Here is a 45447-nt window from a genome sequence, read left to right on the forward strand (position 1 = left end):
AGCATGCGCAACCAGTTGCCGGCCACCGTCGAGGCGGTCGAGGCGACGGGCCGGATCGTGCGGGTGCGCATGCTGCTGGGCAGCACGCAGCGCCTTTCGGCCCGTATCACGCTGGAGAGCGCGGAACTGCTTGGCCTGGCCGAGGGCATGGGAGCGATCGCGCTGTGCAAGGCCACGGCGGTGCGGGTCGAACGGCTGTCGCCCGAGCGTCGCCCCAAGGGCAATCAACTCGGTGGCGTGGTCGCCGGCGTGGCCCGCGGCGCCGACGGCGACGAGATCTCGGTGGCGCTCGAAGGCGGCCTGGAACTGGTCGGCTTCGCGCCCAGCGGCAGCGGGTTGCGCGTGCGCCAGCGCGTGATGGCGGTGGTCGACGAAGCGGCCGTGGTGGTGGCGCTGCCCGGATGAGTGGCGCTCAGGCGGCGATGCCCAGCCGGGCGAGTTCCTGCCGGATCAGTTCCGCGTTGCCGGGCCGCACCAGCCGCCCGATCTCCTGGCCGTCGCGCATGAAGACCAGCGTCGGCCACAGCTTGACCCTGAACGAGCGGCCCAATGGGCGCCCGCTGCCGTCCTCGATCTTCAGGTGCCGCAGCGCTGGCGCGTCGGCCAGTGCCTCGGCCAGCAGCGGCTGCGCCGCCTTGCAGAAGCCGCACCAGTCGGTGCCGAACTCGACCAGCGTGGAACCCGACAGCGCGTCGACATCGGCGCGCGAAGGCGCCGCCGTTGAATAGCTTGAAATCATCACGCGATTCTGCGTGAGCCGAGCGAACGCTGCTCGCAGCTCAGCTGATCAAGCGGCCGTTGGAGCTGATGACCGCCACATCCACGAACTGATTGCCTTCGCGGTTGCCGCGGCCGAAATTGATCTTCACGCCACCGAGGTCGTAGCCCTCGATGTGCTCGAGCCCGGCGATCACGCTGGCGCGCGTCGGCGACGGGCCGGCACGGCGCAGGCCTTCGGCCAGCACGCAGGCGTCCATATAGCCCTCGAGGCTCGGCAGCGAGAACTCCTTGTTGCCGCTGGCCAGCATGTCGGCCTGGTAGCGCCGCACGATCTCGTACTTGGTCGCGAAGGGCGAGGGCACGACGATCGCGAAACCCAGTCCGTGCGCCAGGTCGCCCATGGCGCCGAGCGCGCTGGCCGTGATCGACAAGCCGTAGGCGTTGCTCTTGCCGCCGGCCTTGCGCAGCGCGCGCACGAAGGCCGGCGCGGTGCCGGCCAGGCCGATGATGACGATCTGCGGTGCGGCCGCGGCGATCTTCGCGGCGGCCGGATCGACCTCCATGCTGGTCGTGCCCGGCGTGCTCGCGATCACCGCCGGCTCGAGCTTGGCCTTGGTCAGCGCGGCCTTGAAGCCCGCCAGCAGCGACTGGCCGAGCGGATCTTCCGAATAGACGATGCCGATGCGCGACTGGCCGAGCACGGCCGCGGTGGCGATCAGGCGGTCGAGCTCCTGGTCGTAGTTGGCGCGCACCCAGAAGGCGTTCGGCGCCGCCTTCTTGCGCAGCGAGACGGTACCGGTGTTCGGTCCGACCACGGCCATGCCGGGGACCGCGTCGATGATCTCGGCGGTCTGCCGCGTGCCCAGCGGGTGCACCATGGCCAGCACCGAACTGTCGGCGGCGAAGGCGAGGGCGTTGGACTTGGCGATGTCGGGCTTGAACTGGTCGTCGGCCATCACCAGTTCGACCTTCGTGCCGTTGATGCCGCCGGCGCGGTTCAACGCGTTGATGTAAGCCGACGAGCCCTGGAACAGGCCGATGCCGTTGGCCTTCTCGACGCTGCTGTTGTCGAAGGAGGCGCCGACGCGGATCGCCCGGGCCTGCGCGAACACCGGCAGGCCGAAGCCGGCTGCGACACCGAGACCGGCGGCGCCGGCGATGCGCTTGACGACCTGGCGCCGAGTGGGTCTAGCCGGCAGGGAAAAGCAATTGGCCTCGGATTCGCGCATGGTCAACGTCCAATCAAGCCGCCGGGTTCGGCGCGCAGGTTTTAACAGACGCTGACAATAGCAACAAATTGTAAAAAAGTCACTAGCGCGGATCCCGGCCCAGCTTCCGGTACACCGTGGCGCGGCTGATTCCCAGTGCTCGTGCCGCTTCCGCCACATTGCCGCGGGCATCGTTCACGGCCTTGCGGATCAGCGCCGATTCGAGGTCGCGCAGGCGCGGCGGGCTGGCCGCCGCCGTCGAAGCTGCCACGGATTGCCGGGCCAGCCGGGGCCGGGCCTGCACCCGCAGGCCCGACCAGAGCGGGACCTCGAGCACCGCGTCGCCGCGCCGGGCGGCGTCGAACAGCATCTGCGGCGGCAGTGCGAAGAGATCGTTGCAGTGCAGCGCCGGCCGGCCGCCCAGCGGCTGGTGCAGCATGTGGCGCGCCGCGGCATTGGCGCCGCTCACGTGGCCATTGGGATCGACGCACAGCAGGCCCTCGGTGTCGGCGCCTGCGGCGCTGCCCGGCCAGCCGATCTGCAGCAGCAGCTCGCACGGGTGGCTCAGCACCAGGGCATTCTCGATGCTGCGCGCCGACGCCGCCGCGAGGTGGCGCAGCTCGGGCCGCTCGACCACCTGCACGCCGGTCAGGTCCAGCATGCCGATGCAGTCGCCCTGGGGACCGAAGAGCGGGGCGCCAGCGCAGCTGTAGATACTGGTGTCGTCGAAGAAGTGCTCGCCGCGATGCAGCCAGACCGATTCGTGCTCGGCCAGCGCGGCGCCGATCGCCGTGGTGCCGACCGCGCGTTCCGACAGGTCGACGCCGATGCGGGCGATGTCGCGCGCATGCCGGGCCGCCGGGTCGCTGCCCGAGGGCAGGGCGCCGACGTCCACCACGATGCCGTCGGCGTCGGTCAGGATGGCGAAATAGCGCGTGTCCGCGATCGCCCGCGACAGCCGCTCGAGCACCGGACGCGCCGCCGTGACGAGCGCCCGGTTGCGCTCGGTGGTCCGCCGCATGCCCTGGGCGGACACCGGATCGAAGCTGACGCGTTGTTGCGGCCGGTGGCCGGCGGCCAGGCAGCGCTGCCACGAGCGCACCAGCCATGGCGCGATGCGCGAGGCCGGCGGATCGGTTGCACGCTCTCCCTCGATCCATTCGCGGCGGGCCTGGGCAATGGACAGGGAGCGCTCGGGCAAGGGCGAGGCGGCGTGTTGCGTCATCGTGTGGGACATCGGGCCTGAGGCGGCGCCTGTTCGGGTCTCGCCGGAGGGCAAGCTGTTTCATTTTGAGAATTTCAGGGACAACGCGCAAGCGCCTAGGGTTTTGCCTAGGATGGTGCCCCCTAGGCACGGCCAAGATTCAATCCGCCGATTCAGCCATCACCTCTAACGGAGACAGCCACATGCAGGTTCCTTTCACGGTCAACGGCCGCGAGGTCACGGTCGACGCCCCCCCGAACACCTTCCTCGTGCAAGCGATTCGCGAGCATCTCCACCTGACCGGCACGCACGTCGGCTGCGACACCGCGCAGTGCGGCGCCTGCACGGTCCACGTCAACGGCCGGGCCGTCAAGTCGTGCAACGTGCTGGTCGCGCAGGTGGCCGGTGCCGAGATCACCACCATCGAGGGCATCGCGCAGCCCGACGGCACCATGCACCCGATGCAGGCCGCCTTCAAGGAGTGCCACGGCCTGCAATGCGGCTTCTGCACGCCGGGCATGGTCATGAGCGCCATCGACCTGTGCACCCACCACCCGAAGTCGAGCGAAACCGAGATCCGCGAGCTGCTCGACGGCAACCTGTGCCGCTGCACCGGCTACCAGAACATCGTCAAGGCGGTGCAGATGGGTGGCGAGGCGATGTCCGCCGCGCCCGCCAAGACCACGGCCACGGCCTGAGGAGCACACCATGGGCGCACCCGACTTCGCAGGCCTGCCGCACATCGGCGAGGCTTTCAAGCGCAAGGAAGACTACCGCTTCCTGACTGGCGCCGGCCAGTACACCGACGACATCGACCTGGCCAACCAGGCCCACTGCATCTTCGTGCGCTCGCCGCACGCGCATGCGACGATCAAGTCGGTCGACATTTCCGCCGCATCGAAGATGCCCGGCGTGATCGGCATCTTCAGCGGCAAGGACATCGAGGGGAAGATGGGCGGGCTGCCCTGCGGCTGGCTGATCAACAACCCCGACGGCACGCCGATGAAGGAGCCGATGCACCCGATCCTCGCGATCAAGAAGGTGCGCTATGTCGGCGACCATGTCGCGATGGTGGTGGCCGAGACCGTCGAGCAGGCCAAGAATGCGGCCGAGGCGGTGGTGGTCGACTACGACGTGCACCCGGCGCTGGTCAGCGTGGCCGACGCCGCGAAGAAGCAGAGCGGCGTCACCATCCATGACGAGGCGCCCGACAACCAGTGCTACAAGTGGGCGATCGGCGACAAGGCGGCGGTCGACGCCGCTTTCAAGAACGCGGCGCACGTCACCAAGCTCGACCTGGTCAACAACCGGCTGGTCCCCAATGCGCTCGAGCCGCGCGTCGCCATCGGCAGCTACAGCCGCGCGAACGAGGAGTACACGCTCTACGTCTCCAACCAGAACCCGCACGTCGAGCGCCTGCTGATGACGGCCTTCGTGCTCGGCCTGCCCGAGCACAAGGTGCGCGTGATCGCACCCGACGTCGGCGGCGGCTTCGGCTCCAAGATCTATCTCTACGCCGAGGACGTGTGCCTCACCTGGGCCTCGAAGCAGCTCAACCGCAACATCAAGTGGACCGGCGAGCGCTCGGAGTCCTTCCTCTGCGACGCGCATGGCCGCGACCACGTCAGCCACGCCGAGATGGCAATGGATGCGCAGGGCAAGTTCCTCGCGCTGCGCGTGCACACCGATGCCAACCTCGGCGCGTACCTGTCGACCTTCTCGACGGCCATACCGACCATTCTCTACGCCACCCTGCTCGCGGGCCAGTACACGACGCCGCAGGTCTACGTCGAGGTCGACGCCTGGTTCACCAACACCGCGCCGGTCGATGCCTACCGCGGCGCCGGCCGGCCCGAGGCCACCTACCTGCTCGAGCGGCTGGTGTCGCGCTGCGCCTGGGAAATGAACCTGGGCCAGGACGAGATCCGCAAGCGCAACTTCATCACCACCTTCCCCTACCAGACGCCGGTGGCGCTGCAGTACGACACAGGCGATTTCCACGCCTGCATGACCAAGGCGCAGGCCCTGGCCGACGTGGCCGGCTTCGCTGCGCGCAAGTCGGCCAGCGAGGCGCGGGGCTTGCTGCGCGGCATCGGCTATTCGAGCTACATCGAGGCCTGCGGCATCGCGCCGTCGAACATCGCGGGTGCGCTCGGCGCGCGCGCCGGCCTGTTCGAGTGCGGCGAGATCCGCGTCCACCCGACCGGCAGCGTGACCGTGTTCACCGGCTCGCACAGCCACGGCCAGGGCCATGAGACCACCTTCGCCCAGGTGGTGGCGGCGCGCCTTGGCATCGCGGTCGAGGCGGTCGACGTGGTGCACGGCGACACCGGCCGCGTGCCCTTCGGCATGGGCACCTACGGCTCGCGCTCGATCTCGGTCGGCGGCGCGGCGATCATGAAGGCGCTCGACAAGATCGAGGCCAAGGCCAAGAAGATCGCGGCCCACCTGATGGAAGCGAGCGATGCCGACATCGAGTTCGCCAACGGCGAGTTCACTGTCAAGGGCACCGACAAGAAGATCCCCTTCGGCCAGGTGGCGCTGACGGCCTACGTGCCGCACAACTACCCGCTCGACAAGCTCGAGCCCGGCCTGAACGAAACAGCGTTCTACGACCCGACCAACTTCACCTTCCCGGGCGGCACCTACATCTGCGAGGTCGAGATCGACAAGCAGACCGGCGAAGTCAAGGTCGACCGCTTCACCGCCGTCGACGACTTCGGCACCATCATCAATCCGATGATCGTGGAAGGGCAGGTGCTCGGCGGGCTGGTGCAGGGCATCGGCCAGGCGTTGATGGAGAACTGCGTCTACGACAACGATACCGGCCAGTTGCTCACCGGCAGCTTCATGGACTACGCGATGCCGCGGGCCGAGGACTTCCCGATGTTCAAGCTCGACACGGTGTGCACGCCCTGCACCCACAACCCGCTGGGTACCAAGGGCTGCGGCGAGGCCGGTGCCATCGGCTCGCCGCCGGCCGTGATCAACGCGGTGCTCGATGCGCTGGCGCCGTTGGGCGTCAAGGACTTCGACATGCCGGCGTCGCCGCACCGCGTCTGGGAGGCCATGCGCAAGGGCAGCACCACGGCGACCCAGCAGCCGCCGCAGCCGTCCCTCGCCGCCGGCACCCAAGGCCAGCCCGCTCCCTGAACACCCGGAAGGAAATCACCATGTACGCCTTCACCCTCGAACGCCCCACCAGCCTGGCCGATGCGGTCAAGCTCGCCGAAGCCGGCGCCAAGCCGCTGGCCGGCGGCCAGACCCTGCTGGCATCCATGAAGCTGCGGCTGTCCGCGCCCGAGCAACTGGCCGACCTCAGCGGCGTCAAGGAGCTCACCGGTATCAGCAAGGTCGGCGATGCCTTCGTGATCGGTGCCATGTCGCGCCACCTCGATGTCGCCAACAACGCCGAAATCAAGGCCGCCTACCCGGCGCTGGCCGACCTGGCCGCGCGCATCGGCGACCGGCAGGTGCGCGCCATGGGCACGCTGGGCGGTTCTGTCGCCAACAACGACCCGGCCGCCTGCTATCCCAGCGCGGTGCTGGGCTCGGGCGCCACCGTCATCACCCACAAGCGCGAGATCGCTGCCGACGACTTCTTCCTGGGCCTGTTCACCACCGCGCTGGAAGATGGCGAGTTGATCAAGGCGATCCGCTTTCCGATTCCGCAGCGGGCCGCCTACGTCAAGCTGCGCCAGAAGGCCTCCAACTTTCCGCTGGTCGGCGTCTTCCTCGCGCAGTACGCGAGCGGCGTTCGGGTGGCGGTGACGGGCGCCGGCAACGGCGTGTTCCGCCACAAGGGCCTCGAGGACGCGCTCAACAAGGCGTTCACGCCCGAGTCCGCGGCCGGCGTCAAGATCGACGCCACCGATCTCAACAGCGACCTGCATGCCTCGGCCGACTACCGGGCCAACCTGATCTCGGTATTGACGCAGCGCGCCGTCGCCCAAGCCTTGGGCTGACATTGGCCCCCACGCTCGGCACTTCGTGTCCTCGCTGCCCCCCGAGGGGGCCGCGGTCCGCCTTGGGGCGGCCCGGCGCCGGACCCGTCGCCGCTATCCTTTCGCCATGACTGAATCAACGCCTGCCACGACCTCGCCGTTCCCCTCCATCGATGCGGTCGTGCAGGCGCTGCAAGGCGTCGGCTACTACGCCGATCGACGGCTGGCGACCGCGGTGTTCCTGGCCCTCAAGCTGCAGCGCCCTCTGCTGCTCGAGGGTGAGCCGGGGGTGGGCAAGACCGAACTGGCCAAAGCGCTGTCGGCCGCGCTCGGGCGCGAACTGCTGCGCCTGCAATGCTACGACGGCCTCGAACAGCGCGAGGCGCTCTACGAATGGAACTATGCGGCGCAGCTGCTGCACATGCGCGCCGCCGAGGCCCATGGCGCCTCGAGCGATGTCGAGTCCGAGGTCTACCAGCCGCGCTACCTGATCCGTCGGCCGCTGCTGCAGGCGCTGCAGGCACCGCCCCCCGGCGCGGTGCTGCTGGTCGACGAGGTCGATCGCGCCGACGAGCCCTTCGAGGCCTTCCTGCTCGAGTACCTGGGCGAGTACCAGGTCAGCATCCCCGAGCTGGGCACGGTGCGGGCGCTGGTGCCGCCGGTCACGCTGCTCACCAGCAACCGCACGCGCGAACTCAACGACGCGGTCAAGCGCCGCTGCCTCTATCACTGGCTCGACTATCCGGAGCGCGAGCGCGAGCTCGCCATCGTGCGCGCCCAGGTGCCCGAAGCCGGCGCCGTGTTGTCGGAGCAGGTCGCGGCCTTCGTCGGCCGCCTGCGCACGGCGCCTTTCGCGAGTGCCTTCCAGCGCGCGCCGGGCATTGCCGAAAGCGTCGAATGGGCCAAGGCGCTGATCGCGCTCGACACCGTCGAACTCGATCCCGAGGTGGTGGTCGACACCGCCGGCATCCTGTTCAAGCAGCGCGACGATGTCGCCGCGCTGACGCGCGAGCTGGCCTCCGACCTGCTCAAGCCCGAGGAGGAGGCCGCGCCTTGACCGAGCGCGTGCAGCAGCTGGGCGATGCCCGCCGCGGCAAGCTGGCCGGCAATCTGGCGGGCTTCGGGCGTGCCTTGCGGCGTGCCGGCGTGCGCACCGACGCCATGCGCATCGGGCTGGCGGCCGAGGCCGCGATGCTGGTCGGCGTCGACAGCCGCATCGACCTGGCGGCCGCGATGGAGGCCGTGATGATCAGCCGCGAAGAAGACCGGATGGTGTTCCGCGAGCTCTTCGACGCCTGGTTCCGCGACCCCGAGCTGGCCAACAAGTTGCTGGCCCAGATGTTGCCGAGCGCCGAAGGCAAGGCCGAGCCCTCGAAGCGCCGCCCGCGGGTGCGCGAAGCCCTGGCGGCCCCGCGCGATGCGGTCAAGCCGGTGCAGACCGAGCGCGAGGTCGACTTCGATGCCGCGATGACCGCCAGCGATCGCCTGCGGGTGCACCATGCCGACTTCAATGCCCTCGGCGCCGCCGAGTACCGGCTGGTCGAGCGGCTGGCGCGCGACATCGCGTTGCCGGTTCCGACCCTGCCTTCGCGGCGGCTGCGGGTCGCCGGCGACGGCGGCGTGCATTCGCGCATGCACTGGCCCGGCGTGCTGCACGAGGCCGCACGCACCGGCGGCGAAATGCTGCGGCTGCCGAAGCTCTCGCGCCGCCGCCAGCCGCTGCCGCTGCTGGTGCTGGTCGACGTCTCGGGTTCGATGGAGCGCTATGCGCGCCTGCTGCTGGCCTTCCTGCATGCGTCGACGCGGCGCGCCGGTCGGCGCGACGTGTTCGCCTTCGGCACCCACCTGACCGACCTGACGCCGGCCTTCCGAATCGCCGATACCGATGCGATGCTGGCCGCGGCCGGTGCCGCGATCGACGATTTCGCCGGCGGCACGCGCTTCGGCGAGTCGCTGGCCCAGCTGCGCCACGCCCACGCGCGCCGCCTGACCGGTCGCCGCACGCTGGTGCTGGTGATCAGCGACGGCCTCGACACCGGCGAGCCCGAGGCGCTGGAGCGCGAGCTGCTCTGGCTCAAGCGCCATTCGCGCCGGCTGCTGTGGCTCAATCCGCTGCTGCGCTACGAGGGCTATGCACCGCTGGCGCGCGGCGCGGCGGTGCTGCACCGCCATGCAGACGCGATGCTGGCGGTTCACAATCTCAGTGCCCTCGAACAACTGGCCGCCAGCCTGGCGGCGCTGATGCGCGCCGGCCGCTAGCAAAATGACCCCCACGCTCCGTCACTTCGTGTACTTGCGGAGGCCTACGGTTCGACCCCTACCAACGACCACAAGGAACCCACCATGGAAATGCTCGGCAACCGCCGCCTCGGCGTCACGCAGCAACAGGCCTGGGACGCGCTCAACGATCCCGAGACGCTCAAGAAGTGCATCCCCGGCTGCGACCGGTTCGAGCTCACCGGCGACAACCAGTACACGGTCGGGCTGGCGCTCAAGATCGGCCCGGTGTCGGCCAAGTTCGCCGGCAAGGTGACGCTGGCCGACATCGAGGCGCCCGACAGCTACAAGCTGTCCTTCGAGGGCCAGGGCGGCGTGGCCGGATTCGCCAAGGGCTCGTCGAGCGTGTCGTTGAAGCCGGTCGCCGATGGCGGCGAGGGCTGCGAGCTCGACTACACGGTGCAGGCCCAGGTCGGCGGCAAGATCGCGCAGATGGGCCAACGCCTGATCGACGGCGCTGCCAAGTCGACCGCCGACGATTTCTTCAAGCGCTTCGACGCCGAGATGCAGAGCCGCTACGGCCCGCCGCCCGAAGTGGCGGACGAAGCCGCGCCCCCGGCCGAAAAGACCGGCGCGGTGGCGGGCTTCATGAAGAAGCTGGGCATCGGCAAGAAGGCCAGTGTTGACACCGACAAGGACGCCGGCTGAAGCGTCGGCGGGCAAAGGAACTGGGGGAACGATATGGAAAACCTCGACGTCATGGTGCTGCGCACCCTGCGCGACTGGCGGCTGGCCGGTCGCCGTGCACTGCTCTCCACCGTGGTGCGAACCTGGGGCTCGTCGCCGCGCCCGATCGGCTCGATCATGGCGCTGGCCGAGGATGGCGCGGTGGTCGGTTCGGTGTCGGGCGGCTGCATCGAGGACGACCTGATCGCGTGCTACAGCCGCGCCCATGGCGACGGCGTGATGCCGACGGGCGCGCCGGCGCTGCTCAAGTACGGCATCACCGCCGACGAGGCGCATCGCTTCGGGCTGCCCTGCGGCGGCACGCTCGAACTCCTGCTCGAGTACGACCCCGACGCCGGCTCGCTGCAGACGCTGGTGGCGGCGCTCGAAGAGGGGCGCCTGATGCAGCGCACGGTCAGGCTGGCCGATGGCGCGGTGACGCTGGCCGAGGCCGGCTCGCCGGCCGAGCTGTCGGTCGACGACACCGAGCTGGTCAACACCTTCGGACCCGAGTACCGCATGCTGCTGATCGGCGCCGGCCAGCTGGCCGAGTACCTGGCGACGATGGCCAAGTTCAGCGGCTTCGCGGTCACGCTGTGCGATCCGCGGACCGAATACCACACGGCCTGGACCTTGCCCGGCGTGGCGATCACCACCGAGATGCCCGACGACGCCGTGATCGCCTTCAAGCCCGATCGGCGGACCTGCGTGGTGGCGCTCACGCACGACCCCAAGCTCGACGATCTGGCGCTGCTCGAGGCGCTGCAGAGCGAGGCCTTCTACGTCGGCGCCATCGGCTCGCGGCGCAATGCCGAGGCGCGGCGCGAACGCATGATCGAGCATTTCGAGCAGACCGCGCAATCGCTGGCGCGCCTGCGCGGCCCGATCGGCATCTACATCGGCAGCAAGACGCCGCCCGAGATCGCGGTCAGCGTGATGGCCGAAATCCTGGCGGTGAAGAACGCGGTGACGCTGCCGCGCGAGGCCGCGGTGGCGGTGGCGAAGTCGGCCGCAGGCTGAAGAAGCCGAGCGGTGCGTCGAGGGACTGCCGGAGGCGATCCACGGAGTCAGGGCTTTCGCGGGCCCAGCAGTTCGGCCAGGAAGGTGGTGTTGCGGCCCATCGCGCGCTGCATCTTGCGCGACTCGCGGGCTTCGGTGCTGGCCATCGAGAAGGCGAAGAAAGCGGCGATGACAACGAAGCAAAGCCCCGCCGCGATCAGCAATCCGGTCAGCGAAGCAACCCAGTAAGCCGCCGCGAGGACTGCGATGTTGACGAACAGGATGAGTGCGCGCATGGCGCTCAGGCTATCAGAGAAGGCCGAGGCGCCGGCGTGAAATAGTGCACGGAATCGAGTTCCGTCACCGGCTATTCGGCCGCGCCGGCGTGCCCGCCCGCGCTGCCTTCGAAGATCGACAGCAGCAGGGGCGTCAGGGCGTGCATTCGCGGCGTCGAGGCTTGTGGCGGCGGCAGCAGTCCGGGGCTGAAGCCGGCGGCCTCGAAACGCTCGAGCAATGTGCGGTCGGCGCTGATGACGTGGATCGGCACGTCCCAGGAGGCATCGCGCCCGCTGACGCTGGCCATCGGCTGGTGGTCGCCGATCACGACGGTCACGAGCCGCGGCGGCGCCGGGCCCGCGAGGTAGTCGCCGAGCCAGCGAAAGGTGTAGTCGAGCGATTCGACATACGACGGCACCGGCGCCAGCCACGAGACCGGCTGGGCCAGCGCCTCGTTCAACGCGGCCGGCGCATAGGCATCGGCACGCAGCAGCCGCGGCCAGTCGGCGACGTAGGGCGCCAGCGGCCGGAACGGCGCGTGACTGGCCAGCGTCGGGAAGACCACCAGCCGCGGCTGGCGGCCCGCGGGCGGCCCGGCCAGCTCCTGCGCATGCAGCAGCGCCATCGACGCCTGGTCCGGCACCAGCCAATGGCCGAAGGGCGGTCCGCGGTAGCCGATGCCATGGGCATCGGCGTAGCGGTCGAAGCCGTAGAAGCGGCCTTCGGGCCAGGGCCCCTGCAGCCCGGGCATCCAGTTCACTGTGCGATAGCCGTGGGCCTTGAATTGCTTCACCAGCGTCGGTCGGTCGGTGGCCAGCAGCAGCTCGTAGTCGCCCGGTCGCTGCGTGTCGACGCCGCTCAGCAGCGCCGCGTGGGCCAGCCAGGAGCCGCCGCCGAAGGTCGGCGAGCGCACGCGCGCCGAGACCACCTGGCGTCCGCCGGCCTTCAGCGCCAGGGCCAGCCGTTCGCGGGCGGCGGCCAGGCTGGCCGCCTGTCCCGGATCGTCGAGCGTGGTCACGCCATAGGATTCGACGAAGAGCAGCAGCACGTCGGCACCGCCGAGGCCCGTGAGCGGCGCGTCGAAGGATGGGCTCGCCGTCAGCCTCGAGGCTGTGTGCCCCGGCGTCCACAGGCCCGCGAGCAACTCGGCCTGGGCGGCGATGATCGGCGCCACCGGCATCGAGAAGAACCAGCGCGTGTTGCGGCCGCCGACGCCCTGCAGCGCGAACGCCGCCAGCAGCGCGGCGCCAGCCAGGCCGATCGCCGGCAGCGGCCGCCGCCAAGCCAGCGCGCGCGCCAGCCTCGACCAGCAGCGGTGCGCCAGTGCGTAGAGCGCGCCCACGGCAGCCAGCACGGCGACCCCTCCCAGCGCGATCTGCCAGCCGGCTGCATTGCCCATCCGCAGCACCTCGAACAGGTGCCGCCCGTCCCAGTACAGGTTGATCTGGCGGCCGAACACCGCCGAAGCCGTGACCTCGGCATAGCGGGTGGCGACCCACAACACCGTGAGCAGCGACAGGCTGCGCAGCAGCGGCGCGCCCGCGCCGCCCCGCACGCGGATCCAGATCGCCAGCGCCAGCGTCGCCATGCAGAGCTCGAAGGACAGGCGCGGGCCCGGCAGCGCCCACCAGGTCGGCCAGAGGTTCTCCAGTGTCAGCAGCGCATTGAGCAGCGCGAAGGGCAGGCCGAAGCGCAGCAGCCAGCCACCCCATCCGGGCCAGCGCGCCGTGGGCCTCACTTGCGCTGCGCCTCGAACTCGATGATCAGCGGCACCTCGTCGCCGACCCATTCGTTGGCGACGCCATAGGTCATGCCGTGGCTGCTGCGCTTGAAGCTGCCGCGCGCCGAGACCCCCATGGTGTAGACCTTGTCGATCGGCGAGGGCCCGCTCTTGTTCCAGGTGGCGGTGAGCGTCAGCGGCTGCGGCCGGCCCAGCAGATCGAGCTGGCCGGGGATCTCGAACGTGCGTTCGCCGGTGCGCCGGGCGCTGTCGGCGGTGAACACCATGCGCGGGAACTGCGCCGTGTTGAGGAATTCCGCGCTCTTCAGGTGCTGGTCGCGCTTGGCGTAGTTGCTGAACACGCTCTGGGTGTCGACCTCGATGCGCAGCTTGCCGAGCGCACCGGTGGCCTCGTCGAAGTCGTAGCTGCCGCGGGCGGCGCGGAACATGCCGAGCACCTTCGCATAGCCCAGGTGATCGACCATGAAGGCGACGGTGATGTGGTTCGGATCGAGCTCGAAGTGCGCCGGCTCGGCGCTCGCCGGCGCCGCCCATGCGCAAAGGCCGAGCAGGACGGTGGCGCTCGCAGCGCGGACGCGCGAGGTCGTCATGGCGCAGGCTCCACGGCCGAAGGGCGTCCACCGTGTCGCAGGCGCTGGCGGGCCAGCCAGCCCAGGTCGGCCGCGAAGGACGCGGCCAGCGCAGCCAGGCTGGCGGCGGCGATGGCGTGGCTCCAGGGCACCGCGATGATCGGTCCGAGGCAGACGATCAGGCTGGTGATCTGCGCCACGCACACCGCCTTGCGCCGCAGGCTCGGGGGCAGCGGGCGCGCCAGCCAGGGCAGGGCCGCCGCTGCCGCCACGAAGGCATAGCGCATCAGCCCGGCGGCGAGGATCCAGCTGCCGGCCTTGTCGAAGTGGATCACCAGCAGCGACAGCACGAGCACCAGCAGGGCGTCCGTCTCCATGTCGAAGCGGGCGCCGAAGTCGCTCGCCAGGCCCCGCGTGCGCGCCAGCGGCCCATCGAGCGCGTCCATCAGCGCCGCCGTGGTGGCGACCACGATCGCGGCCCAGGCCGCGGCCGCGGGATCGGCGAAAGGCTCGCCGATGCCGGCCGCGAGCAGCGCGACCCCCGCCAGGCGCGCCAGCGTCAGGCGATTGGCGCCGCCGAAGCGTGYGTGCGGCGCATGGGCCGGCAGGGCCCGCAGCACCATGGCGAAGGCCAGTCCGAACACGGCCAGCGCGCGAACGACGAACCAGGGGCCGAGTCCGGCGGCGACGGTGGCGCCGGCGGCCGCCAGGATCAGCAGCGGCAGGCAGGACAGCGCGTCGCGCCATGCATCGCGGCGCAGCGCTTTCGCCTGCGCGGCCAACACGGGCCCATCGTCGGTGGAAGTCTGCAAGGGCATCGCCTTAAGATGGCTCTCCATCGGTTCGAAATCCTTGGGCTCGCGAACTGCGGGCGCTGAAAGCATGCCAGCATATTCCTCTCGCGTCATGTCCGCCGAGCCCCGCGCCTGCTGGATCGAAGCGCCGGGCCGGGCCGTGATCCGGACCGAACCGGGCGCAGCGCCCGGCAGCGGCGAGGTCGAGGTTCGGGCGCTTCACAGCGCCGTCAGCCGGGGCACCGAGATGCTGGTGTTCCGCGGCGAGATTCCCGAGAGCGAATTCGAGCGGATGCGTGCGCCCTTCCAGCAGGGCGACTTCCCCGGGCCGGTCAAGTACGGCTATGCGAGCGTCGGCATCGTCGAGCAGGGTCCGGACGCATTGCGAGGCCGCGCCGTTTTCTGCCTGCATCCGCACCAGACCCGCTACCGGGTGCCGGCCGATGCGGTGCATCCGCTGCCCGACGGCCTGCCGCCGGCGCGCGCCGTGCTGGCCGCCCACATGGAGACCGCGGTGAATGCGCTCTGGGACGCGGCGCCGCGGTTGGGCGACCGCATCGCGGTGGTGGGCGGCGGCGTCGTCGGCCTGCTGGTCGCCTGGCTGGCGGCCCGCTTGCCGGGCTGCGAGGTCGAGCTGATCGATCTGCGGGCGTCCCGGCGCGCGGTGGCCGAGCGGCTCGGGGTGGCGTTCGCGCAACCCACCGGCGCACGAACCGACGCCGACCTGGTGCTGCATGCCAGTGGCCAGCCCGAGGGCCTGGTCACGGCGTTGCGGCTGGCCGCCTTCGAGGCCACGGTGATCGAGCTCAGCTGGTACGGACGGCGGGTGGTCCCGTTACCGCTCGGCGAGGCTTTCCATTCACGGCGGCTGGTGCTCCAGAGCTCGCAGGTTGGGCAGGTGGCGGCGGCGCAGCGCAGTCGCTGGTCGCACCGGCGCCGCCTCGCGCTGGCCTTGTCGCTGCTGCGCGATCCGGTGCTCGATCTGCTGGTTACCGACAGCGCGCCTTTCGAGCAGCTGCCCGAGGTGCTGGCGCGTCTCGCCGCCGGCGCGCCGGACACGCTGTGCCAGCGCATCGACTATCCCTGAAACCGAAACCGACTGGACCCAGCATGTACAGCGTCAACGTCCGCGACCATTTCATGATCGCCCACAGCTTCCGCGGCGAGGCCTTCGGGCCGGCCCAGCGCCTGCACGGCGCGACCTACGTGGTCGATCTCGAATGTCGCCGCGCCGAGCTCGATGCCGACGGCATGGTGGTCGACATCGCGCGGGCCACCGAAGTGCTGCGCAGTGTTCTGAGTGGACTCAACCTGCGCAACCTCGACGACGATCCGGCCTTCGAAGGGCGCAACACGACCACCGAATTCATGGCCCGCGTGATCTTCGACCGCATGGCCGCGCGCATCGCGGCCGGCGATCTCGGGCCCCATGCGGGCGGCCTGTCGGGCTTGCGCGTGCGGCTTCACGAATCGCACGTGGCCTGGGCCGCCTACGAGGCCGCACTGCCGGCGGCCACCGATTGACCGCGCGCTGCAGCTTCCTGGTGCCGGGCGAGCTCGGCACCCGCACCGGCGGCTACACCTACGACCGGCGAATCATCGACGGCCTGCGCGCCGCCGGCTGGCAGGTCGACCTGCAGTCGCTGGGGCCCGGCTATCCCGATCCCGATGCGTCGGCCCTGGCCACGGCTCGCCGCGTGGTCGAGGCACTGCCCGATGACGCGCTGGTGGTGGTCGACGGCCTGGCTTTCGGCGTACTGGCCGATGTGGCGGCGGCCCACGCGCGGCGGCTGCGATGGGTCGCGCTGGTCCATCACCCGCTGTCGCTGGAGACCGGGCTCGGGCCCGGGCGGCAGCGCGCGCTGTTCGACAGCGAGCGGCGCGCGCTGGCTTCGGCGCGTGGCGTGATCGTCACCAGCCGCGCCACCGGGCGGGCGCTGGCCGCCTTCGATGTCGATGCCGCGCGGATCGCCGTGGTCGAACCCGGCACCGATCCGGCTGCGCTGGCGCAGGGTTCGGGCTCGGCCGCGCTGGCGCTGCTGTGCGTCGCCACGGTGACGCCGCGCAAGGGCCACGCGCTGCTGATCGAGGCGCTGGCAGGCCTGCAGGATCGCCCGTGGACGCTGCTTTGCGCCGGCAGCCTCACGATGGATGCGGCCTGCGCCGCGGCGTTGGCGGCGGCGATCGACGCCCACGGCTTGCAGGGGCGCGTGCGGCTCCTGGGGGAGTGCGACGAGGCCGGGCTGCGCACGCTCTATGCGACTGCCGACGTCTTCGTGCTGCCCTCCTTCCACGAGGGCTACGGCATGGCGCTGGCCGAGGCGCTGGCGCATGGCCTGCCGGTGATCAGCACGCTGGCGGGCGCCATTCCGGACACGGTGCCCGCCGCGGCGGGCCTGCGGGTCCCGCCGGGCGACATCGGCGCGCTGCAGGCTGCCTTGCGGCAAGTGCTGGACGATGCCGGCCTGCGGGCAAGGCTTTCCGAAGGCGCGCGCGAAGCTCGGCGCAGCCTGCCAACCTGGGACGTCAGTGCGGCGCGCTTCGCCGCTGCGCTCGATGCCGCCGACCGGGCAGCGCTCGCATGACCGGCTTCAGCGCCGACTGGCTCGCGCTGCGCGAGCCCTTCGATCGATCGGCGCGCGGCGCGTCCTTCAGCGCGTTCGACCTGCCGGGGTTGGCGCGGCGCCTGCGTGGTGGCGCGTCGACCCTCGGGGTGCTCGATCTGGCCTGCGGCACCGGTGCCAACCTGCGCGCGCTGGCCCCTCGGCTGGGGGGGGCTCAGCGCTGGCTGCTGGTCGATCATGATCCGCTGCTGCTGGCGACGCTGCCCGGTGCGCTCACCGCCTGGGCTGCATCGCGGGGCTTCTCATCGCACGCGAACGGGGAGGGCTTGCGGCTCGAAGGGCCGGACTGGCACGCCGACGTGGAGCCGCTGCGGATCGATCTCGCGCAGGGACTGGCCGCGCTGCCCCTGGCCGAGGTCGGGCTGGTCACGGCGTCGGCGCTGCTGGACCTGGTGTCGGCCGCCTGGCTCGACGACTTGCTGGTGCGTGTCCAGGCGGCGAAGGTGGCGCTGCTGTTCGCGCTCACGGTCGATGGCCGTGTGGACTGGGCGCCCGAGGTGGCGGGCGACGAACTGCTGACGCGGCTGTTCGAAGCGCACCAGCAGCGCGACAAGGSTTTCGGCGCGGCACTGGGCGGCGCGGCGGTGGAGCGGGCGGCCGAACGGCTGCGCGCGCTGGGCTACGAACTTCAGCACGCGGCCAGCGACTGGCAGATCGACGGCAGCGAGAGCGCGCAGGCGCAAGCCATGCTGGCAGCGATGGTGGCCGGCTGCGCTGCCGCGGCCTGCGAGCAGGCGCCGGAACTGGCATCCGCCATCTCCGATTGGGTGATCGAACGCACGCGCCTGCTGGCCGGCACCCGCCTTCGCATCGGCCATCGCGAGCTGCTTGCGACGCTGCGCTAGCTTTTGGACGCCGCCGCGCGCAGGTCCAGATCCCACAGCACATCGGCGCCCATGCGATACACCCGGCTCGGCGGCCGCAGGCAGTCGCGCATCGCGGCGCTGCGTGGCAGCTGCAGGCCGGGCCGGCCGTCGCCGATGATCACCGGTGCGATGCACAGGTGCAGCCGGTCGAGGCAGCCTTGTTCGATGAAACGCGACACCGTGACGCCGCCGCCTTCGACGAAGAGCACGCCCAGCCCGCGCTGCTGCAAGGCCAGCTGCAGGGCGCGCAGGTCGGCGCTGCCGTCGGGCCGCACGAGGCCGCGCACCCCGAGCACCTGGTCGACGCCGACGCGCCGCGAGGCTTCGGCGGCGCGGCCGGCATCGCAGGCGAGCAGGGTCGGTGCCTGTCGGTCGCAGAAGACGCGCAGCGCCGCCGGCAGCCGCAGCGCCGGGTCGAGCAGCACGCGCACCGGATGCGGGCCGGCCACGCGCCGCGTGGTCAGCTGGGGGTTGTCGATGGCCGCGGTTCCGGCGCCCACGATGACCGCGTCGCACAAGGCGCGCAGGCGGTGCAGGTGCACCAGCATCTCGGGCCCGTTGACGTAGTTGGAGTCGCCGCCATGGGTGGCGACGCAGCCGTCCAGGCTCTGTCCGAGCTGGCCGATCGCCCAGGGCGTGCCGGCGCGCGGGTGGTCGAACAGGGGCTTGAGCAATTCGAACAGCGCGACAGCCTCGTCGTCCCACAGGCCCTGTAGCGCGAAGCCCTGCGCTGCGCTCCAGGCGATCGGACCACGGGCGTCCGCCGGTGGCGGCGCGTGGCGGCCGCGCCGACCTGCCGCGATCTCCAGGCACAGGGGCCACAGCGCATCGATGCCGGCAAGGGGGGAGGCGGAGGGCATCATTGGTGGGGTATCGCCTACCAGCGAGGCGTGTAGTAGGGGTCGTCCTGCGTGTCGCGCGGTGCCTGGGCGTTGCCGTGGAGCGCCAGCACGACCGCGGCGGCGACCCAGAGCGCGGCCACCGCCGCGACGATCAGTGCTTCCGCCGCAGGATGCCGTCCGCGCCACACCCAGCGCACCATCGGCCCGGACAGCAAGGCGCCGGCCAGCAGCAGCAGGACCTCGGACTGCACCGGCGTCAGCAGGGCCACGCCCTGCGCCAGCGTCAGCCAGGCGATGACGGACACCACCGCGCCGCAGGCGCCGAAGCCGATGCGGGCGCTGGGCCAGAGCCACAGCGCGCAGCCGGCGATGGCGGCCGCGAGCGACAGGCCCAGCTCGAACAGCAGCGCTGATCCACCGATGAAGGCCACGGCCGCCAGCCCGATGCCCGCCACCACCAGGCTCGCCGGCGTCCCGGCTTGCTCGGGCGGGGCGCCCAGCACCGCAGCGAGCGCCACGGCCCCGACCGCCCAGGTGGCGGCTTGCAGCGCCAGAGGCTGGTCGCTGAGCCCGGCCAGCACCAGCGCCCACAGGACGCAGCTTGCGAGCCAGCTGGTGCGTTTCAGCGCCCGCATGCCTTCGAGGCCGAGGCCGAGCAGCGCGGCGGCAGCGTAGATCCAGGGCAATTCCTCGGTCAGGCTGCCGGGCCACAGCTGCCAGCCGAGCGCCCATGCGGAGGCGACGATGATCGTCGATGCGGCGCCCGACGCGGCCCAGCGCCGGCCGTGGACCGCGCCCAGGCCGGCGCGCAGCAGGCCGGTGGCCGCGAACGACAGCAAGAGCGGCAGCGCGAGGCTTTCGAACAGCGGGTGATGGAAGTCCATGCCGGCAAGCTCATGCCGGTCGGGTCGAGGTCGTCGGCGAGACGTCTTGCGCCACGGCCGCATCGTGCTGCGCGGCGAGCGCGCGCCGGAAGCCCTTGCGCTGCTGCAGCCGCTCCCAATAGGCCGCCACCGCGGCCGGGAAGCGCGGCACCAGGTCGAGCTCGTTGGCCAGCATCAGCGCGTAGCCGACCGAGACGTCGGCCACGGTGAAGCGGTCGGCGGCGAGGTATTCATGCTGCTCCAACACCGCGTCGATGCCGCGCAGGCGGGCGATGAACCACTTGGCGTAGTCGTCCGCTGCCTGCGGCAGCTTGCGTTCGTCGGATTCGAAGCGGCCGTAGCGCAGCACGATGGTCTGCGGGAAGGTCAGCGTCGCCTCGCCGTGATGCAGCCAGTTGAGCCAGGCGCCGAAGTCGGGCTCCCCCGGCAGCACTGCGAGCCCGTGCCGGTTGTCGGGGTCGCAGCGCTGCACCAGGTACTGGCACATCGCGGCCGATTCGGTCATGCGCGTGGCGCCGTCGAGCAGCAGCGGCACCGTGCCGAGCGGATTGAGTTCGAGGTAGCTGCGCTGGAGTGCGCGCGGCGGAAAGGGCAGCATCCGCAGCTGGTAGGGCGCACCCAGTTCCTCGAGCGTCCAGAGCGGACGGAAGGACCTGGCACTGACGCAGTGGTAGAGCTCGATCATGCCAATATCATCTCCCGCAATTCGCGCTTGAGTATCTTGCCCACCGGGCTGACCGGGAACTCCGTCATGATCTCGAGCCGCTCGGGCAGCTTGAAGGAGGCGATCTTCTGCTGCCGCAGGTAGGCGATGAGTTCGTCGAAGCCGAGCGTGGTGCCGGGGTGCAGGATGACGCAGGCGCAGGCCCTTTCGCCGTACACCGGGTCGGGCAGGCCGACCAGCGCCACGCCCTTGACCTGCGGCAGGCCGAAGATCAGGTTCTCGATCTCGTCGCAGCTGATCTTCTCGCCGCCGCGGTTGATCAGGTCCTTGCGCCGGCCTTCGGTGAAGACGTGGCGCCCGCGCTTGCGCACGATGTCGCCCATGCGGTAGAAGCCATCGGCCGTGAAGGCCTCGGCGTTCTTCTCGGGCGCGTGGTAGTAGCCGCGGATGGTGTAGGGACCGCGCGTGACCAGCTCGCCGGCCCGGCCGTCGGGCACTTCGCGGTCGTCGTCGTCCAGCACCTTGATCTCGTCGTATTCGCTGACCGGCGCGCCGGAGCTTTCGAACAGCAGGTCTTCCGGGTCATCGAGCCGCGTCATGTTGATCAGGCCTTCGGCGGTGCCGTAGATCTCCTGCGGCGTGCAGCCGAAGCGGCTGGCCAGGCGCATCCGCAGCTCGGGCGCGAGCCGCGCGCCGCCGTTCTGGATGACCTTCAGCGAGGAGAGGTCGAAGCGCTTGGGCACCTCGCTGTCGAGCCAGCCGGCGATCAGCGGCACCACGCCGGCGATCACCGAAACCCGCTCGCGCTCGACGGCGGCGAAGATGGCCTCGGTGTCGGTGCCCGTCGCGATCACCGTCGTGCCGCCGGCCGAGAAGGTGCCGAGCAGGCCCGGCGAGGCCAGGTTGTAGTTGTGGCCCAGCGGCAGGATCGCCATGAAGACCGTGTCGCGGTCGAAGCCGGCCGCGCGGGCACAGAGCCGGGCGTTGAGCACGTAGTCGTTGTGGGTGCGCGGGATCAGCTTCGACACCGAGGTGGTGCCGCCCGACAGCAGCATCGTCGAGACCTCGTCGGGCGACGGCCGCACCGCAGCCAGCCGGGCCACCGATTCGCGGTCGGTCACCGAATCGCCTGCGATCAGCGGGTCGAGCGCGCGCTGTCCCGGCGCCGGTTCGCCGGCAACGATCAGGTGGCGCAGCGAGGAGAACTCGGCCGCCATCTCGGCCGCCATCGGCCGGTAGTCGAAGCGGCCCATCACGTCGGGCAGCAGGTAGGCGCTGGCACCCGAGGCGCGGATGAAGTGGCGCACCTCGGCATGCCGGTGCGCCCGCAGCGCCATCACCGGGATCGCGCCCATCCAGTTGAGCGCGAGGTAGGCGATGACGAACTCCGGCACGTTCGGCAGCTGCACCACGACGCGCTCGCGCGGCTTCAGCCCGAGATCGAGCAGGGCCACTGCGAGGCGGCGCGAATCGCGCACCAGTTCCTCGTAGCTGATGCGCCGGTCGCCGAAGACCAGCGCGGTCTTGTCCGGCACGGAGCGCATCGTGCGCTCGACCATTTCGGCCACCGTGAGGTCTTCCCACAGGCCGAGCCGGCGGTATTCGGCCGCCGCTTCGGCGGGCCAGGGGACGCAGCCTTCGAGCATGGTGGGTTCCTCCGGTTCAGAAGCTGAGTTCAGGGTGCAGCTTTTCGTAGGCGGCTGCGAGTTCGGGGTCGCGCTTGCGGACGTCGGCATGGTCGACCCGGCCGCTGCGCGTGACGTAGTCGTAGGCGAAGGAGATCGGGTCGAGCGGCAGCTTGGGGCCGAGGTTTTCGTACCACTCGGTGCTCTTGATGGCCGCCTGCTGCAGCGCGTCGGAGCCGGGCTGGCGGATTCGCACGAATTCCTCGAGCATCTTCGGCACGTCGGGTCCGCAGGCCTTGAAGGCGTCGAAGAGCGCGATCGAATCCTGCATCGCGAGCCGGGTGCCGGAGCCGACCGACGGATGGCCGGTGCGCAGCGCATCGCCGATCAGCACGATGTTGTTCCAGTGCCAGCGGCGGTTCTTGACGATCGTGTAGCGGAACCAGTTGGACTTGTTCGACAGCAGCTTGTGGCCCTGCAGGTCGTCGGCGAAGACCTTCTCGCACCAGGCCAGGCTGTGCGCCTCGTCCATGCGGTCGAGGCCGGCCTGGCGGAAGGTGTCCGGGTCGACCTCGACCAGGAAGGTGCTGTGGGTGCGGCTGTAGCGATAGGTGTGGGCGATCGCGAGGCCGTCGGGGTTCTGCCGGAAGATCAGCGACAGCGGGTCGAACAGCTGCGTCGTGCCATACCAGGCGAGCAGGTTCGGCCGCTCGTCGAGCGTGGGGCCGAAGTGCTCGGCGAAGCGCGTGCGGATCGCGCTGTTGGCGCCATCGGCCGCCACGATCAGGTCGGCATCGGCGAAGTCCGCGACGTCGTCGAGGCGGCGCTCGAATTCGATCGCGACGCCGACCTCGCGGCAGTGCGCATGCAGCGCCTTGAGCAGGTCGATGCGCGCCATGCGATGGAAGGTGTTGTGCGCCAGCTTGACCTGCACGCCGCGGTGCACCACCGCCATCTCGTCGAACACTTCCTGGTTCGCGGTCATCGAGCGGTAGAGCTCGGGCGCCAGCTCGCGCACGAAGGCCAGGGCCACGTCGGAGAACACCACGCCCCAGCCGTAGGTGGCGTTCTCGGCATCGCGCTCGCAGACGCGGATGTCGTGCGACGGGTCGTCGCGTTTCATGAGGTAGGCGTAGAACAGTCCCGCGGGGCCGCCGCCGATGATGCGAATCTTCATCGTCTTGTCTCTTTGGTTGGAATCCCTTGCCGCATCCTAAGGCTACAGTCACGGGCACGGCCGCATCATTGTGCGGATCGACGACAGGAACAGGGCATGAATTCGAACATCGTGATCATCGGCGGCGGCCATGCCGCCGCCCAGCTGTGCGCCGGCCTGGCCGAAGCGGGGCAGGGCGCGCGGGTCCATCTGGTCAGCGAGGAGACCGCCATCCCGTATCACCGGCCGCCGCTGTCCAAGACCTTCCTGAAGAGTCCGGACGAGCAGCTGCAGCCGCATCGGGCCGAGGCCTGGTATGCCGAAGCCGGCATCACGATGCACCTGGGCGACCCGGCGCTGGCGATCGATCGCGGCGCGCGCACGGTCACGCTGCGTTCGGGCGCGGTGCTCGGCTGGGATCGGCTGGTGCTCGCGACCGGCACCCGCGCCCGTCGGCTGTCGGCGCTGGCAGGGCTGTCCAACGTGGCCCTGCTGCGCGCCGCCGACGAAGCGGCGCAATTGCGCGCCTTGCTCGCGGCGGCCAGGCATGTGACGGTGCTCGGCGGCGGCTTCATCGGCCTCGAGGTGGCGGCCACGGCGCTGGCGCTCGGCAAGCAGGTGCGGGTGCTCGAGAGCGCGCCGCGGCTGCTGAGCCGCGCGGTGTCGCCGGAGCTGTCGGCGCACGTGCTGGCGACCCACCGTGCGGCCGGAATGGACGTGCGTGTCGGGGTGCAGAGCGGCGTGATGGAGGTCAAGGGGCCGCGCCTGGCGTCCATCGAGGTGGATGGCGAGCCGCAGGCCATCGACCTGCTGCTGCTCGGCATCGGCGCAGTGCCCGAGACCGCGCTGGCCGAGGCGGCCGGCCTCGAGTGCGCCGACGGCATCGTGGTCGACGCCTACATGCAGACCAGCGACGAGGCCGTGCTCGCGGTCGGCGATTGCACCCGCTTCCCCGACCGGCGCGCCGGCCAGGCGCTGCGTCTGGAATCGGTGCAGAACGCCAACGACCAGGCCCGCACCGCGGTCGCGACCTTGACCGGCGCGCCGAGGCCGCACGATGCGGTGCCGTGGTTCTGGTCGGACCAGGGCGGCATGCGGCTGCAGATGGCGGGCCTGGTGCCCGCACCCGGCACCGCCGGCCACGCCACGGTGAAGCGGCCCGGAGCCAACCCGGCTTCGTTCTCGCTGCTGCACTACGTGGACGGCCAGCTGCACTGCGTCGAGTCGGTCAATGCGCCGGTGGACCACCTGATGAGCCGCAAGCTGCTGGAAGCGGGCCGCAGCCCCGACCCGGCGGTCGCGGCCGATCCGGCCGTGCCGCTCAAGGCGCACCTGGCTTAGGGCCTGTTCTGGACGAGCGCGGGCAAGGTCAGGAAACGTCGGCCGGACGCGGCGCCAGGTTCTTGCGAATCTCGGCGTCCATCATCCGCGTGCCGGCCGCCAGCGCGGCCTCGTAGGTGTCGGCGGCATACTCGGCGGCGCGCACCACCTTGTGGGGGACGCCACCGGCGTCGCATTCGAGCAGCGTCCAGAGAAAAGACCCGGGCGCCGGCTCGTCGATGACGAGTTTGATCGGATTCTTCATGCCCTCATGGTGGACGTTCGCGAGGGTGATTTCTGTAGGCCGAAGCCTACGTTACGTCGGAATCGGCGGCCACATCCGACGCCGTCCCTGCGATCCGCTCGATCAATAGCGGTAGGGATTGTCGGGACGGCGGTCGTAGCGGTTGGGCACGCCGTCGCCGTCGCGATCCCGGTCGTAGCGGTTGGGCACGCCGTCGTGGTCGCGATCGCCCCAACCGTGGCGGTAGGCGCGGCGTTCATCGCCCTGCGCATACCAGCCATAGGAGGGCTGCACCGGTCGCGGGACCACGACATAACCGCGCGGCGGAGGCGGGGGCGCCGGGATCACCATCACGCGGTTGTCGTAGGGCTGGGCCTGGGCCGGGGCGGCCAGCAGACTCAGCGACAGCAGGGCGGTGGTGCCGATGGCTACAAGGAACTTGTTCATCGCGGTCTCTCTTTCGGGGTCTGGAAGGATCTTCATGCTGCGCGCCGCATGTGAAGCTCGCGTAAGGCCGGTGCGAAATCTTGTGTCGTTCGGATTCGCTTCTGTTGCTCAACGCGCTGGAGCTCGTGCGCGTCGACTTCGCGTGGGGCTTGTGTCGAACCATGTAATGTTAGTTAAAATGTATTACATGAACACCGAAAGAGACAACTTCCACGACTGGGCCCGGGACAAGCCCGACTCGACATCGTTCTCGGGCCTGCACCGCTCGGAATTGCATGACCTGTCCAGCCACCCGCGCGTGCGATGGGGTCGCCTGCTGTTCCTGGCCGTGCTGGCGGTGCTGCTGATCGTCGGATTCAAGTACGTCGCCGGGCTCTAGGCTCGCCCCCCAGGGGCAGACGGCATGGCGCACCTTCCCTTAGGATCCATCCCGTCACCTTTGGCGGCATCTGCCGCCCCATTCGAAAGGACGCCCATGAGCAGCATCACGACCCGGGACGGCACGCAGATCTACTACAAGGACTGGGGCAAGGGGCGCCCGGTCGTCTTCTCCCATGGCTGGCCGCTGACGGCCGACGCCTGGGACGCACAGATGGTGTTCCTCGGCGAGCGCGGCTATCGCGTGATCGCGCATGACCGGCGCGGCCACGGCCGCTCCAGCCAGCCGTGGGACGGCAACCACATGGACACCTACGCCGACGACCTGGCCGAGCTGATGAACGCGCTGGACATCCGGGACGCGGTGATGGTGGGCCACTCCACCGGCGGCGGCGAGGTGACGCGCTACATCGGACGGCACGGCACCGCGCGGGTCGGCAAGGCGGTGCTGCTGGGCGCGGTGCCGCCGCTGATGCTGAAGACCGAGGCCAATCCCGGCGGCCTGCCGATCGAGGTCTTCGACGGCATCCGCGCCGGTGTCACGGCCGACCGCTCGCAGTTCTTCAAGGATCTGACGACGCCGTTCTACGGCTACAACCGGCCGGGGGCCAAGCCCTCGCAAGGCGTGCGCGATTCGTTCTGGCTGCAGGGCATGCTGGGCGGCCACAAGGGCCTGCTGGACTGCATCAAGCAGTTCTCCGAGACCGACTTCACCGAGGACCTGAAGAAGTTCGACATCCCGACCTGGATCGCCCACGGCGACGACGACCAGATCGTGCCGATCGGGGCCTCGGGCCTGTTGTCGGCCAAGCTCGTGAAAGGCGCGACCCTGAAGATCTATCCGGGCGGTTCGCACGGCCTGGCGACTACGCAGGCCGATGAGTTCAACGCCGACCTGCTGGCGTTCATCAAGCGCTGAGGCGAAGGGTCTTCCCCCGGGCGCGGCACAAGTCGGCGCCAGGCGCGCCCGCTACTTGACCTGTTGCTTGACCAGCTTGCGTGCCAGCGTGCGGCGATGCATGCCGAGCCTTCGGGCCGTCTCGGAAATATTGAAGCCGGTTTCCGCCAGGGTTTCGTGGATGCGCTCCCATTCGAGTGTCTTGATCGAGGTCGAGCGATTGGTGAGCTCGATGTCGGTGTCGCCTTCGGCGCGGCCGAAGGCGGCTTCGATGTCGTCGGTGTTGGAGGGCTTGGCCAGATAGTGGCAGGCGCCCAGCTTGATCGCCTCGACCGCCGTGGCGATGCTGGCGAAGCCGGTCAGCACCACGATCAGCATGGCCGGGTCGTGCCGGTTCAGGAGTTGCACGCAGGCCAGCCCCGAGGCCTCGCCGCTGAGCTTGAGGTCGACCACCGCGTAGCGCGGCGAATGGGTCCGAAGCAGGGCCGCGACCTCGTCGCGGTTGGCCGCCAGCAGCACCGAGTAGCCGCGCCGCTCGAACGAGCGGCCGAGCGTGCGGGCGAAGGCGGCGTCGTCCTCGACGATGAGCAGCAGGCGTTCAGCTTCCATTTCCTTCGTCTTCCTCCTCTTCGAGAATGATCGACGCCAGCGGCAGGGTGAGCGTCACCTCGGCCCCGCCTTCGGGGCGGTTGCGCGCGTTGACCTTGCCGCCCAGCGTGCGCGCCACGTTGACCACCAGGAACAGCCCCAGCCCGCCTTCGGGACGGCCCTTGGTCGACAGGTAGGGCTTGCCGAAGTCGGCCAGCATGCCGGGTGCGAATCCGGGGCCGGCATCGGTGACCGTGAGACGCAGGGTGTCGCCATCGTGGGTCGCTTCGAGCCGCACCCAGTCGGGCGAGGCCTGGAGCGCATTGTCGAGCACGTTGCAGAGGGTCTGCTTCAGGGCCGAGTCGGAAACCATCGGCAGGTCGTGGCCGAAGCGATTCTCGTACTCGAAGGCCAGCACCGGCCGCGTGGTGCGCCACTCTTCGGCCAGGTCGTCGAGAAAGGTGCTGACCGTGGTCTCGAGCGAGGATTCGCCGCGCGCCTCCCCGGCCGACAGCAGGATGCCGCTCAGGATGGTCTTGCAGCGCTGCACCTGGGCCTGCATTTCGTCGATCTCGGCGAGCAATTCGGGGTCGGACGTGAAATGCGGCAGGTGGCGCCAGTCGCCGAGGATCACCGACAGAGTCGCCAGCGGTGTGCCCAGGTCGTGCGCCGCGCCCGAGGCCAGCAGGCCCATGCGCACGATGTGTTCTTCCTCGGCGGCCCGTTCGCGCAGTGCCGCCAGCCGGGCGTCGCGGGCGCGCAGGTTGCGGCTGATGCGGCTGATGAAGACCACCAGCAGCGCCGCGTTGAGCGCGAAGCAGATCAGCATGCCGAGGATGTAGGGGCTCAGCAGTCCGCGCCCGTGGTCGATCGGCAGTTCGAGCGGGCCGCTGAAGATCGCCAGCCCGGCGAAGCAGGCGCTGGTGATGCCGACGATGGTCCAGGTCGACCAGGCCTCCAGCAGCACCGCACCCAGGATCACCTGCAGCAGGTACAGGAAGACGAAGGGGTTGGCGGCACCGCCGCTCAGGTAGAGCTGCGCGGTCAGCATCGCGACGTCGACCAGCAGCGCGACGAAGAGCTCGCCGTTGCTGACGTCGCGATGGATGCGCCAGCGCAGCTGGCTGGCGGCATTGAAGGCCGCCAGGAAGGCCAGCACCGCCAGCATCCGGTCAAGCGGCAGGCGGATGCCGAAGCCGTAGTGCACCACCGCGATGGTGGCCACCTGGCCGACCACGGCGATCCAGCGCAGCTGGATCAGCTGCTGCATGTTCTCCAGGCCAGTGGCGTCGCCGCCTTCAGTCTCGCGCGCCATCGCGTGCCTCCTCACCGTCATTCTGCGGCCGGCGCTGCTCGCGGATGACGTACCCCGCCGCGCCGGCGACCATCAGCGCCAGCGCGTACCAGGTGAGGGCGTAGACCATGTGGTTGTTGGGGAACGAGATCACGGTCAGGCCGCCGCGTGGCGGCCCCGGTGCCCCGGCGTCCGCATCGACGAAGTAGGGGGCGACCTCGCCGAGGCCGCGCGCCCGGGCGATCGCCTGGACGTCGCGCGAGTACCAGCGCTGGGCGTCCGGATCATTCTTGCGCAACAGCGCACCATGCGGCTCCGTCAGGCGCAGCAGGCCGGTCACGGTGACCGGACCGGCGGGCTCCTGAACGCCGCGGGCGGCCGGGTCCTTCTGCGGCGGCGCGACGAAGCCGCGGTTGACCAGCAGCACCCGGCCGTCGGCCATGCGCAAGGGCGTCAGCACCCAGTAGCCGCTGCCGAGCTCCGTGCTCGCCTGGACCAGGGTCTCGCGGTCGTGGAGGAAGGTGCCGGTGGCACGAACGCGGCGGTACTCGTCGTCCGCCCGGTTGACGCCGGCCCAGCGGTCGGGGCCCGGCGCCTCGGTGGCCGGGGCATGAACGCGCTGGTCGACCCGCGCGATCAGGTCCAGCTTCCAGGCCCGACGCTCCAGCTGCCAGGTGCCGAGGGCGAAGAAGCCCGCGAAGGCCAGCAGCGCGCACGAGGCCAGCGCGAGCCGCGGAAGAAGTTTCCTCACCGAAGCGCCGCGCCTGCACGCATCAGGGCATCTTGTGCGTCTCGTGCATCAGGCCCGGCATCATGTTGTGATTCAGGTGGTACATGACCCACAGCGAGCCGCTCAGCGTGATCACGACCAGCACCACGGTGAAGATCAGGGCCAGCATGGTCCAGCCGTTCTCCGACCGGGCGTTCATGTGCAGGAAGTAGATCATGTGGACCACGATCTGCACCGCCGCGAAGGCGAGGACCACCAGGGCCGTGGTGCTGCTCTTCTCGAACACGTTGCCCATCACGAGCCAGAAGGGGATCGCGGTCAGGATCACCGACAGGATGAAACCCGTCATGTAGCCCTTGAAGGTGGCGTGGGGCGCACCGTCGTGCGCGTGCTCGTCATGGCCGCCGTGATCGGCGTGTTCGTTGTGCGCGCTCATGGCAACACTCCCATCAGGTACACGAAGGTGAAGACGCCGATCCAGACCACGTCCAGGAAGTGCCAGAACATCGACAGGCACAGCAGCCGGCGGCGGTTGTCGGCGACGAAGCCGCGCTGCCCCAGCTGCACCATGAGCACCACCAGCCAGACCAGGCCGAAGGTGACGTGCAGGCCGTGGGTGCCGACCAGCGCGAAGAAGGACGACAGGAAGGCGCTGCGCTGCGGCACCGCGCCTTCGTGGATGAAGTGCACGAATTCGAAGAGCTCGACCGCGATGAAGCTGGCGCCGAACAGGGCGGTGACGACCAGCCAGACCAGCGTCGCCTGCATGCGCTTGCGCTGCATCTCGATCATCGCGAAACCGTAGGTGATCGAGGACAGCAGCAGGAAGGCGGTGTTGAGCGCCACCAGCTTGAGGTCGAACAGGTCGGCGCCCGAGGGGCCGGCCGCGTAGCTGCGGCCCAGCACCGCGTACATCGCGAACAGGCAGGCGAACACCAGGCAGTCGCTCATCAGGTAGAGCCAGAACCCGAGCAGGGTGCCGTTCTCGGGGTGATGCTCGCCCTGCACGTGGAAGCGCGGGTCCGGATGGGCGCCCAGGGCGCCGGCGGGGGAAAGAACGGTGGTATCAGACATGGCCGGCGAGCAGGCGGGTACGAGCGCCTTCGGTGCGGACGACTTCCTCCGTGGGGACGTGGTAGTCGCGCTTGTAGTTGAAGGTATGGACGATCACGGCGATCAGCGTCGCGGCGAAGCAGATGCCGGCCGGCAGCCACATCTGCCAGATCAGCGTGAAGCCGCAGGCCGCGGCCAGGGCAGCGATGACGAAGCCGGCGCCGGTGTTCTTCGGCATGTGGATCGGGATGAAGCCTTCGAGCGGCCGGACGTAGCCGTGCTTCTTCATGTAGGTCCAGGCGTCGTTGTCCTGCACGCGCGGCGTGAAGGCGAAGTTGTAGGCCGGCGGCGGCGAGGAGGTCGACCATTCGAGCGTGCGGCCGTTCCATGGGTCGCCGGTCTTGTCGCGCAGCGAATCGCGGCGCACGTAGCTCACCACCAGCTGGATCAGGAACGAGCCGATGCCGAGCGCGATCAGCACGGCGCCGAAGGCCGCGATCTGGAACCAGATCTGGTAGGACGGATCCTCGAAGTGGCTCACGCGGCGGGTCACGCCCATCAGGCCCAGCACGTAGAGCGGCATGAAGGCGAAATAGAAACCGATGACCCAGAACCAGAACGAGCATTTGCCCCAGAACGGCTCGAGCCTGTAGCCGAAGGCCTTCGGGTACCAGTAGGTGATGCCGGCCATCAGGCCGAACAGCACGCCGCCGATGATCACGTTGTGGAAGTGCGCGATCAGGAACAGGCTGTTGTGCAGCACGAAGTCGGCCGGCGGCACCGCCAGCAGCACACCGGTCATGCCGCCGATCACGAAGGTGATCATGAAGGCGATCGTCCACATCATGGGCAGCTCGAAGCGGATGCGGCCCTTGTACATCGTGAACAGCCAGTTGAAGATCTTCGCCCCGGTCGGGATCGAGATGATCATCGTCGTGATGCCGAAGAAGGAGTTCACGCTGGCGCCCGAACCCATCGTGAAGAAGTGGTGCAGCCACACGAGGTACGAGAGGATCGTGATCACCAGCGTGGCGTAGACCATCGAGGCGTAGCCGAACAGGCGCTTGCCGCTGAAGGTCGCGACGACCTCGGAGAACACGCCGAACACCGGCAGCACCAGGATGTAGACCTCGGGGTGGCCCCAGATCCAGATCAGGTTCACGTACATCATGGCGTTGCCGCCGAAGTCGTTCGTGAAGAAGTTGGTGCCGACGAAGCGGTCGAGCGACAGCAGGGCCAGCACGGCGGTCAGCACCGGGAAGGCGGCGACGATCAGGATGTTGGTGCAGAGCGCGGTCCAGGTGAACACCGGCATCTTCATCAGCGTCATGCCCGGGGCGCGCATCTTGACGATGGTCGCGATCAGGTTGATGCCCGAGAGCAAGGTGCCGACCCCCGCGATCTGCAAGGACCATATGTAGTAGTCGACCCCGACATCGGGACTGAACTCCAGCCCCGACAGCGGCGGGTAGGCGAGCCAGCCGGTGCGTGCGAACTCGCCGACGAACAGCGAGGCCATCACCAGCCCGGCGCCGAAGGTGGTCATCCAGAAGCTGAAATTGTTCAGGAACGGGAAGGCGACGTCACGGGCGCCGATCTGCAGCGGCACGACGAAGTTCATGAGGCCCGTGACCAGCGGCATCGCGACGAAGAAGATCATGATCACGCCGTGGGCCGTGAAGATCTGGTCGTAGTGGTGCGGCGGCAGGAAGCCGGCGTTGTCGCCGAAGGCGAAGGCCTGCTGGGCCCGCATCATGATCGCGTCGGAGAAGCCGCGCAGCAGCATCACCAGCCCGAGGATGATGTACATGACGCCGATCTTCTTGTGGTCGATGCTGGTGATCCAGTCGCGCCACAGCGTGCCCCAGACGCGGAAATAGGTGATCGCGGCAAGGATCGCGACGCCGCCGAGGACGACCGCGATGAAGGTCGCCAGCAGGATCGGTTCGTGTAAAGGAATGGCCTCCCAGGAGAGGCGGCCGAAGATGAGCTTCGTCAGGTCGGGATGGTCGGGCATCTTATTCTTCTCGGATGCGGGCGGTGGAAAGCGGAAGCGAAAGTCCGGCGGGATCGTTGACGCTGCACATGGCCGCTACGTAAGTGCGGGGCGGAATGCTGGCCTCGGGCTGCCAGGTGCGGGGCGAGACGTTGTAGGCGCCGACCTTGCCGAGTCCGCCGTCCGCGTCGATGGCCATCATCTGGTCCATGCACATCTTGTTTCGGTCGACGCAGCGGTTGACGATGGCGTCGTAGAGGTCGGGCGCGACCGCGGCGAAGCGGCGCACGGGCTCGCGTTCGCTCGGGCGCTCGAGTTCGAGGTAAGCGGCGCGGCTCAGCTCGCCGCCGGCCGCCTTGGCCTTCTGGACCCAGGCCTCGAAGTCGGTTGCGCTCACGCCGTGGAAGCGGAAGCGCATGCCGGAGAAGCCGGCGCCGCTGTAGTTGGCCGAGAAGCCCTCGAAGTCACCCGGCTTGTTGATCACCGCGTTGAGCTTGGTCTCCATGCCCGGCATGGCGTAGATCTGGCCGGCCAGCGCCGGGATGAAGAAGGAATTCATCACCGAGGAGGCGGTGATCTTGAAGACGATCGGCCGGTCCACCGGGGCCGCCAGTTCGTTCACCGTGGCGATGCCCTGCTCGGGGTAGATGAAGAGCCATTTCCAGTCGAGAGCGACGACTTCGACCGTCAGCGGCTTGGCTTCGGTCGGGACCGGGCGGCCGGCTTCGATGCGGCGCAGCGGGCGGTAGGGGTCCAGCGTGTGGGTGCTGATCCAGGTGATGGCGCCGAGGGCGATGATGATCAGCAGCGGGGCGCCCCAGATGGCCAGTTCCAGTTCGGTGGAGTGGTCCCAGTCGGGCGAATAGTTCGCCTCCTTGTTCGTCTGCCGGTAGCGCCAGGCGAAATAGATGGTGAGGGCGATCACCGGCACGATGATCAGCAGCATCAGGACCGTGGAGACGACGATCAGCTGGCCTTGCTGGCGGGCGACGTCGCCGGATGCGTTCAACAGCACCATGTCGCAGCCCGCCAACAGGGCGAGCGGGAGCAGGAGCAGTCCGCGAAAGTTCTTGAGGGGAGGCATGCCGGGAAATGAGCAATGGGTGCGCAAAAGGGACCACAATCTACTTCGTTTGGCGACTGCGGGATATTGGACGTTTTGTCCTATGGCGGCAATCTCGATTCGGTGAGACCCTCGGAGTATCCAGTTGAACACGACCCCCAAGCAGAAATGACGACGTCCAGCATCCGTCCTCCCAGCGTCTCTTCGCCGCTGCACGACACCCAGCACGACAGCCCCGACGCCGCCTCGGACCATTCGCCGATCGCTCCAGGCGAGATCGCGGTCGGCGTGATCATCGGCCGCGCCTCGGAGTATTTCGACTTCTTCGTCTACGGCATCGCCTCGGTGCTGGTGTTCCCGGCGGTCTTCTTCCCGATGGAAAACCGCCTCGAGGGCACGCTCTACGCCTTCGTGATCTTCTCCTTCGCCTTCATCGCACGGCCCTTCGGCACCGTGGCCTCGATGGTGATCCAGCGCCGCTTCGGCCGCGAGGCCAAGCTCACCGCCGCCTTGTTCATGCTCGGCATCTCGACCGCCGGCATCGCCTTCCTGCCGGGCTATGCCAGCATGGGCTTCGCGTCGATCGTCCTGCTGTCCATCCTTCGGGTCGGCCAGGGCATCGCGCTCGGCGGCTCCTGGGACGGATTGCCGTCGCTGCTGGCGCTCAACGCGCCCGAGAACCGCCGCGGCTGGTACGCCATGCTGGGCCAGCTGGGTGCGCCGGTAGGCTTCTTCGTCGCCAGCGCTCTGTTCGCGTACCTGTATTCAAGCCTCTCGATCGAGGACTTCCTCGACTGGGGATGGCGTTACACCTTTTACGTGGCGTTTGCGATCAATGTCGTGGCGCTGTTCGCCCGCCTGCGCCTGGTCGCCACCAACGAGTACGACCGCCTGCTCGAGCAACGTGAACTGGAGCCGGCCAGTGTCGTCGAGATCACGCGCTCGCAGGGCTACAACCTGGTCATCGGCGCCTTCGCCGCGCTGGCGAGCTATGCGTTGTTCCACCTGATCACGGTGTTCCCGTTGTCCTGGATCACCTTGTACTCGAGCCAGTCGGTGAGCGAATTCCTGGTCGTCCAGATGATCGGCGCGGTGCTTGGCGCCTGCGGCATCGTGGTTTCGGGCGTGATCGCCGACCGCATCGGCCGGCGCAACACCCTGGGCAGTCTGGCGGTGGCGATCGCGGTGTTCAGCGGCTTCGCGCCGACGCTGCTGGACGGCGGCAAGCTCGGCCAGGACGTCTTCATCCTGCTGGGCTTCGTGATCCTGGGCCTCTCCTATGGCCAGGCGGCCGGTGCGGTCACGGCCAACTTCGAGTCGAAGTACCGCTATACCGGCGCCGCGCTGACCGCCGACCTGGCCTGGCTGATCGGCGCCGCCTTCGCGCCGCTGGTGGCACTGGGCCTGTCGGCCAACTTCGGCCTCGGCTATGTCAGCGTCTACCTGCTTTCCGGCGCGCTCTGCACGCTGGCCGCGCTACGGGTCAACCGCGCCCTCGAAATCAAGGAGTAGAACCCCCTCCTGATGCGTTGGCGGCGCCTTCAGCGGCGCGCATGCCATTGGCGCCAGAGCGCCATCGCCAGCGTGATCAGCAGCGCGGCGAGGATCAGTGGGTGCTCGTAAGGCTTCAGGTGGCCGACCCAGGCATGCACCCAGCCCGTGAGCTTGAGGCCGAACAAGGTGATGACAGCCGCCCACAGGACCGCGGCCACGGCGTCGAGCGCGGCATAGACCGGGGTCCGCATCGGACCCATGCCGAGCGTGGCGGGCAATGCGATGCGCAGGCCCCAGGCGAATCGCATGAGGAAGATCGTCGCCACCGGATGCCGGCCGACGAAGCCGTTGACCCGCTCGACGTGGGCTCGCAGCTTGGGGCGCTTCGCCAGCAGCTCGGCGCCCTTGCGCCGGCTCAGGTGGAAGTAGACCTGGTCGGTCACGAACGCGGCTGCCGCGCCGCAGGCGATCAACGGCCCGAGTGACAGGTAGCCCTGGTGCACCGCGAAGGCGCCCAGCATCAGGATCGTCTCGCCCTCGAAGAGGCCGGCCACGAAGACCACGATGTAGCCGTATTGCTGCAGCAGGTCGGACAGATGCACGGGCGAGCCTCAGCCCGGAGGGGGAAAATCGCCCTTCTTCTGCCGCTCGCGAAACAGCGCCGCGCGCATCAGGAAGATGGTGGTGACCGGCGCGGTGAGCGCGACGAAGAGGGCGATCAGCAGCGCGTGCAGGAACAGGCTTCGGCCCTGGACCGAGAAGTAGATGATGGTGGCCAGGGTCATGCACCAGACGCCGAGCGTGGCACCGAGCGTGGGCGCATGGATGCGGCGGAAGAAGGTCGGCACCTTCACGAGTCCGAACGAGCCGATGGCCGCGAAGGCGGCGCCGGTCACGGCGAACACGGCGGTCAGGAGTTCCGCCCACAGCGGCAGCGGTCCCTGGATGATGCTGTTCATTCGATCACCTCCCCGCGCAGCAGGAACTTGGCGATCGCGGTCGAGCCGACGAAGCCGAACAGCGCGATCAGCATCGCGGCCTCGAAGTAGACGTTGCTCGCATAGATGATGCCGAGCACCAGCATCATCAGCATGCCGTTGATGTAGAGGCAGTCGAGTGCCATCACGCGGTCCTGCGCGGTGGGCCCGATCAGCAGGCGGTAGAGCGCGCACAGCATCGCCACCGCGAGCAGCAGCAGCGCAAGCTTGAGCGCCCAGAGGAGCGCGGGCGTCATGATTCGAAGATTTCCATCAGCGGGACCTCATAGCGCGACTTCACCATGGCGATGAAGGCCGCGACGTCGTCGGTGTCGAACACGTGGATCAGCAAGGTCGAGCGGTCGAGCGCGATCTCGGCCCAGGCGGTGCCGGGCGTCAGGCAGATGATCATCGCCAGCACCGCCAGCGCATTCGGATCGCGCAGCTCGAGCGGAACGCGCACGAAGCGCGGCGACATCCGGTCGTTGCGGCGCGTCAGCAGCAGGCGCGCCACCGTCAGCGCCGAATGGACCAGGTCGAAGGCGACCACGCCCGAGAGCCGCAGCGCCACCGCAGGCCGGCGCATCCGAGCCCGGGCCGGGCGCAGCGACTGGGTCAGCACCGGCACCGCGATCGCGAGGATGGCCGCCAGCAGCAGGGTGGCCGCGTCCAGCGACTGGTTCAGCAGCAGCCAGACGACGAACAGCGCCATCGACAGTGCCGGCGAGGGCAGCCAGCGCCTGATCATTTCGCAGCCTCCGGCGCGGCGACCGGGTTCGGCACCTGCGTCGCACCCAGCACCGCCTTGCGGTAGGCGGTCGGCGAGAACAGGCCGTCGGCGGTCGCGGCCGCATGATGCATCACCGTCCCGCCTTCGATCGTCAGCGCCATGCAGGCCGCGAGCAGCGCGGCGACCGGCAGCACCTCGAGCGCGGGCAGCGCCGGCAGGGTGGCATGGGCCTGGGTCCAGAAGTGCCGGATGCCGGTCCGGCCCAGCGCCAGCAGCGAGAAGAAGCCGGAGACCATCAGCAGCCCGAGGAAGACCCAGGCCGCCGGCGACACGCGCGCGCCGCCGAGCAGGCCCGACAGCATTGCGAACTTGCCGACGAAGCCCGACAGCGGGGGCATGCCCGCCAGCAGCAGCGTGCAGCAGACGAAGCTGAGCCCGAGGAAGGCGACGCCGGCCGGAATGGCGCGGCCGTAGAGCGCCTGGGCGTCGTCGTCGAGGTTGACGTCGTCGAGCCGGCGCAGGTCCTTGGACAGGAAAGGCGCGTCGCCCGCCGCCTCGTGCGGCGCGATGCTCGCGCCGGCGTTGCGCCAGCGCTCGACCATGTCGATCAGCATGAAGAAGGCGGCCGCCGCCAGGGTCGAGCTCAGCAGGTAGTAGAGGGCGCCGGCCCACACCGCCGGCTGGCCGAAGCCGATCGCCGCCAGCAGCGTCCCGGCCGAGACCAGCACGCTGTAGCCGGCGAGATTCGACAGCCGCTGGGTGCCGACGATGCCCAAGGCGCCGACGAACAGCGTCGCCAGCCCGGTCGTGATCAGCACACCCTGGCCGAATTGGGCCGAGGCGCCGGTGTCGGGCGCGAACAGCAGGCTCCAGAGCCGCAGGATCGTGTAGATGCCCAGCTTGGTCAGCAGGGAGAAAACCGCGCCGACCGGCGATACCGCGGCGCTGTAGGCCGGCACCAGCCAGAAATTGAGCGGCCAGGCGCCGGCCTTGGCGAAGAAGGCGGTCGCGAGGATGGCCGCCGCCGCATGCACCAGGCCGCGGTCGGCCGGATCGAGCTGCGCGATGCGCACGCCCAGGTCGGCCATGTTCAGCGTGCCCGTCACGCCATAGAGCAGCGAGGCGCCGATCAGGAACAGCGAGGAGGCCGCGAGGTTGATCGCCACGTAGTGCAGCCCGGCCTGCACCCGCAGCCGTCCCGAGCCGTGCAGCAGCAGGCCGTAGGAAGCGGCCAGCATCACCTCGAAGAAGACGAAGAGGTTGAACAGGTCGCCGGTCAGGAAGGCGCCGTTGAGCCCCATCAGCTGCAGCTGCAGCAGCGGATGGAAATGGACGCCCGCACGGTCCCAGCGCGAGGTCGAGTAGATCGAGGCGGCGAAGGCGACGACACCGGTCAGCGCGACCATCAGGCTCGACAGCCGGTCGGCCACCAGCACGATGCCGAAGGGCGCGCGCCAGTTGCCGGGCAGGTAGACGCCGATCGAGCCGGGGCCGCCGCCGGTATCGGCTGCATTGACCCAGCGCAGCAGCGCCAGCGCGGTCAGCAGGCCGACCAGCCCCGAGACCACGCTGAGCGCCGACTTGCTGCGGCGGTGTTCCTCGCCGAGCAGCAGCATCAGGGCGGCGGTCAGCATCGGCACCAGGATCGGCACAGCGATCAGGTGCGGCATGCTGAACTCGAGCAGCCGGTCGAGGAAGGCCGGGAACTCCGTCATTCCTGCGACTCCCGGCGTTCCTTGCCGTCCACGTGGTCGGTGCCGGTCAGGCCGCGCGAGGCCAGCAGCACCACCAGGAACAGCGCGGTCATCGCGAAGCCGATCACGATGGCGGTCAGTACCAGCGCCTGCGGCATCGGATCGGCGGTGTTCGCGAGGGTCGCGATCCGGCCTGGCTCGAGCACCGGCTCGCTGTCGACCTTGAGCCGGCCCATGCTGAAGATGAACAGGTTGACGGCGTACGAAATCAGCGTGAGCCCCATGATCACCTGGAAGGTGCGCGGCCGCAGCAGCAGGTAGACGCCCGACCCGGTGAGGACGCCGATGGCGATGGCGAGCACGACTTCCATGTCAGCGAAGCGACTCGATAGTCGAAGCGTCGTCCGTTCGTGAAACACCGCGGAACCGGCTTTGCCGGGCCGCTGGTGTTGCCCCCTTGAGGGGGCTGAGGGCCGCGGCTCCAAGCCTGCCTGCGTAGGCTTGGACGGACTCGAAGAGCCGCTGCCTCGGGCAGCGACTCCGGGCGGCTACACGAAGTGAGCAAGCAACGGGGGTGGTCATTTTTCGGCCTGCTCGTCGGACCAGCGGTGGCTGCGGATCGATTGGTGGGCGAGCGCGGTGAGTATCAGCATGGTGGCGCCGAGCACCAGGGCGAACACGCCCATGTCGAAGAACAGCGCGCTCGGTACGTGCACCTCGCCGACGAGCGGCAATTGCAGGTGCGCCGTGTGCGTCGTCAGGAACGGATAGCCGAGGACCACCGCGCCGCCGCCGGTCGCCAGCGCCAGCAGCAGGCCGGCCGCGATCCAGCGCCGCGGATAGATCCGCAGGTGCTCCTCGACCCATTCGGTGCCCGAGACGATGAACTGCAGCAACAGCGCCACCGACATCACGAGCCCGGCGACGAAGCCGCCGCCCGGCTGGTTGTGGCCGCGCATGAAGAAGTAGACCGAGACCAGCACCGACAGCGGCAGCAGCAGCCGCACCAGCACGGCCGGCACCATCAGGTAGCCGACCGCGGTGTCCTTGGCGCGGCGCGGATTCAGCAGGTCGCTGCTGCCGTCGTCGGGCTGCAGCCGTTGCTGGATCGGCAGCGCCATCGATTCGATCGCCGGACGGAAGCGACGCAGCAGCGCGTAGACCGTCAGCGCGACCACGCCCAGCACGGTGATTTCGCCGAAGGTGTCGAAGCCGCGGAAGTCGACCAGCATCACGTTGACCACGTTGCTGCCGCCGCCCTCGGACAGCGCGCTGTCGAGGAAGAAGGGCGAGATGCTGAGCGGGAATGGCCGCGTCATGACGCTCCAGGCGATGGCCGACATGCCGGTGCCGGCCGCGATCGCGATCGCGACGTCGCGGCCGCGCCGGCCCCAGGTTCGCAGCCAGCCGCGCACCGGTTCCTGCTGGGCGGTGCGCATCGGCAGCCAGCGCAGTCCAAGCAGGATCAGCACGGTGGTGACGGTCTCGACCACCAGCTGCGTGAGCGCCAGGTCGGGTGCCGAGAACCAGATGTAGGTGATGCAGCAGACCAGCCCTGCGCCCGAGGCCAGCATCAGCGAGGCCAGCCGGTGGAACTTGGCCTGCCAGGCCGCGCTGACCGCGCAGGTGGCGCCGATCAGCCAGGTCATCGCGAACATCGGCGAGAAGGGCAGCGGCGCTCGCGTGCCGCGCGCGACCGGCGTGACCCAGAGCGCCGCACCGGCACCGGCGACGGCGACCGCGACCAGCAGCAGCAGCTGCGTCTGCAGCCGGCGCGTACCGAGCAGGCGCCGGCTGCGTCGGCCGATCTCGCTGAGCCGTGCCATCGCGTTCTCGAAGATGCGCTGGCCGTCGAGGCGATGCAGCAGCGGCGTCGTCGAGAGCACGCCGAGCGCGCGGCCGCGCCGCTGCAGCAGGTAGAGCAGCGCGCCGCCGGCCAGCGCGATGAAGCTCATCATGAGCGGCAGGTTGAAGCCGTGCCACAGCGCCAGGCTGTAGGCGGGCAGTTCGCCGCCGACCACCGGCGCCGCCGCCGCGGCCAGGAGGGCCCCCACCGACCAGGCCGGCGCCACGCCGACCACCAGGCAGATCAACACCAGCAGTTCGACCGGCACGCGCATCCAGTGCGGCGGCTCGTGCGGTGTCTTCGGGAGGTCGGCGCCGCAGGGCGGGCCGAAGAAGACGTCGAACACGAAGCGCGCCGAATAGGCGACGCTGAAGGTGCCGGCCAGGGTGGCGATGATCGGCAGGCTGAGGTCGACCCAGCGGTTCGACTGGATGAAGACCGTCTCGGCGAAGAACATCTCCTTCGACAGGAAGCCGTTGAGCAGCGGCACGCCGGCCATCGAGGCACTGGCGATGATGGCCAGCGTGCCGGTGATCGGCATCAGCTTCAGCAGCCCGCTGAGCTTGCTGATGTCGCGGGTGCCGCTCTCGTGGTCGATGATGCCGGCGGCCATGAACAGCGAGGCCTTGAAGGTCGCGTGGTTCATGATGTGGAACACCGCCGCGACCGCCGCGAGCGGGCTGTTGAGCCCGAGCAGCAGCGTGACGAGGCCGAGATGCGAGATCGTCGAATAGGCCAGCAGCGCCTTCAGGTCGCGCTGGAACATCGCCACGTAGCCGCCGAGCAGCAGCGTGATCGCGCCGGCGCCGCCGACCAGCCAGAACCATGGCTCGGTGCCCGAGAGCACCGGCCACAGGCGGGCCATGAGGAACACGCCGAGCTTCACCATCGTGGCCGAATGCAGGTAGGCCGACACCGGTGTCGGCGCCGCCATCGCACGCGGCAGCCAGAAGTGGAACGGGAACTGCGCGCTCTTGGTAAAGGCGCCCAGCAGCACCAGCACCAGCACCACCGGATAGAGCGGGTTGGCGCGGACCAGGTCGCCCGAGGCCAGCACCATGTCGAGGTCGTAGCTGCCGACGATGCGGCCGAGGATCAGCACGCCGGCCAGCAGGCACAGCCCGCCCGCGGCCGTGACCGCGAGTGCCATGCTGGCACCGCGCCGCGCATCGCGCCGATGGTGCCAGTAGCCGATCAACAGGAACGAGAACAGGCTGGTGAGCTCCCAGAACATCACCATCTGGATCAGGTTGCCCGACAGCACCACGCCCATCATCGCGCCCATGAAGGCGAGGAGGAACGAGAAGAAGCGCGGCACCGGGTCCGAGGCCGACATGTAGTAGCGCGCGTACAGCACCACGAGCGCGCCGATGCCCAGCACCAGCATGCAGAAGAGCCAGGCGAAGCCGTCCATGCGGAAGCTCAGGTCGAGTCCGAGCACGGGCAGCCACTCGACCCGCTGGCGGATCACGTTGCCGTTGGCAAGGTCTGGAAAGAACCAGGCGGCCTGCACCGCGCAGCCCAGCGCGACCAGCCCCGCCAGCGTCGACTCCCGGTTGCGCGCGTTCGATGGCAGCAATGCGGCGAGCACGCTGGCGACGAAGGGGAGTGCAACGAGGAGGACAAGGGGCATTGCGATCGATTCTATCGACCGCCCCTTCGGCAATTCCCTCGCTCAGGCCATGAATTGCCGGACCGTCCGGATGCCCAGCCAGGTGAGGGCCAGGGAGCCCGCCACGTGCAGCGTGGCGGTGCCCAGTGCGAGCACGAGGCGTCCCTGCGTCAGCATGGCGACGACTTCGGCCGAGAAACTCGAGAAGGTCGTGAGTCCGCCGAGGAAGCCGGTGATGAGCGCGAGTCGCCAGACCGGATCGAGTTGCGGCATGGCCTGGAAGGTGGCGACCGCGATCCCGATCAGGTAGCCGCCGACCAGGTTCGCGGCCACGGTTCCCCATGGCAGCGAACCGGGGGTCGACAGCCAGAGCCCGAGGCCCCAGCGGCTCAGGGCGCCGATGGAGGCGCCGGCACAGATGGCAATGACGTGAAGAGGCATGAGAGGCGCGATGCGCTCACGGCGCCATCTGCTGCGGCAACCAGGTGACGAGTTGCGGCGCGACGTAGATGATCAGCACCGCCGCCACCATCAGGAAGAACATCGGCAAGGTGACGCGGGCGATGTAGAGCAGGTCGCGGCCCGTCATGCCCTGCAGCACGAACAGGTTGAAGCCCACCGGCGGCGTGATCTGCGCCATCTCCACCACCAGCACGATGAAGATGCCGAACCACACCGGGTCGATTCCCGCGGCCGTCACGGTCGGCATGATCACGCCCATCGTCAGCACCACCATCGAGATGCCGTCCAGGAAGCAGCCGAGCACGATGTAGAACAAGGCCAGCATCACGATCAGCTGGAACTTCGACAGCCCGAGCGAGCCGATCCACTCGGCCAGATGCCGCGGCAGCCCGATGTAGCCCATCGCCAGCGTGAGGAAGGCGGCTCCCGCGAGGATCAGCGCCATCATGCAATACAGCCGCGTCGCGCCCAGCAGCGACTCCTTGAAGGTGCTCCAGTTCAGCGACCCCTGCAGGGCCGAGATGACCAGCGCGCCGACCACGCCCACCGCGGCGGCCTCGGTGGCGGTCGCAATGYCGGCGTAGATCGAGCCGAGCACCGAGAGGATCAGCAGCGCGACCGGGATCAGGCTCAGCGACGCCCGCAGCTTGGCGCCGAAGGGCATCGGCGGATCGGCCGGCGGCACCCGGTCCGGATGCAGCAGGGCCCAGACGGCGATGTAGCCCGAGAACAGCACGGCCAGCATGATGCCCGGTACCACGCCGGCGATGAAGAGCCGGGCGATCGAGACGTCGGCGCTGACGCCGTAGACGATCATGATGATCGAGGGCGGGATCAGCAGGCCCAGCGTGCCGGCGCCGGCCAGCGTGCCGATCACCATGTCGTCGGGATAGCCTCGCCGCTTGAGCTCGGGCAGCGTCATCTTGCCGATCGTCGCGCAGGTGGCGGCACTCGAGCCCGAGACGGCGGCGAACACGGCGCAGCCCGCCACGTTGGTGTGCAGCAGGCGCCCGGGCAGGCTCTGCATCCAGGGCGCCAGGCCCTTGAACATGTCTTGCGAGAGCTTGGTGCGGAACAGGACCTCGCCCATCCACAAGAACAGCGGCAGCGCCGTCAGCGTCCAGCCGGAGGCCGAGCCCCAGATCGTCACGGCCATCGCGTCGCCGGCCGGACGGGCGGAGAACAACTGCATGCCGATCCAGGCGACGCCCGAGAGCGTGAGGCCGATCCAGACCCCGCTGCCGAGGATCAGGAACAGCGCGAGGATCAGCAGGCCGGCAACCGCGACGTCACTCATGGCGCAGCGCCTCGGCGTTCATCTGCAGCGGGCGTCCGTTCCATTCGACGAAGAACTCGTCGACGGTGGCGATCGCGAACACCACGGCACCGATGGCCATGCCCAGCTGCGGCAGCCACAGGGGCGTCGCGTCGTTGCCGGTGGAGATGTCGTTGTAGCCGTGCGATTGCCAGGCCAGCCGCACGCTGTAGAAGGCGAACAGTGCCGCCAGCATGGCCGCGGCGCCACAGGCCCAGCGTTCCAGCCAGCGGCGTCCGGTCGGCCCCAATCGGGAGACGATCAGCGAAACGCGGATATGCTCGCCGCGCTTGAGCGTGTGGGCCAGCGCCAGAAAGCCGCTGCCCGCCATGAGGTAGCCGGCATAGGCGTCGATGCCCGGGATGTTGAACTGCAGCTGCCGTCCGATGATCGACAGCAGCACCATCACCAGCAGGCCGACCATGAAAAGCGCCGCCAGGGCGGCGGCGCTGCCATAGAGAAAGTCGAGTGTCTTGCGCATTGGAGCCGGTCGTTCGCCCTACATCTTCTTGAAGGCGTCGACCACGCCCTGGCCTTCGGGCCCGGCCTTCTCGAGCCATTCCTTGATCATCGTGTCGCCGACCTTCTTCATGTCGGACTTGAGCTGGGCCGATGGCGCATGGATGGTCATGCCGTTCTTCTTCAGCAGTTCGAGGTACTCGAGGTTCTTCTTCTTCGACAGCTCCCAGCCGCGCTTCTCGGCCTCGGCCCCGGCCTTCAGCAGCGCCTCCTGCGACGGCTTGTCGAGCGCGTCGAAGGCCTTCTTGTTGACCAGCACGGCGTTCTTCGGCAGCCAGGCCTGCGTGTCGTAGAAGTTCTTGATGTACTCGTAGGTCTTGGTGTCGTAGCCGGTCGAGCCGGAGGACATGTAGGACTCGATCACGCCGGTGGCCATGGCCTGCGACAGCTCGGCCTGCTGCACCGTGACCGGCTGGGCGCCGACCAGTTCGCCGATGCGCGCCGTCGCGGGGCTGTAGGCACGCCACTTGACGCCTTTCAGGTCTGTGGCCGACGCGATCTCCTTCTTGACGAAGATGCCCTGGGGCGGCCAGGCGACGGCGTAGAGCAGCATGATGCCCTGCTCGGCCAGCTTCTTCTCGAGCACCGGCTTCTGTGCCTGGTAGAGCTTCCACGCGGCGTCGTAGCTGTCGGCCAGGAACGGGATGCCGTCGGCACCGAACATCTGCCATTCGTTCTGGTAGTTGACCAGCAGGATCTCGCCCATCTGCGCCTGGCCGCCCTGCACCGCGCGCTTGATCTCGGGGGCCTTGAACAGGGCCGCGTTCGGATGCACCGTGATCTTGAGCTTGCCTGCACTGGCCTTGTCGACGTCGCTCGCGAACTGCGTGATGTTCTCGGTGTGGAAGTTGGTGGCGGGGTAGGCCGTGGGCAGGTCCCACTTGGTTTGCGCGAACGCTGCTGCGCCAAGGGTGAGGCCGGCGAGTGCAATGCCGAACTTGTGATTCATGGACTCTCCAGAACGTGCGAAATTGAAAAAGGCGATCGGCAGCATACGTGCAAATATCGGGCCATCGCTCGGGCATTTCCCTGCCATCGGCCGTGGCGTGGCCGCGGGGGAAAGCGACAACGCAAAAGCCGCCCGAAGGCGGCTTGGGATCAGCGGCGGCGCGTGCGCGCCTCGCCCGGGGTTACGGCTTGGAAGCCGTCTTGGCGGGGCTGGCTGCGGCGGCCTTCTTCGGCTCGGCCTTGACCTCGTTCTTCGGCACCTCGGCCGGCGCAGGCGCAGCACCGAAGGCCTGGCCGTTCACTGTCAGGCCTTCGGCCGACAGCTTGGTGGCCGCCTTCTCCTTCACGCCCTTGACCCGCGTCATGAAGTCCGTCCAATCCTTGAACGGCGCTTCCTTGCGTGCATCCGTGATGCGCCTGGACAACGCGGGGCCGACCCCCTTGATGCCATCGAGTTCGGCGTTGGTGGCCTTGTTGACATCGATGGCCGCCCAGGAGGCGACCGCGAACAGCATGGCCGTGATGGCCACGATCTTTTTCATCATTTCTTCTCTCCCTGACATGGTGTGAGAAGCGCCGAAACGCTCCACCGTGCGCCGAGTGCGCCCGGCGCGGACCATGATAGCGGCGAAGGGCCGATTCGGGGGGCGCGAAACAGTGAGGGAGCGCGGGGGCTCAGGCCGGCGCCGGGCCGCCCCAAGGCGGCCTGCGGCCCCCTCGGGGGGCAGCGACCCCATGAAGTGAGGGAGCGTGGGGGCTCAGGCCGGCGCCGGGCCGCCC

General features: G+C 69.1%; 49 protein-coding genes. 16 read left to right on the forward strand and 33 right to left on the reverse strand.

Annotated elements, in window-relative coordinates:
- A partial coding sequence (locus tag AC1D2E_RS17235; RefSeq protein ID WP_478198512.1) for a TOBE domain-containing protein occupies window positions 1-405 on the forward strand: 405 nt, incomplete at its 5' end.
- Between the two features lie 7 nt (window positions 406-412).
- On the opposite strand, the gene AC1D2E_RS17240 is transcribed toward AC1D2E_RS17235, so the two are convergent.
- From AC1D2E_RS17240 to AC1D2E_RS17250, 3 genes are all read right to left on the reverse strand, one after another.
- The gene (locus tag AC1D2E_RS17240; protein ID WP_478198513.1) at window positions 413-739 is read right to left on the reverse strand and encodes a thioredoxin family protein; all 327 of its coding nucleotides are present in this window, start codon (window positions 737-739) and stop codon (window positions 413-415) included.
- 40 nt (window positions 740-779) lie between these two features.
- Window positions 780-1949, reverse strand: coding sequence for an ABC transporter substrate-binding protein (locus tag AC1D2E_RS17245; protein ID WP_478198514.1), 1170 nt, complete (start codon window positions 1947-1949; stop codon window positions 780-782).
- A gap of 82 nt (window positions 1950-2031) precedes the next feature.
- On the reverse strand, window positions 2032-3153 hold the full coding sequence (locus AC1D2E_RS17250; protein ID WP_478198515.1) for a helix-turn-helix domain-containing protein: 1122 nt from the start codon (window positions 3151-3153) through the stop codon (window positions 2032-2034).
- 182 nt (window positions 3154-3335) lie between these two features.
- Between AC1D2E_RS17250 and AC1D2E_RS17255 the strand changes: the two genes are divergently transcribed.
- From AC1D2E_RS17255 to AC1D2E_RS17285, 7 genes are all read left to right on the forward strand, one after another.
- Window positions 3336-3830: a (2Fe-2S)-binding protein gene (locus AC1D2E_RS17255; protein WP_478198516.1), complete on the forward strand. Its 495-nt coding sequence runs from the start codon at window positions 3336-3338 to the stop codon at window positions 3828-3830.
- A 10-nt stretch (window positions 3831-3840) separates the two neighbouring features.
- Window positions 3841-6285: a xanthine dehydrogenase family protein molybdopterin-binding subunit gene (locus AC1D2E_RS17260; RefSeq protein ID WP_478198517.1), complete on the forward strand. Its 2445-nt coding sequence runs from the start codon at window positions 3841-3843 to the stop codon at window positions 6283-6285.
- 20 nt (window positions 6286-6305) lie between these two features.
- Entirely contained in the window at window positions 6306-7097 is a 792-nt protein-coding gene (locus AC1D2E_RS17265; RefSeq protein WP_478198518.1) for an FAD binding domain-containing protein, read from the forward strand.
- A gap of 106 nt (window positions 7098-7203) precedes the next feature.
- The gene (locus AC1D2E_RS17270) at window positions 7204-8133 is read left to right on the forward strand and encodes an AAA family ATPase (RefSeq protein WP_478172187.1); all 930 of its coding nucleotides are present in this window, start codon (window positions 7204-7206) and stop codon (window positions 8131-8133) included.
- Window positions 8130-9335, forward strand: a complete 1206-nt coding sequence (locus tag AC1D2E_RS17275) for a vWA domain-containing protein (protein ID WP_478198519.1) — start codon at window positions 8130-8132, stop codon at window positions 9333-9335. The genes AC1D2E_RS17270 and AC1D2E_RS17275 overlap by 4 nt, the downstream gene beginning before the upstream one ends.
- A gap of 84 nt (window positions 9336-9419) precedes the next feature.
- Window positions 9420-10001, forward strand: a complete 582-nt coding sequence (locus AC1D2E_RS17280; RefSeq protein ID WP_478172189.1) for a CoxG family protein — start codon at window positions 9420-9422, stop codon at window positions 9999-10001.
- A 33-nt stretch (window positions 10002-10034) separates the two neighbouring features.
- Window positions 10035-11039, forward strand: a complete 1005-nt coding sequence (locus tag AC1D2E_RS17285) for an XdhC family protein (protein ID WP_478198520.1) — start codon at window positions 10035-10037, stop codon at window positions 11037-11039.
- A 47-nt stretch (window positions 11040-11086) separates the two neighbouring features.
- Here the strand turns inward: AC1D2E_RS17285 and AC1D2E_RS17290 are convergent, their stop codons facing one another.
- The 4 genes from AC1D2E_RS17290 to AC1D2E_RS17305 all read right to left on the reverse strand — a co-directional run bounded on the left by AC1D2E_RS17290 (window position 11087) and on the right by AC1D2E_RS17305 (window position 14443).
- Window positions 11087-11314 (reverse strand): hypothetical protein, encoded by a 228-nt coding sequence (locus tag AC1D2E_RS17290; RefSeq protein WP_478172191.1) that lies wholly within the window; start codon window positions 11312-11314, stop codon window positions 11087-11089.
- A gap of 71 nt (window positions 11315-11385) precedes the next feature.
- Complete coding sequence (locus tag AC1D2E_RS17295; protein WP_478198521.1) at window positions 11386-13032, reverse strand: alkaline phosphatase family protein; 1647 nt, start codon at window positions 13030-13032, stop codon at window positions 11386-11388.
- On the reverse strand, window positions 13029-13625 hold the full coding sequence (locus AC1D2E_RS17300; RefSeq protein WP_478198522.1) for a YceI family protein: 597 nt from the start codon (window positions 13623-13625) through the stop codon (window positions 13029-13031). Before AC1D2E_RS17300 ends, AC1D2E_RS17295 begins: the two co-directional genes overlap by 4 nt.
- Window positions 13622-14443 carry a CDP-alcohol phosphatidyltransferase family protein gene (locus AC1D2E_RS17305; RefSeq protein WP_478198523.1) on the reverse strand — a complete coding sequence of 274 codons (822 nt, stop codon included), beginning with the start codon at window positions 14441-14443 and terminating at the stop codon, window positions 13622-13624. Before AC1D2E_RS17305 ends, AC1D2E_RS17300 begins: the two co-directional genes overlap by 4 nt.
- A gap of 67 nt (window positions 14444-14510) precedes the next feature.
- Here AC1D2E_RS17305 and AC1D2E_RS17310 point away from each other — a divergent pair, with 67 nt between their 5' ends.
- The 4 genes from AC1D2E_RS17310 to AC1D2E_RS17325 are packed head-to-tail and all read left to right on the forward strand — an operon-like array spanning window position 14511 to window position 17867.
- Complete coding sequence (locus tag AC1D2E_RS17310; protein WP_478198524.1) at window positions 14511-15485, forward strand: zinc-dependent alcohol dehydrogenase; 975 nt, start codon at window positions 14511-14513, stop codon at window positions 15483-15485.
- 23 nt (window positions 15486-15508) lie between these two features.
- Window positions 15509-15922: a 6-pyruvoyl trahydropterin synthase family protein gene (locus tag AC1D2E_RS17315; protein WP_478198525.1), complete on the forward strand. Its 414-nt coding sequence runs from the start codon at window positions 15509-15511 to the stop codon at window positions 15920-15922.
- Window positions 15880-16983, forward strand: coding sequence for a glycosyltransferase family 4 protein (locus tag AC1D2E_RS17320; RefSeq protein WP_478198555.1), 1104 nt, complete (start codon window positions 15880-15882; stop codon window positions 16981-16983). Before AC1D2E_RS17315 ends, AC1D2E_RS17320 begins: the two co-directional genes overlap by 43 nt.
- Window positions 16980-17867, forward strand: coding sequence for a class I SAM-dependent methyltransferase (locus tag AC1D2E_RS17325; RefSeq protein WP_478198526.1), 888 nt, complete (start codon window positions 16980-16982; stop codon window positions 17865-17867). The genes AC1D2E_RS17320 and AC1D2E_RS17325 overlap by 4 nt, the downstream gene beginning before the upstream one ends.
- On the opposite strand, the gene AC1D2E_RS17330 is transcribed toward AC1D2E_RS17325, so the two are convergent.
- Genes AC1D2E_RS17330 through AC1D2E_RS17350 form a run of 5 tightly spaced genes read right to left on the reverse strand, consistent with a single transcriptional unit; the run spans window position 17864 to window position 23080 of the window.
- A complete protein-coding gene (locus AC1D2E_RS17330; protein WP_478198527.1) occupies window positions 17864-18748 on the reverse strand; it encodes a RibD family protein in 885 nt (294 codons plus the stop codon). The genes AC1D2E_RS17325 and AC1D2E_RS17330 overlap by 4 nt on opposite strands.
- Before the next feature lie 17 nt (window positions 18749-18765).
- Window positions 18766-19614 (reverse strand): hypothetical protein, encoded by an 849-nt coding sequence (locus tag AC1D2E_RS17335; protein ID WP_478198528.1) that lies wholly within the window; start codon window positions 19612-19614, stop codon window positions 18766-18768.
- 10 nt (window positions 19615-19624) lie between these two features.
- Window positions 19625-20299 carry a glutathione S-transferase family protein gene (locus tag AC1D2E_RS17340; protein ID WP_478198529.1) on the reverse strand — a complete coding sequence of 225 codons (675 nt, stop codon included), beginning with the start codon at window positions 20297-20299 and terminating at the stop codon, window positions 19625-19627.
- Entirely contained in the window at window positions 20296-21924 is a 1629-nt protein-coding gene (locus AC1D2E_RS17345) for a (2,3-dihydroxybenzoyl)adenylate synthase (RefSeq protein ID WP_478198530.1), read from the reverse strand. The genes AC1D2E_RS17340 and AC1D2E_RS17345 overlap by 4 nt, the downstream gene beginning before the upstream one ends.
- Window positions 21925-21940: 16 nt before the next feature.
- Window positions 21941-23080: an FAD-dependent monooxygenase gene (locus tag AC1D2E_RS17350; RefSeq protein ID WP_478198531.1), complete on the reverse strand. Its 1140-nt coding sequence runs from the start codon at window positions 23078-23080 to the stop codon at window positions 21941-21943.
- A gap of 96 nt (window positions 23081-23176) precedes the next feature.
- On the opposite strand from AC1D2E_RS17350, the gene AC1D2E_RS17355 reads away from it, so the two are divergent.
- A complete protein-coding gene (locus AC1D2E_RS17355; protein WP_478198532.1) occupies window positions 23177-24400 on the forward strand; it encodes an NAD(P)/FAD-dependent oxidoreductase in 1224 nt (407 codons plus the stop codon).
- 28 nt (window positions 24401-24428) lie between these two features.
- Here AC1D2E_RS17355 and AC1D2E_RS17360 read toward each other — a convergent pair whose 3' ends face one another.
- Both AC1D2E_RS17360 and AC1D2E_RS17365 read right to left on the reverse strand, forming a co-directional pair.
- Window positions 24429-24644, reverse strand: coding sequence for a hypothetical protein (locus AC1D2E_RS17360; protein ID WP_478172204.1), 216 nt, complete (start codon window positions 24642-24644; stop codon window positions 24429-24431).
- 102 nt (window positions 24645-24746) lie between these two features.
- The gene (locus tag AC1D2E_RS17365) at window positions 24747-25070 is read right to left on the reverse strand and encodes a hypothetical protein (RefSeq protein ID WP_478198533.1); all 324 of its coding nucleotides are present in this window, start codon (window positions 25068-25070) and stop codon (window positions 24747-24749) included.
- Between the two features lie 187 nt (window positions 25071-25257).
- Here AC1D2E_RS17365 and AC1D2E_RS17370 point away from each other — a divergent pair, with 187 nt between their 5' ends.
- On the forward strand, window positions 25258-25449 hold the full coding sequence (locus tag AC1D2E_RS17370; RefSeq protein WP_478198534.1) for a hypothetical protein: 192 nt from the start codon (window positions 25258-25260) through the stop codon (window positions 25447-25449).
- A gap of 96 nt (window positions 25450-25545) precedes the next feature.
- Window positions 25546-26367 carry an alpha/beta fold hydrolase gene (locus AC1D2E_RS17375; protein ID WP_478198535.1) on the forward strand — a complete coding sequence of 274 codons (822 nt, stop codon included), beginning with the start codon at window positions 25546-25548 and terminating at the stop codon, window positions 26365-26367.
- Between the two features lie 51 nt (window positions 26368-26418).
- Here AC1D2E_RS17375 and AC1D2E_RS17380 read toward each other — a convergent pair whose 3' ends face one another.
- From AC1D2E_RS17380 to cyoA, 7 genes are read right to left on the reverse strand one after another with little or no spacing between them, the layout of a single operon-like run.
- Entirely contained in the window at window positions 26419-26955 is a 537-nt protein-coding gene (locus AC1D2E_RS17380) for a response regulator transcription factor (RefSeq protein ID WP_478198536.1), read from the reverse strand.
- Window positions 26945-28249, reverse strand: a complete 1305-nt coding sequence (locus AC1D2E_RS17385; RefSeq protein ID WP_478198537.1) for an ATP-binding protein — start codon at window positions 28247-28249, stop codon at window positions 26945-26947. Before AC1D2E_RS17385 ends, AC1D2E_RS17380 begins: the two co-directional genes overlap by 11 nt.
- Window positions 28233-28979 (reverse strand): SURF1 family protein, encoded by a 747-nt coding sequence (locus tag AC1D2E_RS17390; RefSeq protein ID WP_478198538.1) that lies wholly within the window; start codon window positions 28977-28979, stop codon window positions 28233-28235. The genes AC1D2E_RS17385 and AC1D2E_RS17390 overlap by 17 nt, the downstream gene beginning before the upstream one ends.
- A 22-nt stretch (window positions 28980-29001) precedes the next feature.
- Window positions 29002-29394 (reverse strand): cytochrome o ubiquinol oxidase subunit IV, encoded by a 393-nt coding sequence (cyoD, locus tag AC1D2E_RS17395; protein ID WP_478198539.1) that lies wholly within the window; start codon window positions 29392-29394, stop codon window positions 29002-29004.
- A complete protein-coding gene (gene cyoC / locus AC1D2E_RS17400; RefSeq protein WP_478198540.1) occupies window positions 29391-30032 on the reverse strand; it encodes a cytochrome o ubiquinol oxidase subunit III in 642 nt (213 codons plus the stop codon). Before cyoC ends, cyoD begins: the two co-directional genes overlap by 4 nt.
- On the reverse strand, window positions 30025-32028 hold the full coding sequence (cyoB, locus tag AC1D2E_RS17405; RefSeq protein WP_478198541.1) for a cytochrome o ubiquinol oxidase subunit I: 2004 nt from the start codon (window positions 32026-32028) through the stop codon (window positions 30025-30027). Before cyoB ends, cyoC begins: the two co-directional genes overlap by 8 nt.
- Window position 32029: 1 nt before the next feature.
- Window positions 32030-33091 carry a ubiquinol oxidase subunit II gene (gene cyoA, locus AC1D2E_RS17410; protein WP_478198542.1) on the reverse strand — a complete coding sequence of 354 codons (1062 nt, stop codon included), beginning with the start codon at window positions 33089-33091 and terminating at the stop codon, window positions 32030-32032.
- A 147-nt stretch (window positions 33092-33238) separates the two neighbouring features.
- On the opposite strand from cyoA, the gene AC1D2E_RS17415 reads away from it, so the two are divergent.
- Window positions 33239-34582, forward strand: coding sequence for an MFS transporter (locus AC1D2E_RS17415; RefSeq protein WP_478198543.1), 1344 nt, complete (start codon window positions 33239-33241; stop codon window positions 34580-34582).
- Window positions 34583-34611: 29 nt separating this feature from the next.
- On the opposite strand, the gene AC1D2E_RS17420 is transcribed toward AC1D2E_RS17415, so the two are convergent.
- The 12 genes from AC1D2E_RS17420 to AC1D2E_RS17475 form a co-directional block, all read right to left on the reverse strand.
- Window positions 34612-35166: a DedA family protein gene (locus AC1D2E_RS17420; RefSeq protein WP_478198544.1), complete on the reverse strand. Its 555-nt coding sequence runs from the start codon at window positions 35164-35166 to the stop codon at window positions 34612-34614.
- A gap of 9 nt (window positions 35167-35175) precedes the next feature.
- Entirely contained in the window at window positions 35176-35523 is a 348-nt protein-coding gene (mnhG, locus tag AC1D2E_RS17425) for a monovalent cation/H(+) antiporter subunit G (RefSeq protein ID WP_478198545.1), read from the reverse strand.
- Entirely contained in the window at window positions 35520-35798 is a 279-nt protein-coding gene (locus tag AC1D2E_RS17430; protein WP_478198546.1) for a K+/H+ antiporter subunit F, read from the reverse strand. Before AC1D2E_RS17430 ends, mnhG begins: the two co-directional genes overlap by 4 nt.
- Complete coding sequence (locus AC1D2E_RS17435; protein ID WP_478198556.1) at window positions 35795-36286, reverse strand: Na+/H+ antiporter subunit E; 492 nt, start codon at window positions 36284-36286, stop codon at window positions 35795-35797. Before AC1D2E_RS17435 ends, AC1D2E_RS17430 begins: the two co-directional genes overlap by 4 nt.
- Entirely contained in the window at window positions 36286-37986 is a 1701-nt protein-coding gene (locus AC1D2E_RS17440; RefSeq protein ID WP_478198547.1) for a monovalent cation/H+ antiporter subunit D, read from the reverse strand. The genes AC1D2E_RS17435 and AC1D2E_RS17440 overlap by 1 nt, the downstream gene beginning before the upstream one ends.
- A complete protein-coding gene (locus AC1D2E_RS17445; RefSeq protein WP_478198548.1) occupies window positions 37983-38336 on the reverse strand; it encodes a Na+/H+ antiporter subunit C in 354 nt (117 codons plus the stop codon). Before AC1D2E_RS17445 ends, AC1D2E_RS17440 begins: the two co-directional genes overlap by 4 nt.
- 207 nt (window positions 38337-38543) lie before the next feature.
- A complete protein-coding gene (locus tag AC1D2E_RS17450) occupies window positions 38544-41444 on the reverse strand; it encodes a monovalent cation/H+ antiporter subunit A (protein WP_478198549.1) in 2901 nt (966 codons plus the stop codon).
- 42 nt (window positions 41445-41486) lie between these two features.
- A complete protein-coding gene (gene crcB, locus AC1D2E_RS17455; RefSeq protein WP_478198550.1) occupies window positions 41487-41864 on the reverse strand; it encodes a fluoride efflux transporter CrcB in 378 nt (125 codons plus the stop codon).
- A 16-nt stretch (window positions 41865-41880) separates the two neighbouring features.
- On the reverse strand, window positions 41881-43182 hold the full coding sequence (locus AC1D2E_RS17460) for a TRAP transporter large permease (RefSeq protein WP_478198551.1): 1302 nt from the start codon (window positions 43180-43182) through the stop codon (window positions 41881-41883).
- A complete protein-coding gene (locus tag AC1D2E_RS17465) occupies window positions 43175-43681 on the reverse strand; it encodes a TRAP transporter small permease (protein WP_478198552.1) in 507 nt (168 codons plus the stop codon). The genes AC1D2E_RS17460 and AC1D2E_RS17465 overlap by 8 nt, the downstream gene beginning before the upstream one ends.
- Window positions 43682-43699: 18 nt before the next feature.
- Entirely contained in the window at window positions 43700-44668 is a 969-nt protein-coding gene (locus AC1D2E_RS17470) for a TRAP transporter substrate-binding protein (protein ID WP_478198553.1), read from the reverse strand.
- A gap of 181 nt (window positions 44669-44849) precedes the next feature.
- Window positions 44850-45212 (reverse strand): ComEA family DNA-binding protein, encoded by a 363-nt coding sequence (locus AC1D2E_RS17475; protein WP_478198554.1) that lies wholly within the window; start codon window positions 45210-45212, stop codon window positions 44850-44852.
- Window positions 45213-45447: the final 235 nt, after the last annotated feature.

Source organism: Variovorax sp. P1_H2 (genome assembly GCF_056405295.1).

Coding starts and splice junctions, on each gene's coding strand:
- AC1D2E_RS17240 (WP_478198513.1), bottom strand. CDS start 739: ATGATTTCAAGCTATTCAACGGCGGCGCCTTCGCGCGCCGATGTCGAC.
- AC1D2E_RS17245 (WP_478198514.1), bottom strand. CDS start 1,949: ATGCGCGAATCCGAGGCCAATTGCTTTTCCCTGCCGGCTAGACCCACT.
- AC1D2E_RS17250 (WP_478198515.1), bottom strand. CDS start 3,153: ATGACGCAACACGCCGCCTCGCCCTTGCCCGAGCGCTCCCTGTCCATT.
- AC1D2E_RS17255 (WP_478198516.1), top strand. CDS start 3,336: ATGCAGGTTCCTTTCACGGTCAACGGCCGCGAGGTCACGGTCGACGCC.
- AC1D2E_RS17260 (WP_478198517.1), top strand. CDS start 3,841: ATGGGCGCACCCGACTTCGCAGGCCTGCCGCACATCGGCGAGGCTTTC.
- AC1D2E_RS17265 (WP_478198518.1), top strand. CDS start 6,306: ATGTACGCCTTCACCCTCGAACGCCCCACCAGCCTGGCCGATGCGGTC.
- AC1D2E_RS17270 (WP_478172187.1), top strand. CDS start 7,204: ATGACTGAATCAACGCCTGCCACGACCTCGCCGTTCCCCTCCATCGAT.
- AC1D2E_RS17280 (WP_478172189.1), top strand. CDS start 9,420: ATGGAAATGCTCGGCAACCGCCGCCTCGGCGTCACGCAGCAACAGGCC.
- AC1D2E_RS17285 (WP_478198520.1), top strand. CDS start 10,035: ATGGAAAACCTCGACGTCATGGTGCTGCGCACCCTGCGCGACTGGCGG.
- AC1D2E_RS17290 (WP_478172191.1), bottom strand. CDS start 11,314: ATGCGCGCACTCATCCTGTTCGTCAACATCGCAGTCCTCGCGGCGGCT.
- AC1D2E_RS17300 (WP_478198522.1), bottom strand. CDS start 13,625: ATGACGACCTCGCGCGTCCGCGCTGCGAGCGCCACCGTCCTGCTCGGC.
- AC1D2E_RS17310 (WP_478198524.1), top strand. CDS start 14,511: ATGTCCGCCGAGCCCCGCGCCTGCTGGATCGAAGCGCCGGGCCGGGCC.
- AC1D2E_RS17315 (WP_478198525.1), top strand. CDS start 15,509: ATGTACAGCGTCAACGTCCGCGACCATTTCATGATCGCCCACAGCTTC.
- AC1D2E_RS17330 (WP_478198527.1), bottom strand. CDS start 18,748: ATGCCCTCCGCCTCCCCCCTTGCCGGCATCGATGCGCTGTGGCCCCTG.
- AC1D2E_RS17335 (WP_478198528.1), bottom strand. CDS start 19,614: ATGGACTTCCATCACCCGCTGTTCGAAAGCCTCGCGCTGCCGCTCTTG.
- AC1D2E_RS17340 (WP_478198529.1), bottom strand. CDS start 20,299: ATGATCGAGCTCTACCACTGCGTCAGTGCCAGGTCCTTCCGTCCGCTC.
- AC1D2E_RS17345 (WP_478198530.1), bottom strand. CDS start 21,924: ATGCTCGAAGGCTGCGTCCCCTGGCCCGCCGAAGCGGCGGCCGAATAC.
- AC1D2E_RS17350 (WP_478198531.1), bottom strand. CDS start 23,080: ATGAAGATTCGCATCATCGGCGGCGGCCCCGCGGGACTGTTCTACGCC.
- AC1D2E_RS17355 (WP_478198532.1), top strand. CDS start 23,177: ATGAATTCGAACATCGTGATCATCGGCGGCGGCCATGCCGCCGCCCAG.
- AC1D2E_RS17360 (WP_478172204.1), bottom strand. CDS start 24,644: ATGAAGAATCCGATCAAACTCGTCATCGACGAGCCGGCGCCCGGGTCT.
- AC1D2E_RS17365 (WP_478198533.1), bottom strand. CDS start 25,070: ATGAACAAGTTCCTTGTAGCCATCGGCACCACCGCCCTGCTGTCGCTG.
- AC1D2E_RS17370 (WP_478198534.1), top strand. CDS start 25,258: ATGAACACCGAAAGAGACAACTTCCACGACTGGGCCCGGGACAAGCCC.
- AC1D2E_RS17375 (WP_478198535.1), top strand. CDS start 25,546: ATGAGCAGCATCACGACCCGGGACGGCACGCAGATCTACTACAAGGAC.
- AC1D2E_RS17380 (WP_478198536.1), bottom strand. CDS start 26,955: ATGGAAGCTGAACGCCTGCTGCTCATCGTCGAGGACGACGCCGCCTTC.
- AC1D2E_RS17385 (WP_478198537.1), bottom strand. CDS start 28,249: ATGGCGCGCGAGACTGAAGGCGGCGACGCCACTGGCCTGGAGAACATG.
- cyoD (WP_478198539.1), bottom strand. CDS start 29,394: ATGAGCGCGCACAACGAACACGCCGATCACGGCGGCCATGACGAGCAC.
- cyoC (WP_478198540.1), bottom strand. CDS start 30,032: ATGTCTGATACCACCGTTCTTTCCCCCGCCGGCGCCCTGGGCGCCCAT.
- cyoB (WP_478198541.1), bottom strand. CDS start 32,028: ATGCCCGACCATCCCGACCTGACGAAGCTCATCTTCGGCCGCCTCTCC.
- cyoA (WP_478198542.1), bottom strand. CDS start 33,091: ATGCCTCCCCTCAAGAACTTTCGCGGACTGCTCCTGCTCCCGCTCGCC.
- AC1D2E_RS17415 (WP_478198543.1), top strand. CDS start 33,239: ATGACGACGTCCAGCATCCGTCCTCCCAGCGTCTCTTCGCCGCTGCAC.
- mnhG (WP_478198545.1), bottom strand. CDS start 35,523: ATGAACAGCATCATCCAGGGACCGCTGCCGCTGTGGGCGGAACTCCTG.
- AC1D2E_RS17430 (WP_478198546.1), bottom strand. CDS start 35,798: ATGACGCCCGCGCTCCTCTGGGCGCTCAAGCTTGCGCTGCTGCTGCTC.
- AC1D2E_RS17440 (WP_478198547.1), bottom strand. CDS start 37,986: ATGACGGAGTTCCCGGCCTTCCTCGACCGGCTGCTCGAGTTCAGCATG.
- AC1D2E_RS17445 (WP_478198548.1), bottom strand. CDS start 38,336: ATGGAAGTCGTGCTCGCCATCGCCATCGGCGTCCTCACCGGGTCGGGC.
- AC1D2E_RS17450 (WP_478198549.1), bottom strand. CDS start 41,444: ATGCCCCTTGTCCTCCTCGTTGCACTCCCCTTCGTCGCCAGCGTGCTC.
- crcB (WP_478198550.1), bottom strand. CDS start 41,864: ATGCCTCTTCACGTCATTGCCATCTGTGCCGGCGCCTCCATCGGCGCC.
- AC1D2E_RS17465 (WP_478198552.1), bottom strand. CDS start 43,681: ATGCGCAAGACACTCGACTTTCTCTATGGCAGCGCCGCCGCCCTGGCG.
- AC1D2E_RS17470 (WP_478198553.1), bottom strand. CDS start 44,668: ATGAATCACAAGTTCGGCATTGCACTCGCCGGCCTCACCCTTGGCGCA.
- AC1D2E_RS17475 (WP_478198554.1), bottom strand. CDS start 45,212: ATGATGAAAAAGATCGTGGCCATCACGGCCATGCTGTTCGCGGTCGCC.